Below are 55,132 nucleotides of genomic sequence, written 5' to 3'. Positions count from 1 at the left end.
ACCACTCCCGCCAGAAAAGCACCCAGCGCCATGGAGAGACCCACTGCTGACATAAACGCTGAGACGCCCACCACAAACAACAAGGCCGTGGCCGTGAACATCTCCTGCGTGCGGCTGCGGGCGATCCAGCGCAAGAGTGGCTTGAGCAGCAGGCGCCCACTGACCAAGATAGCCACCACAGCAGCCACAGCGCGCAGCGCTTCCCACCATCCATCGCCATTTTGAGTAGGGGCACTTCCCAGGAGCGGTAAAAGCGCCAGAATGGGGATTGCCGCCACGTCTTGAAAGAGCAAAATGGCAAAACCCGCCTCTCCACTGGTGGTTCGCATCAGGTTTCGCTCTTGCATGACCTGCAGCGCGCTGGCTGTGGATGACAAAGCCAGGCCCAACGCCGCAGCCAGTGAAATTTGCCAGCGCACGCCGAAGATCAGCGTCGCAGCACTGGCAATTACTACGGCGCAGCCCACCACCTGGATCGATCCCCAGCCAAAAATGGGGCGCCGCATGGCCCACAGGCGCCGCGGGTCCAACTCAAGCCCCACCAGAAAAAGCATCATCACCACGCCGAATTCCGCAAAGTGCAGCGTGTCTTCGACATCACCCACCAGGGCCAGAGCATGTGGCCCGATCACGATTCCGGCGGCCAGATACCCCATGATCGAGCCCAACCCGAGGCGTGCGAATATGGGAACAGCTATGACCGCAGCGCCCAGAAAAACGAGGCTGAAAAGCATCCAGCTGGCAGTGTGGTCCATGCCGCTAACATACCGGAAACGGATGCGGGTGTGCAAAATCCCGCTTAACCATTTCTAGAAAGCACGCCAATGCCGGTGATAGTTATCGCCAATCCCAAGGGTGGTGTGGGTAAATCCACACTCGCAACCAATGTCGCGGGCTATTTCGCCGCGCAGGGTCACTCGGTCATGCTGGGTGATATTGATAAACAGCAATCGTCTCGACTATGGCTTGGTTTGCGCCCGCCGGGGGCCGCTCCCATTGCCGCCTGGGAGTTGGCGCACGGTGAGGTAGTGCGCCCGCCCAAGGGCACTACCCACGTGGTTCTTGACACACCAGCGGGTTTGCATGGCAGGCGCCTGAAGGACGTATTGCGGCTTGCAGACCGGGTGTTGGTGCCGCTTCAGGCCAGTATTTTTGATATTTATGCCACGCGTGAGTTTCTGGATCACGTCATGGTGGAGCGCAAAAATGGCGAGCCGGCCCTCGGCATTGTCGGCATGCGGGTCGATGAGCGCACCATCGCTTCCGAGCAATTGCAGCAGTTCGTTGCAGGCCTGGGCTTGCCCGTGGTGGGAACCCTGCGGCAAACGCAGAACTATGTACACCTGGCTGCCCGTGGGCTGACTCTGTTCGACGTGGCGCCTGGCCGCGTGGCGCGCGATCTGGAGCAGTGGCAGGGCATCTGCGATTGGCTTGGCGCGAAGGGCTAGCGCCTTGGCCTTTGTACCCCGGTGTTCAGAGGCAAATTTTCAAATTAACAGCCCCCTCAAGGCTTAAGCTCTTTCTATGAAAACCTTTGACACTCTCGATGAACTGGTCGCTTGCGTAGGGCAAGACATCACAACCACTGACTGGTTCACCGTCTCGCAGCAACACATAGATCAATTCGCAGAGGCCACTGGTGATCATCAGTGGATCCACGTCGATCCAGAACGCGCCAAGTCTGGCCCCTTTGGTACCACCATTGTGCACGGCTATCTCACGCTTTCGTTGCTGGCGGGGTTCTTTGATCGCTCCATCGCCATCAAGGATGTTCGCATGGGGATCAACTACGGGCTTAACAAGGTTCGTTTCATGGCGCCCGTTCCTTCCGGTAGCCGATTGCGTGCGCAGGTCAAGCTGCTGAGCAGCTCGCCCATCGAAGGCGGTGTGCAGATGGCTTGGCAGTGCACGATTGAGTGTGAAGGCTCAGATAAGCCGGTGTGCGTGGCTGAGCCGCTTTCGCGCTATTACCGGTAGGCTATAGCCTAGCCGCGCAGACTCCTAGGCAAACCCAACCTGCCTCCAAGCCTCGAAAACCGTCACGGCCACGGCATTGGAGAGGTTCAGGCTACGCTGGCCCGCGCGCATGGGTAGCCGCAAGCGTTGATCTGGGGCGAATGACTCGCGCAGGGCAGGGCTGAGGCCGCGGGTCTCTGACCCAAAGACCAGGGTGTCGCCCGTCTGAAAACGCGTGTCATGCACCGTTCGCTCACCTTTAGTGGTGAGTGCGAACATGCGTAGCGGATCGGGGCTCAGCGCGTTCATGAAGGCGGCCCAGTCGGAGTGGCGTTGCACCTGCGCGTATTCGTGGTAATCCAGGCCGGCGCGGCGCATGTGCTTGTCTTCCATTGAAAAACCCAAAGGTTCTATCAGGTGAAGCGTGCAGCCCGTATTGGCCGCCAGGCGGATCACATTGCCGGTATTTGGGGGAATTTCGGGCTCTACGAGAACGATGTGGAACATGGGAGTCCGTCAATTTGGAAGCTTGGGTGGGGCCTGGTGTGAACGCCCTAGTCGCCGGTGCGCGCTACCACCAACGCGGTGATATGAGATGCACCGGCCTCGCGGAGCGCGCCAGCGGCAGCCCGCAGGGTAGCGCCTGTGGTCATCACGTCATCAATCAGCACCACGCGGCGACCACGAAGTTCGCTGTATTTTGAAGGATCCACCGTGAAAGCGCCCAACAGGCTTTTCAGGCGCTGTTCGCGGGTCATGGCGTGTTGAGGTGCCGTGTGGCGGGTGCGCGCCAGCAAATCCGCTCGGACGCCCTTGGAAGTCAGCCGGTGTGCCAGTAAAAGCGCCTGGTTGTATCCCCGTTCAGAAAGCCTCTGCGCCGAAAGCGGCAGTGGCACCACCGCGTCTGCCTTGGCCAGTGCCGCCCCCACGCCCTCGGTGCGCAGCAGCACGCTGGCGAGCGTGCCGGCAAGCCCCGTGTCTTGCCTGAACTTGAAACGCGCAAGGCATTCAGTCCATGGCCACTGGTAAGTTACCGCGCACAGACAGGCTTCCATCGGTGGTGGTTCGCGCAAGCAGGCGCCACATACCTTCGCCCCGCCAGCCAATGGCAGCGCACAGCGTTCGCAGCGCGGCTCTGAGCGCGCAAACTGGGTAATACAGTCTTCGCACAGCGGTGAGGCGGGCCAGGCGTGGCATACCTGGCATTGGCTGGGCAGCCAACTTTCCAGGCGCGCTGCTCGGCGGCTGTTCGTAGGGGTAATGCTCGGGCGAGTCAGTAGGGTCATGGGGCGCTCAATATACTGCCCCGATTTGCCGCACTTCACCATTTCGCGGCAGCGCGACCCCGAATAGATCGTAAACACGTTCTTCGTTCCTATGTCTGACTTTCTGCCCCCCAGTATTGATTCAACGGCCGCCGCGCGCTGGGCTGGCCTCGCCTCTGGCTCCTCTGCCGCACCCTGGCTTCACGAAGAGGTGGCGCAGCGCATGGCTGAGCGCCTGCGTTTTATTCGCCTGCCAGTAAGCCGCTGGGCTGATTGGGAGCCTGATCGCGGGGGCATGCAGGGGCACGCTCTGGTGGAAGCTCACTATCCAGAGGCGGAAAATTTCCTGGTTCGTGCATCCGCTGCGCAGGCCACGCCTGAGGCTGAAGGTGCGCCACTGAAATGGTGGCAGCGGATCGGGCGCACGCGCTTGGCGTCAAAAACAGGAGTGGCACCACCCGAAGGCGCCATGCAGATGGTGTGGGCCAACATGCTTGCTCACCAAGTGGCAGATCCGGCCGCTTTACTGGGGAGCTGGCACAAAGCGCTCGCCACCAATGGTTTCGTCATGTTTTCCTGCCTGGGCCCAGATACCCTGCGTGAATTGCGTGATCTGTACGCCCGCCTGGGCTGGCCTTCGCCTACGCAGGATTTCACAGACATGCATGATCTGGGGGATCTGCTCGTGGGCGCCGGTTTTGCCGAACCGGTCATGGATATGGAGCGGATCACGCTGACCTTTGACACGCCAGAGCGTTTGTTGCAGGAACTTCGAGGTCTGGGTCGCAACCTCCATGTGGGCCGGTTTCCCGCGTTGCGCGGGCGCAAATGGCTCGCACGGCTCAAAGCAGAACTAAGCCAATATTTGCGCGGCGGGGCGTCAGAGGGGCCATTGGCGCTCAGTTTTGAGGTGATTTACGGGCATGCGCTCAAACCCGCGCCGCGCCTGCCTGTGGCCGCTCAAACTGAAATCAGCTTGGACGATATGAGGTCAACCCTGCGCGAGCGCAAGAAGCCAATAGCGGGTAAGTGAATGTGCAAAGCCCGAGCACGAGAGTGAAATAAGTTCATAAGCTCTTAGCGAGGGGTTACGAGTCGGTTAAACTCGCCGGCATTACGCGCGGGGAGAAATCCGTGCCTCTGGCCTATGCGCGGCAGATGGCTTAACGGCATTGGCGTGCGAAATACGGCCTAGGTGCGCAAGGCGCCAAGGGAATCCATCGGGCCGGCCTGCTCTGGCCGGTGGTGAATTGTGTGGTTGAGACTCAAGAAAACGTGAACACGATGAAGAGCATTTCAAACAGGTTGGCCGGTGTGCCGCGTCATGCGGCCATCTGGGCTGCAGCTTCGGTCACGACGGCCGTTCAGGCACAGGTCAAAGATTTGCCGGGCGGTCCAGGCGTCAATCAGCTCAACCTGACCCCAGGTGTTACACGCATCGCCGCGGAGCAGTACAGCTTGCATTGGATGATGCTCATCCTTTGCGCGGTCATCTTCGTCGCGGTTTTCTCCGTGATGTTTTATTCCATCTGGAAGCACCGTAAATCGCAAGGCGCGAAACCGGCCAAGTTCCATGAATCGGTCACGGTAGAAATTATCTGGACCATTGTTCCTTTCATCATCGTCATCGCGATGGCGCTGCCCGCTACCAAGCTGGTGGTGGCGCAGAAAGACACCTCTAACGCGGATCTGACCATCAAGGCCACGGGTTACCAGTGGAAATGGGGTTACGAATACCTTACCGGCGAAGGCGAGGGCATCTCCTTCCTTTCCACGCTCGATCCTAACCAGCGCGCCATGTCTGATGCCGGCAAACCTGCAGGCGATGACTACCTGCTGAAGGTTGATCACCCCATGGTGGTCCCTGTTGGTAAGAAAGTTCGTATCATCACCACCGCCAATGACGTCATCCACGCCTGGATGGTGCCTGCTTTTGGCGTCAAGCAAGATGCCATCCCCGGCTTTGTGCGAGACACCTGGTTCAAAGCCGAGCAAGTCGGTGATTTCTACGGCCAGTGCGCAGAACTGTGCGGTAAAGAACACGCTTACATGCCTATTCACGTGAAAGTGCTGTCGGCGGCGGACTACACCGTTTGGGTGGATGGCGAGAAAAAACGCCTGCAAGCCCTGTCTGATGACCCAACCAAAGTCTGGACTTTGCCTGACCTGGTGGCTCGTGGAGAGAAAGTCTACGCCGCCAACTGCGCAGCATGCCACTTGGATAACGGTAAAGGCGGCGGCGCTATTAAAGCGCTGGATGGCAGCCCGGTTGTCCTGGGTAAGCTGGCTGATCAAATGCACGTCTTGCTGGAAGGTCGTAATAACGGCGCCATGCCTGCATGGAAGCAGCTCTCCGACACCGAACTTGCAGCAGTGGCCACCTTCACCAAGAACCACTGGTCCAACAAATCTGGTCAACTCGTACAGCCTTCTGAATTCAAGGCCGCACGAGAAGGCAAATTCCCCGGCTAAGCTGGCTGATTGCAGTCCTGGTCAGTATCACGAAATAAGAGAACAGTCTCCCGGAGCAGTCATATGAGCGCCGTACTTCCAAATTCGCACACCGATCATCACGACCATGACCATGGACATGATGATCACCACCACGAAGCTCCTACTGGGTGGCGTCGCTGGGTTTATGCCACCAACCACAAGGACATCGGTACGCTGTACATGCTGTTCTCGTTCGCCATGCTTATGGTGGGCGGGATACTTGCACTGCTGATCCGCGCCGAGCTGTTCCAGCCGGGCCTTCAGTTGGTCAACCCGGAGTTGTTCAACCAGCTCACCACCATGCACGGCCTCATCATGGTGTTCGGCGCCATCATGCCGGCCTTCGTGGGCTTCGCCAACTGGATGATCCCGCTGCAGATTGGCGCGAGCGACATGGCTTTCGCCCGCATGAACAACTTCAGCTTCTGGCTGTTGATTCCTGCAGGTTTGATGCTGGTGGGCTCGTTCTTCATGCCTGGTGGTGCTCCGGCAGCCGGCTGGACGCTCTATGCGCCACTCACGCTCCAGATGGGCCCTTCCATGGATGCGGGCATTTTTGCGATGCACATCATGGGCGCGAGCTCCATCATGGGCGCCATCAACATCATCGTCACCATTCTGAACATGCGCGCTCCCGGCATGACGCTGATGAAGATGCCCATGTTCTGCTGGACATGGCTGATCACCGCTTACCTGCTGATCGCCGTGATGCCTGTGCTGGCCGGCGCCATCACCATGACGCTGACTGACCGCCACTTCGGCACCAGCTTCTTCAATCCCGCTGGCGGCGGCGACCCAGTGATGTATCAACACATCTTCTGGTTCTTCGGCCACCCTGAGGTGTACATCATGATCTTGCCGGCTTTCGGCATCGTCAGCCAGGTGATCCCTACCTTCGCCCGCAAGAGGTTGTTCGGCTATGCCTCCATGGTGTATGCCACTTCCGCCATTGCCATCTTGTCGTTCATCGTCTGGGCGCACCATATGTTCACCACCGGCATGCCGGTGACTGGCCAGCTGTTCTTCATGTACGCCACCATGCTGATCGCGGTGCCTACTGCTGTGAAGATCTTCAACTGGATCGCCACCATGTGGCGCGGTTCGATGACCTTCGAAACGCCTATGTTGTTTGCTGTGGGCTTTGTGTTCGTGTTCACCTTGGGCGGCTTCACGGGTTTGATTCCCGCCGTGGCGCCTATTGATACGCAGATCCAGGATACGTACTACATCGTGGCTCACTTCCACTACGTGCTGGTGGCCGGCTCACTGTTTGCTCTGTTCTCTGGCTACTACTTCTGGGCTCCCAAGTGGACCGGGGTCATGTACAACGAAACGCGCGGCAAGATCCACTTCTGGTGGTCGCTGATCTCGTTCAACGTCACCTTCTTCCCTATGCACTTCCTGGGCTTGGCTGGTATGCCGCGCCGCTACGCTGATTACCCCATGCAGTTCGCTGATTTCAACATGGTGGCCTCAGTGGGTGCATTCTTCTTCGGCTTCGCGCAGGTCTACTTCTTCCTGTTCATCGTGGTTCCCACGATGCGCGGCAAGGGTGAGAAAGCTGCCCAACGTCCTTGGGAAGCTGCAGAAGGCCTGGAGTGGGAAGTTCCATCACCAGCGCCGTTCCATACCTATGAGAACCCGCCCAAACTGGATGCCACCGCTACGCGCGTGATCGGCTGATTGGCTAAATGGACGGAACGCACGTTATGACGACGCCTGAGCAAAAAAAGAGTAATCGCCGCCTGGGCCTGATCCTCGGGTCAGTAGCGCTTATCTTTTGTCTTGGGTTCGTTGCTCGAATGATCATCGTCGGTCACTAGGGATTGCAGTTAAATCCATGGGAATTCGAAACGATAACGCCAAGATGGTGGGCAAGCTGGCCATTGTGGCCGCTGGCATGTTTGGGTTTGGCTATGCCATGATCCCAATCTATAAAGCCATCTGTGATGTCACCGGCGTCAATATCCTGACGCTCGTTGAACGGCAAGTGCCGGGCAACGGGGGCATTGGGCGCCCAACGAATACGCAGGTCGACAAGACCCGCACCATCACCGTAGAGTTTGACGCCAACTCGCGTGGGCCCTGGCACTTCAAACCTGCCCAGCGCACCATGACAGTGCACCCTGGCGAATTGTCTACGGTCATGTATGAGTTTCAGAATGTCCAGGATCGCAGCATGTCTGCGCAGGCCATTCCTAGTTATGCACCACGGCAGGCAGGCGCTTACTTCAACAAGCTTGAATGCTTCTGCTTTAACCAGTACACGCTTCAACCTGGTGAAAAGAAAGAATGGCCGGTGGCGTTCATCATTGATCCGCGGCTGTCCAAAGACGTGACTACCATCACGCTTTCCTACACCTTCTTTGAAGTGGGCGCCAAGCCACCGCCAACACCGAGTTCCGCGAGTGCCGTCACCATCGTGCCGGGAGGAGTGGGGGCGTGAGCGATATTCGCTCCTCTGCTGCAGAGGTGCCTGAAGCACCCAAGTCTTCATTCTGGCGCTCGATGCGTATCGTCGCCTGGGGATTTTTGGGTGTTAGAAAAAATAGCAGCTATCGCGAAGATCTGGGTCAAGCCAACCCGTTTCACCTGATCATCGCGGCATTGCTGGGTGTTTTATTATTCATAGGCGTGTTGTTGCTTGCAGTCAGATGGGCTGTAGCAAGCGCCTGAAGTTAGATAATTCGAGCGGTATCTGCCGCTCAAGCAGTTAATGGATTAGAGAGTACAGGAGCCACGACAAAATGAGTACCACCGCCCCCGGCAAAACGCCGTACTACTTCGTTCCGGGACCATCGCGTCACCCGGTGATGGCGGCCATCGGTCTGTTCATGGTCATTTTCGGCGCCGCTGAATGGATCAATGGAGCTGACTGGGCCAAATACGTGCTCTTGTTTGGCATGTTGTGGTGGCTTTTCGTGCTTTACCAATGGTTTGGTGAGGCCGTGGGCGAAAGCGAAGGCGGGCTCTACGGTCGTAAGATCGATTTGTCCTTCCGCTGGAGCATGAGCTGGTTCATCTTCTCGGAAGTCATGTTCTTCGGTGCCTTCTTTACCGCACTGTGGTGGGCTCGTTCCCACTCGCTGCCGGCACTGGGAAGTCTTGAAAACGCGCTGCTGTGGCCGGATTTCAAGGCCGTCTGGCCTAGCCTTTCCGCTGGTTCCACGGGTTCCCCCGCTGGCATCATCGAGCCGTTCCAGACCATGGGCCCGTTCTGGTTGCCCACCATCAACACGGCGCTGCTGCTCACTTCCGGTGTCACGCTCACCATTGCCCACCACGCACTGCAAGTGGGTAACCGTGCACGCACCATCGCTTTCATGTGGATGACCGTGGTACTGGGCATCATCTTCCTGTTCGTGCAAGGCTATGAGTACTACCATGCCTATACCGATCTGAACCTCAAACTCAGCTCCGGTGCCTTCGGTTCCACCTTCTTCATGCTGACCGGCTTCCACGGCCTGCACGTGTTCGTGGGTATGCTGATGTTGCTTTTCATCACCCTGCGTTTGATGAAAGGCCACTTCACGCCAACCAGCCATTTTGGCTTTGAAGGCGCGGCTTGGTACTGGCACTTCGTGGACGTGGTGTGGCTTGGCCTGTATATCCTTGTGTATTGGATGTGATCGGTTCAGGTAATAAAAAAAGCGCCTGTGGGCGCTTTTTTTATTCGTTTTGGAGAGTTTTACTTCATTGATTGTGAGGCGCTGCGTCAAAGACGAGCGATTTACGCGCCTTGGGGAATTCCTGTGGGTCGGAGGTATCCAAACTTCCATGCAATCAGCACGCAGATAAACAGCAGCACAGAGATCCCCACGCGAAACGCCAGGGCGCGTACCATGCGGCCAGCGCGCTTGGAGTCATCATCTTCACCGGACTTGTCCCCGCGCATCATGAAAATCAGCGCTGAAACCATGCTTCCAACGATGCCCGCAAACGCTAACCCAACAATTATTTGCTTCATAAGCTGATTATCCTGTGAGTGCAACTTCGCGTACTTGGCGGTTCTGGCTCGTGCTGGTGGGCACGGTGATCGGCATGGCCGTTACCTTCTCGCTCGGGAGCTGGCAATTGGCACGCGCCACGCAGAAAGAAGCCCTGCAAGCAGCTATTGTGAGCCGTGAGCAGCAACCTGCGCTCAATGCCTCGGCTGTCATTGGATCATTTACACCCACTCAGGCGCAAGAGCTGCTTCACCGCAGTATCGTGCTGCGCGGTGTTTGGGTGCCAGATCGTACCGTCTATCTAGACAACCGGCAGATGAATGGTCGCCAGGGCTTCGATGTGCTCACCCCATTGCGCCTTTCAGGCGCAGACGGGGTGGTGCTGGTTCAACGGGGGTGGGCTCCAAGAAATTTTGGCGATCGCATGGCTTTGCCGCCTGTAGAAACCCCCGCTGGCGAAGTCACCATCACGGGCCGGATTGCATTGTCTCCGGCACGGCTATACGCGCTCGGCGAGGACGGGCGCGGCGCTATCCGGCAAAATCTCGACCTTGAAGCCTTTCGGAGCGAAACAGGCCTGCCCTTGGCCCGTGTTTCCGTGCTGCAGGTCGGCTCGCCTTCTGAAGGCCTATCGCGTGATTGGGCCCAGCCGAACACCGGGGTCGACAAACACCATGGCTACGCCTTTCAGTGGTTTGGCCTGGGTGCGTTGATCGGCCTGCTTTTTCTTTGGTTCCAAATTGTCAGACCCTTCTACCTTTCCCGCCGTGCCTGATCAACGTCCTACACAGGATGAGCCCTTGGGTCTCACCGTTCACTCCATACCCACACCTGCCGAAGCGGGTGCGGAAAATGCGCGCAGCAGCCGTAGAGGCCGCTGGACTATGCTGGCACTGGCGCTTGTATGCGCCACGCCGGTGATCGCGTCGTACTTCAGCTACTACGTTATTCGTCCGGAAGGCCGCCGCAACTTTGGCGAGCTGATCGAGCCGCAACGCCTCGTGCCCACTGTGGCCGCCACCGATATGAGTGGCAAACCGGTGGAGCTCGCCTCCCTGAAAGGGCAATGGCTGCTGGTGAGCGTGGGCAGTGGGGCGTGTGAGAGCAACTGCCAGCAGCACCTGTATTTGCAGCGCCAACTGCGTGAGAGCCTGGGCAGAGAAAAAGATCGCCTTGATTGGGTATGGCTGGTGAGTGATGACGCCCCCATCAAGGAAGAACTGCGCCCCGTGGTCGGTGTGGCTACGGTGCTGCGCGTGCCGCCCAATGAGCTCGCCAAATGGCTGGTCCCCGCAGCCGGGCATCAAGCCTCCGAGCATTTGTATGTGGTTGACCCCATGGGCAACTGGATGATGCGTTTCCCTGCCAATATGGATATGGCCGGCGCCGCCAAAGCCAAGCGCGATCTTGAGCGCTTGCTGCGAGCCTCCGTGAGCTGGGATAACGCCGGTCGTTAGAACCATGGACACTCCCGCTCTCTATAACTTGGCGCCTGCCCTGCGCCTCATGGGCATGGGTGCGGTCATCGCGCTTGGGCCGCTGGCTTGGGTGTGGTTGCGCAGTCGCCGAGCGGCCCCTGATCAGCGCCTGCGTTCACTGACGCTGCTCACCTTATTCCTCACCTTCGATCTGGTGCTGTTTGGCGCCTTTACGCGTTTGACGGATTCAGGCTTGGGCTGCCCTGATTGGCCCGGCTGTTACGGCCATGCCAGCCCCGTGGGTGCTAAAGAACATATTGCCTCTGCCCAAGCGATGATGCCCACCGGGCCCGTGACCCATGGCAAGGCCTGGGTCGAGATGGTCCACCGCTACCTGGCCACGGGCGTAGGCGTGCTCATCATCGTGTTGGCGCTCACCACCTGGATGCAATGGCGTAAGCAGCGCCAGGGCCTGAACCCCTGGTGGCCCACCTTCACATTGGTCTGGGTTTGCGCCCAGGGCGCGTTTGGTGCACTTACCGTCACAATGAAATTGTTTCCAGCTATAGTCACCCTGCATCTTTTGGGTGGGGTAGGGCTGCTGGTGCTGCTGGCTGTGCAGGCTGAGCAATACCGCCAGGCGGCTGGCGGCGTGCGTGAGGTGCTAGCTGGAGCGTTGCGCCCGCTGCTTTGGCTATCCACCATTCTGGTCACCATTCAGATCGCACTCGGTGGCTGGGTCAGCACCAATTACGCCGTTCTGGCCTGCAATACCTTTCCTCAGTGTCAGGGCGGCTGGTGGCCAGAGATGGATTTCGCTCAAGGGTTTGAGTTATGGCGGCCACTGGGTTTCTCTGGTGATGGCACGGGTCTGGAGTTCATCGCGCTTACGGCCATCCACTACACGCATCGATTGTTCGCCTATGGTGTGTTCATCGTGGTGGCTCTCTTGGTGTGGCGCCTTTACCGCGCCGGCGTGCTGGCAGCGCAAAGGCGCTGGATAGGCGCGCTCACCTTGCTTCAGTTGATTACCGGCCTATCGAACGTGGTGCTGGATTGGCCACTTGTGGCGGCTGTGGCCCATACCGGAGGCGCCGCCGCACTGGCTACGGTGCTGGCGTGGGCCTTGTGTGCAAGCCGTTCTGAATCGGACAACCGCGTTAAAAATGTGACCCCCCGCGGTGCGGTCCAAGGGAGTTTGCAATGAATACTCGTGCACCTGCTGCACCCCCTCCCATGAGTGCGGATCCGGCCCCCGAATCCGCCGTGGTTCCCTCCATGCCGGTGTGGCGTCAGTACTATGTACTCACCAAACCGCGCGTGGTGCAACTGATCGTCTTTTGCGCGCTCATCGGCATGGTAGTGGCGGTTCCTGGCATCCCCAGAGGGGAAGCGCTGGCCCGCATGGCCATTGCGTGTCTGGGCATTTGGCTGGTGGCTGGCGCAGCCGCTGCCTTCAACTGCCTGATCGAAAAATCCATCGATGCGAGGATGAAGCGCACCTCATGGCGCCCCACCGCGCGTGGAGAACTCTCAGACAAGCAGGCGCTTACCTTCTCGGCAGTGCTATGCGCCGTGGGGTCGGCCATTCTGTACATCTGGGTCAACCCGCTCACCATGTGGCTGACCTTCGCCACGTTTGTGGGTTATGCGGTGGTCTACACCGTGATCTTGAAGCCGCTCACGCCGCAAAACATTGTGATCGGTGGGGCTTCGGGTGCCATGCCTCCTGTGCTGGGTTGGGCTGCCATCACTAATCATGTGGGCCCCGAGGCCATGATCATGTTCCTGATCATTTTCCTGTGGACCCCACCGCACTTCTGGGCGTTGGCGCTCTATCGCGTGGAAGATTACCGTAAGAGCGGCTTGCCCATGTTGCCAGTCACGCACGGCAATGAGTTCACGCGCTTGCAAGTGCTGCTCTACACCATCATCTTGCTGCCGGCCTGCTTGCTGCCCTTCATTTATGGAATGAGCAGTTGGTTTTATCTGGTGGCGGCGATTCTGCTGAACGCTGGCTTCATCTGGTATGCCTTCAAGCTTTGGAGGAATTACTCCGATGCGCTGGCCCGCAAGACCTTCCGCTTTTCGTTGATCCATCTCTCGCTGCTGTTCGCGGCGCTGCTGGTCGACCACTATTTCATCTAAAGACGTGTTGATGTACACGTTCTAACTACCCCACAAAACGGGGAAATGCTTTGCCAGCGTCCGCACCCAGACACCGGCAGAAAACTGAGGAATTTTTATGCAACGCCGATTCACATTGAAAACCATGGCCGCCGCAAGCACGCTGGCCGCGCTGGGCCTGCTGAGCGCCTGCTCTGACTCCAAGGTGGTGCAGTTCCACTCTGTAGACATCACTGGTGCAGATTACGCCAAGAATTTTCAGCTGACCGATTTCAATGGAAAGCCTCGCACCATGGAGGATTTCAAGGGCAAGGCTGTGGTGATCTTTTTCGGCTTTGCGCAATGCCCCGATGTTTGCCCCACCACCTTGGCTGAGTTGGCCGAAGCCAAAAAACTCCTTGGCGCTGATGGCGACAAACTGCAAGGCCTGTTCGTGAGCGTAGACCCCGAACGCGATACCCCAGAAGTCCTTAAAGCCTATATGGCTGCTTTCGATCCTAGCTTTGTAGCCCTGTACGCATCTTCCCCAGAAAAGCTCGCCGAAACCACCAAAGACTTCAAGATTTACTTCAAGAAGGTGGACGGCAAAACCCCCGGCAGCTACACCATAGACCACACCGCCGCCAGCTACATCTACGACCCTTCCGGCCGCCTGCGCCTCTATTCCCGCTACGGCGCCGGGGCCAAACCCCTGGCCGACGACGTTGCCCTGCTGCTTAAAGGCGCTTAACAGCGGTTTGCGTTTAGCCGATAGAGGCCGTTCGGGCCGAGCTAATGCAGAACCGAAACGACCCTTCGCGTTGAGGTGATGCTACAAAAAAATGACCGTTCGGGTTGAGCTCGGCCTGTCCTGAGCTCGTCGAAGGGTCGAAACCTCGCGCCCCGTTTCACCCTCTTCGCCAAGCTCACCGCAGTAGTCTCCCGCCGGGACCGCCGAGCTCCCGCGCGGCATTCAGCGCCTCCAGCGTAAACAGCTCACCAAGCTAAACCTGGCCTTTGCCGGTACCGCCCATAAAAAAACCGCCCGGCGCAAGCAGCGGGCGGTTTCATCAAGTCAAGCTAAAAGCTCAGGCGTATTCCGCCAACGCAGCCTTCATCTTCTTCATGGCGGCCACTTCAATCTGGCGGATACGCTCAGCACTGACCCCATATTCCCCAGCCAGGTCATGCAGCGTCATCCCACCGGATCCATCGTCACGCACGTTCAACCAACGCTCCGTCACAATCCGGCGGCTACGCTCATCCAGCCCTTTCAGAGCATTGGCGATGCCTTCAGTAGCCAGCGCATCCCGCTGAGCTGATTCAATCATGGCCGTGGGCTCATGATTAGCGTCAGCCAGATAGGCGATAGGCCCAAAAGCCTGCTCGCCGTCATCCGAAGGTGATGGATCAAGCAGCACATCGCCACCAGACAGGCGCATCTCCATCTCGCGCACCTCATCCGCCTTGACGTTCAGCTCACGAGCTACCACGTCAATCTGGGCGTCTGACAAGTTGTCACGGAAAGTGATCTCTTGTTCCGCATCCTTGGACTTGAAACCCTGTTTCATAGACCGCAGATTGAAGAACAGCTTGCGCTGGGCTTTGGTGGTAGCCACCTTCACCAGGCGCCAGTTCTTCAGAATGTATTCATGGATCTCAGCTTTGATCCAGTGAAGGGCGTAACTTACCAGGCGCACGCCCTGATCAGGGTCAAAGCGCTTCACGGCTTTCATCAAGCCCACGTTGCCTTCCTGGATCAGGTCTGCGTGGGGCAGACCATAGCCAAGGTATTGGCGAGAAGTAGAAACGACCAGGCGCAGGTGCGAAAGCACCAGCTTGCCAGCTGATTCCAGGCTCCCCGTGTCACGCAGCTCCCGGGCAAAGCGTTGTTCTTCCTCGTGCGTCAGCATCGGCATCCGGTTGACGGCCGTAATGTAAGCGTCGAGGTTGCCCAGGGACGGGACGACGGACCATGGATTAGCCAGCGCCACCGCAGTGGTAGGGGCAGAAACCGCAGTACTCATCTTGGAATGTCCTTTAGTCATAGTCGGGAATTTTAGCACTCTGTTGGAGTGAGTGCTAAGACGAAAAGTTCATTCCTATATGCAGCTTTTTACAGGGTTCTCGCCATGGAATGGACGAAAAGCTTGCGGCCACTAAAAATTTGTACGCTTTTTATTTAATTTTGTACTTTTTTAGGTGACACAAGAAAACCAAGCAGGCCGGATGCCTTCACCCCGAGCTCTATTGATAACTTTGGAAGTAGTTCATCTAGATTTGGTCGCTGATTGCATTAACAACTTTTCCGGAGGGGCCGAGAGGAGGCGCCACTAACGTAACTGAGCCTGGGAGCCTGTTTCAGGCGGATTGCAGTTGAAGGCGCCTGTCTCGGCCAGCAACAGACCTTCCCGCAAGCTTCTCAATTTAACCAAACCACAACATGGCTTCCGTCTAGGGCATTGATAGCTCTTGCCTGCCAATTGATTCGGCCCCGTCGCAACCTTACGCAGGCAGAGTCAACTTCAACCGGACAGTGCGGACCTCGCGCGCGGGCGACATGCCAAACAAGCGACCATAGTCGCGGGTGAACTGTGGAATGCTCTCATATCCCACGCTGTGCGCTGCGTGGGCCACCATCAGCCCCTCCGATAACAATCGCCGACGCGCTTCGATAAGCCGGAAGCGCTTCTGCAGTTGAATCGGCGTCAGCGAGGTGATCGAGCGAAAGTGTTCGTGAAACGTCGAGATGCTCATGCCGGCAATCGCCGCGAGTTGTTCGACATCTAGAACCTGGGCATAGTCTTCGCGGATGCGAGCTACAGCCCGGCCAATGCGCTGGGCATGGCTGTCGACCACGCCAAGCGCCCTGATAGCACCAGCGTGCTCGCCCGTGAGCAGCCAGTAATGCAATTCACGCAACAACTGCGTCTGTAGCACCCCGAGTGAAGCCGGACGTTCGAGCAAGGCCATCAGCCGACGGGCGCAGTCTGCCACATCCGGCCCCGTCGGGTCCACCCGCACAGCTTGACCGATGGCCCAAGGCGCTGCCCCCATCTCCACCACCAAGCTTTCAAGAATGGTGATGTCCAGGTCAAGCACGATGGAGACATAGGGCGCTGCTGCACTGGCGGCGGTGATTTCGCTGACGGTCGGCACATCGGTGGTGATGAGCAGAGATTCACCGGCACCGAACTCAAACGTTGTGTGCCCCATAACCACACGTTTTCGACCTTGCAGTACCAGAGCAACCAGAGGTCGGTTGATGGCGAATTGCAGTGCACCCGGAGCCGTTTCGAGTATCACGGTCACTCCGGGGATAGGTGTACGGGCGACGCCATTGCGGTCGGCATGCGACTCGGCGAAGCGAAAAGCCATTTCAAAAAGCCTTTGAGTCATCTGGGCAGTCTATGCCAAGGGTTTCGGCCACGCCCACATGTCGGACTTTTGAGCAAGAACTAGCGATTTAAGCGCAACTTTTCTGAAGCCGTCGGGCGAAAAATCAATGGCTTCAACATGCACTTTCGAGGAATCAACATGAATAGCATTTCTTTGGTCACCGGCGGTAGCCGCGGTCTGGGTCGTAACACCGCATTGAGCATCGCGCGGCAAGGCGGCGACGTCATCTTGACCTACCGCAGCGGAGCCGACGATGCGCAAGCCGTCGTGGCCGAAATCGAGCGCATAGGCCGCAAAGCTATCGCTCTCCAGCTCGACGTTTCTACAATTTCTACCTTTCCGAGTTTTGCTCATGAGGTTCGAGCCGCCCTGAAGGCGCGCTGGGAGCGTTCGAGCTTTAACCACCTCATCAACAACGCCGGCCACGGAGAAATGGCCAGTCTGGCGGAAACGACGGAGGCACAATTTGACGGCTTGTTCAATGTCCATGTGAAGGGAGTTTTCTTCTTGACCCAGACCTTGCTGCCGTTGCTGGCCGAGAAGGGGCGTATCGTCAATTTCTCCTCCGGCCTGACCCGTGTGTCTTTCCCCGGTTTCTCTGCGTATTCCGCCGCTAAAGGGGCAGTGGAAATCCTGACGTTGTACATGGCAAAGGAGTTGGGAAGTCGCGGCATCACCGTCAATACGGTGGCACCCGGCGCTATCGAAACCGACTTTCTGGGAGGTGCCGTGCGCGACACCCCCGGCTACAACGAAGCTTTCTCCACCATCACTGCACTGGGCCGGGTGGGGCTTCCCGATGACATCGGCCCTATGGTGGCCAGCTTGCTGCGGCCCGACAACCATTGGGTGACTGCACAGCGCATCGAGGTTTCGGGCGGACAAAGCATCTAATAGCGACGGGTCCAGCTATCGCTGCGCTTCGAGCAAGTCTTTTCCTCACCTATTACCCACCCTGGACATGAAGCATTTCACGGCAGCAGCGGTTCCCTATCTGCGATTATTCCAGGCGTCTTTTGGCCGTCGTGGCTCGAGGAATTGAAGAGGACAGCACCATTTATGGCGTCGCGATCGAACGCGTATTGCTGGCCCTCGTGCGTCCTGCTGTCGCAAAGTTCAGCGACAGCTTTGTCGCTATTGGCGCGAGTTCAACCACCCGCAACGACGGACTCCAACCGCTGCAAAGCCGTCCCTGTCGATAGGTGCTTCAGGCTGATTGCTGCCACTCAATGTGCTCGAGCGAATGGGTGCTATCTGCCAATTCTTGCTGCAGCAGCAGGTGCTGGAGTGGTTATCCGAAGACCTGCTGCAAGCCGAACAGGCAGTGCGGGCGCCCATGAAACGGCAACTCACTAAGAAAGCATCGCCAAAAGCAAATACGACACATTGGGACTCGAAGCCGCCTACCTGGCCACCGGCCAAGCCAAATCAGTAAGCGCCTGCGGGCTCGATTTGTAGGCTCATGCCAAATCTTTGTCTAACAGGCAGTTGATGAAGGCACCCAGCAGGGCTGGGCGGTACTGCCTGTTAGGGTAGTAGAGAAACAGTCCGGGCCGCGAGATCGACCAGTCCGCGAGGACCTGGACCAGCCGTCCCTCCGCCAAGAGTTCACCCACGCCGTCCCGCTCGAAGTGATAAGCAATGCCCAGCCCATTGAGCGCAGCAGCGACACCGATGTCAACGTGGTTGGTGACAACAGGGCCGTCCACGGGCACTTCGAGACGTATCCCCCTTTTCTCAAACTCCCAGCGATAGTGCCTGCCGTCCATCTGGAGTCGCCAGTTGATGCACGCGTGGTGATGCAAATCTTCGGGCTTTTTGGGTGTGCCTCGACGCGCGAGGTAGTCGGGCGACGCGACGGCAACCATGTTTAGATCAGGTGTGAGGCGCACGGCAATCATGTCTTTTTCGAGCCGCCCGCCCACTCGAATGCCGGCGTCGAACCGGCCAACGACGATGTCGGCCAGCGCGTCATCGACCACGATGTCGAGAACCACGTCAGGGTATGCCTGATGAAAGCGTGAAAGCCTGGGCGCAATGATGGTTCGGGCCGCGATCCCCAGCGTGTTGATGCGCAGCGTCCCACTGGTCTGGCCGGCAGCCTCGCTGGCCTCGGCGACCGCGGCCGTCATCTCGCGGAACAACGGCGCGATGCGCCGGTAAAGCAGTTCGCCACTGGCCGAGGGGGCGACGCTTCGCGTCGTGCGATTTAACAGGCGTGCACCGATCCGGCTTTCGAGTTGCCGGATGGTTTGGCTGAGCGCGGAAGGCGACAAGCCTAGATGCTCTGCCGCCCGAGCAAAGCTCGCCCGCTCAACCACGGCGGCAAAAGCCTTCAGTTCGGCGAATTCGGACCCGCGCATTATGTATTCCTTTCTACATAGCTCATCTGAATTTTAGGGTATTCACTAAATTCACCGCGACGCGCATCCTCAGGTCTTCATTCACCACATGGAGCCCTCAACATGAGCAACTTGAATCTTCCTGAGCCGATTGCCGCGTACTTCGCGGCCGAGCACAAACCTGAAGCCCTGGCGCATTGCTTTACCTCGCGAGCCGTCATGAAGGACGACGGCCACACCTACACAGGCGTCGATGCCATCAAGGCCTTTATGGCCGAGGCGTCCGCTAAATACAGCGCCACGAGCATGCCGTTCGCATTGGCGCGTGAGGATGGCTTTCAGATCGTCCGCGCCAAGGTCACCGGCAACTTCCCCAGCAGCCCCATCGACCTGTCGTACCGCTTTCGCCTGGAACGCGGTCTGATCGCAACGCTGGAGATCACGGTATGAATTTCGACCTCCAACTGCAAGGGCAGCGTGCCCTGGTCACGGGCGGCACCAAGGGTCTTGGTGCTGCACTTGTCAAGAGCCTCCGTGAAGTCGGCGTGCAGGTCATGACCACTGCGCGGGCTGCACCAGCGAATCCGCTGGAAGGTGTGACATACGTACAGACCGACCTCGCGACCGCGGAAGGTGTGTCCGAACTGGCGCGCGCGGTGAAAGAGCATTGGGGCGGTGTCGATATCCTGATCAACTCCCTGGGCGGCTCCAGCGCGCCGGCAGGTGGATTTGCGGCACTCGATGACGCGGTGTGGTTCAACGAGTTGAACCTGAACTTCATGTCCGCAGTTCGTCTTGACCGTGCGCTGTTGCCCGCAATGCTGGCCAAGGGTACAGGCGTAGTACTGCACGTGACCTCAATCCAGCGTGTACTTCCGCTCCCGGAATCGACCACCGCCTACGCTGCCGCCAAGGGCGCCTTATCGACCTACAGCAAGTCATTGTCGAAGGAGGTTACGCCGAAAGGTGTCCGCGTTGTGCGCGTCTCACCGGGCTGGATTGAAACAGAGGCGTCGGTTGCGTTCGCCCAACGAATGGGTGCCGAAGCAGGCACGGACTATGAAGGTGGGAAGAAGGTGGTCATGGACTGGCTTGGCGGAATTCCTGTGGGGCGGCCCGCCACGCCCAAAGAGGTCGCAGACCTGATCACCTTCCTGGTATCGCCGCGCGCGGCATCGGTGTCGGGCTCGGAACACGTGATCGATGGAGGAACGGTTCCGACTGTCTAAGGCGTTCGTTCGTCCTTGTCGGCGTGCGTTTAAAGCGGCAACGCCGTCGGCCAGGGAACCTCGCACTTTTGCCTTTTCATTGGTCACTGACTATCGACAATGTTCGATTTTCGATAGTCAATGTGAACTACTACGCCCGCTAAGCTTGGTGTGTGCGACCGCGAGACTAACCACCTCCTGCCTGCTGCACCTAGTCAAAGTCGGCAGATATGACCCCGAAGACGGCCGCTAGAGGCTGGTTGCCGAAATTCAACGTAGACAGTTTGAGGACGACTCTACGCCGATAGTGTTGAAAAACTTAACTCAAATCCTGTCCGCGCTGGCGATCACACAGGATTCGTAATCGAGTTCGCGACACGAGAGCGTGCAACAGACCTCCCGGCCCTCCTTACGCAATCTTCAATGCCGTATCTGCTTCGGTTGGCATCAGCCACTTTGCCATTCTTCTGAGGTTCTGAGCCGTTGCAGCCATCAGGAACTCGTCTCTTGCACCGCTGAGCCCCCGTAGCCGGAGTCGATCAAGCTTCATGATGCACTTGAGGTACGCGAACAGCATCTCCACCTTCCTTCGCTCCCTGCGCGACTGCCCGTACTCCGGTGTCTGCGCAATCGATCGTGCCACCTCACGCGCGCGTTCATGAATGAAGTGGTGCTATCGACCCCAAGTTGCCGTTAGATGCTTCGAAAAGCGATCAGTCGATATCGCCGACTAAGCGAAATGTCAAACCGCCGGTGACCCGCCGCGCAAGCACTACGTCATCCTGGGCTGCCCTCTCTTCAAGCAAGTCGTTCTCGGCAAGAAATCGCCGGGCGTGGCTGAGATCTCTGACGGCTAAGGTCAGCGACTGAATGCGGTCGTGACTCCCAGGAAACAGCGAAAGCTCAATGTCGTCCGCCACCATGATGGATGTCCTTTGCGACCCTGTCAGTCGCCTCCACTTTTCTACCGCCGCCGGCACGTCTCGACTCGTTAATGCCATTCGCCTCAAACCCACGATGCCAAGGCGGCCCCCACGGCAAGCGTTCAGTGCTTCCCGCTCGACCGCTCGCCGCTGTGGAGTTGTCAAACCCGGCGTCCAGGGCGCGATGGGCGCGCGGTCGCCCCACTCGCAGATGAAGACGCAGCAGGCGTCGTTGGAAAGGTCAAGTATTACGGAGTTGGTGAAGTTAGTGTGAACTACTCCGTTCTGATCCTTTGATGCATAGGGTCGCGGAGCCTTGCAGGCCAAGCCTGTAGCTTGGATGCCGGCAATCGTCTCGTCAAGTTGGGTTGGCGCGAGGGCAATTTGGTGGAACAGGGGTAACACGCAGTCTGCGGGCAGGTCTGAGTTATCTGCTGCCTCCCAGATTTCCAGATTAGTGTTGCCTAGGCCTATCCAGCCGAAAGTGGCAAAAGCAGCCCTCTGTAAAGGCCAAGTTATCGGAAGCCCCAGTTGGCCGCCAAAGAGTTCGTAGAGCGCCTCAGCTTCAACGGTGCGAATGACAACATGGTCAATTGCTTGATATGGACGCGCTGTCACTTGCTTGCACTCCAACGCTGACTTACTGAATGTCGGCATTGTGGCGTGAATCCTGCTCTCACGACGAGTTTCCGCAACTGGATCGGATCGCTCATCGTAAGCATCGCTGGGGCAACTCGGTACTGCGGTGGAGCCATCCAGTTGCTTGGCGGGTCTCTGCACCATGGGCCGACTAAGTGCCTGTAAGGGAGCCAATCGTGCGCGCATGTGCGATGTGCGCTGCTGAAGCTGAGCAAAAAGCATTTTTACCTTCAGCGTCGTAACGCGCAGCAGCTTCGTTGCCGTCCAAATCTTCCAGCAGCAAAAGGCCGGATTTGAGGAGAAGCTCGTTCAAACTTCGCGGGGTAAAGCCAGAGAGGAAAGCCTCCCCCGCTTTGGAAACCTCAGTCTTGAGCTTGTGGAAGCCTTCATCGGGCGTATGGCTTGAATCGAAAACAGCTTCATCCACATAGGTGAAGACCAACTCGCTGCCTGAAAACGAGCATTTGGAGACCGATTGAAGAGTGTTCAGATTGGCCTCTCGCGTGAGGTACATGGTGACACCCAACCAAGAAAAGAAGGCAGGGCTATCCGCCCGAAATGAGGATCTTGCCAGAGCTGCTTCCAGTGTCTCCAACGAGAGATCGGCCTCAACGAATTCCACGGAACTGGGTACTGAAACGCCACACGCGGTCATACGCTCGCGCTTCAACTGCTGCGTCGTAGGGTGATCTACTTCAATGATTGTCAGCCCCTCTGCCCAAGCAGGGCGCCGGAGAATGAAGCTGTCGAACCCGGCGCCAATGAGCACGCATTGGGTCATGCCACGCGATACCGCCTGCTTCAGCGCATCCTCTGTGTATCGAGACCGCAGGATGACATCCGCGTACGCTGCATTGGCCCGAAGGGCGTGGTCAAGGGTTTGGCCGACATCCGGGGTTGAACTCGATTTAGCTGGGCTTGCCCGATCGATCGCAAGCTGCCGCAGAGCGGCTTTTACCGGTTCCGGAACCAGGCGATCGCCCCATGTGTCGCTTAAGAGTGGCGCGGGGTCGCTGCGCGAGTGAACAGCGCGCATGAGCGAAGTGGCGAGTGCAGTGCGGCTGGCGGTCGATGGGGTCAAAGGCGGCTCCAAGTAGGTAGACACAAGCTAATGGACGCAAGTTGCGCTTGCGCCATCGGGGAGAAGGTGTCTGCGAAAGAAGGCGGACCGCTATCCTGAACCGGGGTTCAGGTGGGCAAGGTCAGCCGCACATCGGGATCGTCTGACGAAGAGACGTTCACGCCCGTGCGGCAATGTTCCAAGCCCGAGCTTTTTTTGCGTTGGTCAAGGAATATCGCAATCCATCCATCGATCGCAGACAACGCGAGTTTCAAACATAGAGTAAATTCTGTACAGTGCATTGTTTGAAGTGAATAGCTGCATAGGATGAATGTATGGATTTCAATCTTCTTGTAGCCTTGGATGCCTTGCTGAGTACGGGTAGCGTCAACGGCGCCGCCCAAAAGATGCACCTGAGCGCCCCGGCCATGAGCCATACCTTGGGAAGAATTCGAGATGCCCTTGGGGATCCCATCCTCGTTCGTGCTGGTCGCAAGCTGGTCCCTACGCCACGAGCCAACGCGATGCGTGAATCGGTGCGGCGAATCGTGGCCGAAGCCACCGACTTGATGCGGCCAGACAGTGGTGTGCCATTGGCCATGATCGACCGAGAATTTACGATACGTGCACCTGAAGGGATGGGTATCGTCTACGGTGCGACCTTGCTCGAGGCAATGCACGAGAAAATTCCGCTAGCTAGACTTCGTTTTGTTCCTGAGAGCGAGGGCAATGCTTCTGCGCTGCGCGATGGGCACATTGACTTGGACGTGGGAGCTTTGGTCGACCGTGGGCCTGAAATCCAGACTGATGTGCTGTACGAGCAGAAGATTGTGGGTGTCGCGAAAGCCGGCCATCCGTTGTTCAAAACGCGTGTGACGTTAAAGCAGTTCTCGTCGCAATTGCATGTCGCCATCACCCAGCGGGGGCGAGCGCGCGGATCGATCGATACTTTGCTGGACCAAGCAGGCGTCTCCCGCAATCCGGTGTTGACGGTCCCAAGCTCATATGGTGCGCTGATGGCCGCTGCACGATCTTCCATGGTCGCGTGTGTGCCCGAGCCGTTGGCGCGTGCCGTTGCGCCAGCACTTGGGTTGGAGATTTTCAAGCTGCCCGTGGATGTTCCTTCTGAAAGGATTGTTCAGGCGTGGCATCCGAGGGACGAGGTGGATCCGGCCCATAGACGTTTGCGAGAGAGCGTGGCGACCGTCTACACGCAGGTCACGTTCGGGCCGCTTGGCCGTCGTGCACTGGCAGCGCATCGTGCGTTGTTGAGCTGACAGGCTAAGGTGATGCGTGCTCATCACAAAACGGCGCCGATCACTTCGCTCACGGTTATGTTCCAGCAACAACCGATCAGAACGGGTTCTGTGGTTTGACAATTTGTTGAAACCTCAGACAGTGGGAAGCAGCGCCGACAGCTGCTCGGCCAGCGGGGTAGGCACGCGGTTCGTGATCAAGTGCACTTCGAGCTTCAGCACAAAGCCCTTGGGAAGCGGAATTAGACGAACTCCGGGCGGAGCAATTCGTTTGAGGCTTGCCTGTGCAATGGCAAGTCCCAAGCCACAAGCGACTAGCTCGAGCGCCACTGAGGGATCAGCCGCCTCGTGGCGAAGCGATGGCTCGAAGCCCGCTAACTGACAGGCGGCTAGCATTTGCGCATGGCCCGCTGGCGCGAGGTGCTGAGGCAGGAAAATGAAATCCTCGCCGTCTAAGGCTTTCGCAGTGGAAGATGCCTCAGAGGCAAGCCTGTGACCAACAGGGACCGCCAGAAGATACGGCTCCTCAAAGATTCGTCGACTTTCGAGGTTGGCGACCATGCCGTGCGCCCGATGCGCGAATCCAACATCAAGCGCACCCTGGCGAATGGCATCAAACTGATCAGCCGTCCTCAATGCCTGAAGCTGTATCCCAGCAGCCGGACAGCGTCGCTTGAGCGCGAGCATGCCCCTCCGAAATACACCCGCATGCATAGCGCTCTCGACATAGCCGATGGTTAAGTTTCCAGCGAGACCCTTTGATTCATCGCCAGCGCGTGCCTCCAGTCGTTGCGCAGCGGACAACAAGGCTTTGCTCTCAGCGAGGAACCTTCTTCCGGCTAGATTGAGGTTCAGGCGCTTTCCGCTTCGCTCAAACAAGGAAAACCCGATGCGCGTTTCCAACGCGATGATCTGTCGGCTCAACGGGGACTGGGAAATGTGCAAGCGCTCGGCGGCGCGCGCGATGCTCTCGAGTTCGGCGACGGCAACGAAATAGTGCAACTGTTGTAGATCGAGCATAAGACCTTTTCAGTCCGATATAAGGCAATAACGGACGTAGACTAGCATACGCTTTGTGCGGATGATCCGGAGCACTAACAACCCTTTGGAGCAACTCATGCCTCTCGCGCGCTTTGGATTCATCGTTACCGGCGCTGGCCTGAACCCAAGTCAACATCGATGTGTGATGGCGTCAGACCGCTTCCAGATGATTGCCGTCGGCGTTCCCACGGCGGCAGCTGGCGTTGACGTTGCGCGCGCCTTGGTCGCAGAAGGCGTGCAATTGATCGAGCTGTGTGGGGGCTTCGGCCCGGGGGGCACGGCCGCAGTGCTGGAGGCAGTGGGCGGTGCTGTGCCGATCGGCTCGGTCGGATATGGCCCCGAGTCGATCGACGCGCTCGCTCGACTGTTCGCTGCCTGACGCCTGACGCTTGACCATTGACCCAGTCATCGAGCGTCAGCTCGTGTGAGGTTCCAATGCCGACGAAGAGCCCGTCGGCGCTGTTTGGTTGGCACGACTGCAGTCGCTGAAAAGCCCTGTTTTGTAGCCTTCCCCGGGCCTACATTGCGGAAGGCAAGTTATGCTGTCTTGATTCCAAAGCGGTTCAAATATCTATTCAATACATCGGCACCACTTCTGCCGTCGTAGACGAAAGAAGGAAGCCCGGCGCGGCGAGCGGCAGCTACGTTTTCAGAGCAGATAGCATGCTTGCTCAATACCAGGGTGGACGTGGCCAATGCCCCCTCACTTCACCCAGCGCCTACGAACCGCCAAAGTGGCGATGCCCATCAGCGCCAGAGACAGCAGCAGCTTCTCCCACGGCCCATCAAACAAAGGCACAGGAACGACGGTGCCGATGGCGGCTGCGTCCACCGTGATGCTGAAGGTCTGCTCCAGTGTGGGCACCGTAGGCCCCGCCTTTAGCATGAACGTCTGAGGCACCGTACTGTCAGAGATAGACACAGTGAATGTTTGCGTCTCGGGCTGCGTGGGTGTGCCGCTGATCACGATGGAAGCGCCGTCCTGTGACAGGACCGCACTCAAGCCCGCAGGCAACTGGCCTGAAGTGATCGTGAAACGGTACGGTGCGGCGCCCCCTGAGGGTGTAATGCCCGAGCTGTAGCTCTGGCCCACCTGGCCGTTGGGCAAGCTGCCATCGCCTGGCACGTTCACGCTGGCCACCGGCGCCACTGGGGCTGAGGTGGAGGCACTGGCCCCGGGGCCATCGGTGGTGATCACCTGTACGGTGAAGCTGTACGGCGTGCCATTGGTCAGGTCTGCGATGGTGCAGGTCGTGACCGGCGCAGCAGGGGGCGTGGCAGACGTGCTGCAGGTGCCAGCAACCTGCGGCGGCACCTCCGTGGTGTAGGCCGTCACGGTATAGCCGGTGATGGCATGACCGAGGACATTGGCGGGTGCCGTCCAACTGAGGGTGACCTGCCCATCACCCGTGACGGCCACCAGCGCGGTGGGCGCATCGGCCGTGGCGTAGGGTGTGACCGGTGCGGTCAATGGTGAAGCAGCGCCTGCGCCCACTCCATTCACGGCCTGCACGCTGAACACATAGGCCGTGCCATTGGCCAATCCAGTGACCGCACACTGAAGACTGGTGCAAGACTGCTGAGCCACCGGCGTAGTGGTGTCGCTGGCCGCATAGGCCTTGATCAGATACTCCGTCGCAGTCATGCCGCCATCCTCCGCAGGGGCCGTAAAACCCACGAGCGCCGCCGCATTACCTGCCGTGGGCAGCACGTTGCCAGGGGCTTTTGGTACCTGGGGGCCTTGCACCAGAACGGCGTTGGACTCTATGCCATTCACAAAGGCGGTCAGCGAATACCAACCCGCATGGGCTTGCAAAGGCTGCGTTGGCAAAGCGGTAGAGGTGTAGGAAGTGGCCGTCGAGCTTGTAGGGCTTAACCAACTCACGGCACCACTGTCGAGTCGGCGCAACTGCACCACGGGCAGATTGCTGGCGGAGTTTGATGTGCCACCACCACTCGCTTCACTGTCGCCTTGCAGCAGGGTGCCGGTAAGTGTGACGCTGGCGCCCGGTCGCAGCAACGTGTTTACCGGGGCGGCAAGCACAGGCGCACGTGCTGGATCCACATCGGCTGCATTTGAAAAAACTTCCGCAGTCGCCAGAACACCGCCGTTCCCCCCTCCCGCGATCAGCACCTTGCCATTGGGCAGCAGCGTCGCTGTGTGAAGGTACCGAGCCCCCGCCATACTGCTCTGGGCGCCCCAGGAATTGCTGGCCGGGTCATACACCTGAGCACTCGCCAGAGCACCGCCGTTGTCCCCCCCCGTGGCCAGCACCTTGCCATCGGGCAGCAGCGTCACTGTGTGGTAGTGCCGAGCCGCCGCCATGCTGCTTTGTGCGCCCCAGGAATTGCTGGCCGGGTCATACACCTGCGCACTCGCCAGATAACCGCTGCTACCGAGCCCTCCCGCGATCAGCACCTTGCCATTGGGCAGCAACGTCGCTGTGTGTGAGTGCCGAGCCTCCACCATACTGCTCTCTAGGCCCCAGGAATTGCTGGCCGGGTCATACACCTGCGCGCTCGCCAGAGAACTGCCGCCGTTCCACCCCCCCGCGATCAGCACCTTGCCATTGGGCAGCAGCGTCGCCGTGTGTTGGTTCCGACCCGTCGTCATGTTGGTCGCATCGCTCCAGGTATTGCTGGCCGGGTCGTATACCTGCGCACTCGCCAGATAAGCGCTGCTATCGACCCCCCCTGCGATCAGCACCGTGCCATTGGGCAGCAGCGTCGCCGTGTGACCGTACCGAGCCGTCGTCATGTTGGCCGCATCGCTCCAGGAATTGCTGGCCGGGTCATACACCTGCGCACTCGCCAGAGAATCGCTGCCGTTCCACCCCCCCGCGATCAGCACCTTGCCATTGGGCAGTAGCGTCGCCGTGTGATGGTACCGAGCCGCCACCATGCTGATCTGTGCGCCCCAGGAATTGCTGGCCGGGTCATACACCTGCGCACTCGCCAGAGAATCGCTGCCGTTCCACCCCCCCGCGATCAGCACCTTGCCATTGGGCAGTAGCGTCGCCGTGTGATGGTACCGAGCCGCCACCATGCTGATCTGTGCGCCCCAGGAATTGCTGGCCGGGTCATACACCTGCGCACTCGCCAGAGCATTGTTGTTCCACCCCCCAGCGATCAGCACCTTGCCATTGGGCAGCAGCGTCGCTGTGTGAAGGTACCGAGCCGTCGCCATGCTGCTCACTAGGCCCCAGGAATTGCTGGCTGGGCCCCGGTCATACACCTGAACACTCGCCAGAGCAAGGGTGCTGACTCCTCCCGCGATCAGCACCTTGCCATTGGACAGCAGGGTGGCCGTGTGCCGGCTCCGACTCGTCATGCCGGCTGCGGAGGTCTTGTTACCGTTGACCGGGTCATACACCTCCGCGCCCGCCCCCCAGGTTATCAGCACCTTGCCATTGGGCAGCAGGGTGGCCGTGTGCAAGGACCAAGCCGTCGTCATGCCGGCCGCATCGCTCCAGTTACCGTTGGCCGGGTCATACACCTGCGCACTCACCGGAGCACCGCCGCTGCCGCTGCCCCCCGCGACCAGCACCTTGCCATCGGGCAGCAGCGTCGCTGTGTGACTGTATCGCGCCGTCGGCAGGGGGCTCGCATTGCTCCAGCTACCGTTGGCCGGGTCATACACCTCCGCACTCGCCAGAGCACCGGCGTTGTTCCCCCCCGCGATCAACACCTTGCCATTGGGCAGCAGGGTGGCCGTGTGAGAGGACCGAGCCGTGATGGTGCCCGCATCGCTCCAGCTATTGCTGGCCGGGTCATACACCTGCGCACTCGCCAGAGCGCTGTTGCCCCGCCCCCCTGCGATCAGCACCTTGCCATTGGGTAGCAGAGTAGCCGTGTGAGAGGACCGAGCCGTGATGGTGCCCGCATCGCTCCAAGTATTGCTGGCCGGGTCATATACTTGCGCACTCGCCAGAGAGTTGGTGCCGTTATGGCCCCCCGCGATCAGCACCTTGCCATTGGGCAGCAGCGTCGCTGTGTGAGTGTGCCGAGCCGCCACCATGCTGCTCTCTACGCCCCAGGTATTGCTGGCCGGGTCATACACCTGCGCACTCGCCAGAGCGCCGCTGCGCCACCCCCCCGCGATCAGTACCTTGCCATTGGGCAGCAGGGTTGATGTGTGATCGTACCGAGCCGTCGTCATGCTCGCCGCATCGCTCCAGTCCTGCGCTTGGGCCTGCACCGTCCCCAGTGCGCAGCACGCTAGAAGGAGCGTGTGGAGAATGCGCCTGCTCAGCAACCCGACTCCGCTCAACGCCTGTAAAAACCGCGCGGGCCAACTGAGGAGTTGCCGGATAGCCATACAAGCAGAACGGTGTGTGGGCGGGGAAGCCTCACCTACTTTGGAGAAACCAGGTGGGGACATAGGTCTCAAATCCAAGAAAAATTTGAATCTGCAATATAAGTGAATAGTTGTTACAAAAGCAAATTATTCTTGCATAGACGGCCAGTATCCTGAGTCGGGAATTCATTGAGCTAACTTGGCGTATCTTGTTCAATCGTGTGGTGTTGCAACACCGCCTGGTGAGCAGGAGAGGCAGATCCAAGGCAGAACTGGCGCTCAGAGATGCGGAGCGCGAGCAACTCACGGCCTTGACGCTGCGGCGCAAGATCGCGCAGGCCATGGCATTGCGAGCACGACGCTGTTGACGTTCATTACGTGGATCCCTTCGAAATGGTGTCCCCGGGGCGAATCACCTTGTCAGGCGATTCGCCATAAGGCGGGCTGTAAATTACCAGCAGCTTCACCGGGGTGTCACTGGTCACAGTGAACAGATGCATCTGGTCGGCGGGAAAAAAGCAGGTGTCCCCTGGCACCATTTCGAAAGACTGGCCGGCCACCTCGACGTGGGCGGTGCCTTCCAGCAGATAGCATGCTTGTTCAATACCAGGGTGGGCGTGGGGTAGGGCGCCGCCACCTTTGTGCAGCGTTCCCATTAATACTTCCATCTGCTTGGCGCCAACGGTCTCCGGGCCAATCAGTCGTTGATTGTGGGTGTGATGGTGATTGGCGGGCTGATAGGTTGGCACATCGGCGGTGCGAACCAGGTAACTTGGTGGCATATTGGATTTCCTTTCAGGTGTCGGGGCGGTAGGCTCGCCTGGGTGAGCAGTTCTTCCAGACTGTTCATCGGCATCACAGATGTCAAGTTCAGAATCTTCACGCCTGCCAGCGGACCGGAGGCGGAAGCCGAATGCGGAGCGGTCTACCTACTCCGGACGAATCCCTGCCTGCTTGATGAGGGCGCGCCAGTGAGCCAGTTGGTCTGCCACGTACTTGGCAAACTCCTCTGGGGTCTTGCTCGGCCAGGTTTCGAAGCCCAACTGGCCCAGTGCCGCTTGCACTTCTTTGTCGGCCAGAACCTCTTGCAGTTCCAGGTTCAGCTTGTCCACCACGGGCTTGGGCATGCCTGCAGGGCCGAAGATTCCGTTCCAGGACGTCAAGTCAAATCCTGGGACTTCCTTGGCGATAGGCACGGCGTCGGGCATCGATTTCAGCGGCGCTTTCGTGGTGACACCCAGAACTCTGACACTCCCCGCGTTGATCATGCCCATGCCGGAGCCCAGATCCACTACATACATCTGTATAGACCCGCCGATCAAATCAGTAAGGGCCTGCGGGCTCGACTTGTAGGGGATGGCAACTATATCCAGACCAGCAATCTGCTTGATGGTTTCCGAGGCCACCAGTGAAGTGCTGTTGGGCGTGGCGTAAGAGTATTTGCCGGGATTGGCCTTGACCTGCTCAATCCACCCTTTTAGCGACTTGGCGGGATCGCTTTTTTGTACCACCAACGCGAACGGAAGTTCGCCCACACGGGCGACCGGCGTGAAGTCCTTGATCGGGTCGTACTTCAGATTGACGACGAGGCTGGGGTTAGCAGAGTGCGACGTATTGGTCGTCATGAACAAGGTGTACCCATCAGGCTTGGCCTTGGCTACAAACTGAGCACCAATCTGGGCGTTTGCGCCTGCCCGGTTATCGATCAGCACAGGTTGCTTCAGGCGCTCACCGAGCTTCTTGGCAACAATGCGCGCCACGGAATCAGTGCCGCTGCCGGCAGCGAATGGCACAACCATGGTGACCGGCGCAGAGGGATAGGTCTGACTCACGGCCGCGCAAGCACCCAGCAAGCCAATCGCCAGGGTCAAGGCGCGAGGAATAATCTTCATGAAGCGTCTCCGGTTGTAATTTGAATTGCACCGTCTTATTAAGCGATGTGTCGCTATCTTCATGGTTCCAATGATTTTCGTCCAATCCTGTTTTAGGTTGGAACGATTTCTTTTATGAATCGTTGAGGGAACTGACCAGCAACTTCAGAGCGACCAGGATGCTCACCACCCAGGTAATGGTTTTGATGAACCGATCGCCGAGCACTTGGGTTGCCCTGGCGCCCAGGAGACCACCCGCGGCGCAACCAATGCCTAGCGGAATGGTCACTGACCATGGCACCACACCATTCCACATGAACACGGCCACCGATGCGGTTGAGATGACCAGGCTCAAACGCGTACCTAGCGCTGCGGCGCTCGATGGCGAGTGGCCGTGTAAGGCAACTAACGCCCAAATGAGAAAAACGCCAAAGCCAGCGCCGAAGAAGCCAGAGTAGATGGCCAGAGCCAGCATCGCCAGGAAACCCGTCGCTCGTTGTGCTCTCGTTGGCGCGGCGCTTATTCCGGCCTTATGTCTTGTGGCGTGGAACGTGCCCGCAATGGAGACGATGAGCAAGGTCAAGACAAGGCCGTTCATGCGCTCCGGATTCAACGCGGCCAACACCTGGGCGCCAGCAACTGCACCGAGCAAGCACATGGGCCATATCCACCATGGCATGGCGACTGCCAGCGCGGGTTGCTTTTTTGCGTGCGCGATCGAGCCCGTGAGGAAGGAGGCCCACAACGCCACCTTGACTGCGATGACGCTTACTGTCGCTGGTACACCCAGGAGCATAAGCAGCGGGACACCAATCGTGACACCGCCACCTGCGGTCACAGCCACGACACCGCAGAGGACCCCCAGCGTGGTCATGAGCGCTGCATGCGGAAATCCTATGTCCATCAGAAAGCCTCCCAGCTCGTTTTCATTGCAGTGTTCTCTCCATGCAATTTTCTGGAGAGTGTCCACGAGATCAAGGTGACAATAGTCACATTGTCATGAGTACATTGAAGCTCTACGAGCACCTCGCTAACGAACTGTCCAAAGCGATAGGGGATGGTCTCCTTCCGGGCGGCAGCGCTTTGCCTACTCATCGCGAGTTTGCAAGAGAGCAACGCATCGGCCTGAGCACCGCAACGCGCGTCTATGCAGAGCTGCAACGTCGTGGCCTGATCATCGGGGAGGTTGGGCGTGGGACGTTCGTGCGAGAACGTCCCATCGGGGCCGGTGCTCTATCAGAGGCCGTGCGCTATACGACCATGGCACGGACCGCGGAGTCTATAGACGCCCCAACGCTGCGGCGTGCTTTGAGAAGCTTATCGGCGTTACCTAATATCGAACGGCTGGCGGCACAAGTTAGCTCTCTTGGAAGCCCATCCATCAGGCGGGGGCTGGCAATGCACCTTGAGCGCGCAGGACTCACGATTGATCCTGCGCAGATCGCGACCGCAGGTGGCGGCATGGCTGCAATGCGGTTGGCAGCGCTCGTTGCGCTGAAGCGCGGACAGCGAGTTGCCGTGGATGAGATCACATACCCCGGATGGCGGTTGGTGAGTGAACAGCTGGGCCTCGATGTCGTGCCGGTCCCGGTTGACCAGCATGGCCCGGTGCCGGAAGCCCTCGAACAGTTATTTCGCCGCAAACGTATCACTGCCTTGCACTGCATGCCCACCGCCCACCTTCCGCTTGGCTGGGTTGTACCAGCGCAGCGGCGGCGCGACATTGCTGCGCTGGCGTGTGAACACGAGGTGGTTCTCCTCGAAGATGTCACCTACAACCATCTTGCTCCCACCGCTCCGCGGACGTTTGCGCAGCTTGCGCCTGAGCGAACGGGGCTCATAGGCAGCCTTTCAGGCGTCATGGGAGATGGGCTGCGTTTCGGGTACCTCGTCGCACCCAGACCGCTGGGGGCAACAACGGAGCGGGAGGCACTTTCATGGGGGCTGGCTACGCCACCACTGGTTGCGGAGCTTGCCCATCTTTGGCTTGGCGAGGGCTTGCTTGCTTCCTTACAGAGCGCTCAGCTTGAGCACGCAAAGCAGCTATGGGATGCGATCTCGGGCGCAGGACTCAAGCCAAAGAGTCCGTCCCGCGCTGGTTGGACGCTCTGGTTGCCGTTGCCGAGCGGTGGGCGGTGCGAGGAGGTCGCCTTGCAGCTTCGTCAGCAAGGAATTGATGCGCTTTCCAGCGAACCCTTTGCCACTGCAGCACGCAAACCGAACGCTATCGTGGTTCGGATGCGTTCGATGACTGCAATACGGCTGAGAGAGATTGCCCCCACGATCCTGTCAGTTTGCGGCTTTTCTCGTCATCGTTGACCAGTACTTTGGCGCCATTGCCGATAAGCACTGGCCCCGAGTTCAAAAGCTGCCGCAGGCCGGGTAAATTCAAGTCAGTTGCAGTTGTGCGCGAACCTGCTGGGCCGTGGATGCCGGGAGGGCCACATAGCCGAGGTTGCGGGCGCTACTCTGCCCATTGGCAAGCGCCCATGCCAGGAAGTTGCGCGCACGCCGGTCGCCGCCTTTTGCGGGTAGCTGGTTCAAGACAGCCAACACCGTGGCAGCAATGGGGTAGCTTGCGCTGCCGGGCGCATTCACGTAGGTAGGCAGCTCGTCCTGGCCTGGCTCAGCGCGCCAGGGCGGAGAAGACCGTGCAGCCGCTTCGATGGCCGCCGTGTTTGGGACAACGAAATGCCCCGCAGCATTTTTGAGCTGAACCACGCTCAAGCGTGCCGCAGACGCTTGTACGGCGTCCAGATAACCGATAGCGCCGGAAGTGGCGCTAACGGTGCGTGCCATTCCGCTGCTGCCGCGCGCAGAAACATTCCCGGGCCAGCCCACTACGGCATCCACACCGACCGCATCGCGCCATTCGGTATCTTGAGTAGATAAATAGCGGGTCAGTGTGTAGGTGGTGCCCGATCCTTCGATACGGTGCACCGGCACAATGGCCAGGGCGGGCAGGGTGGCACCCGGGTTCAGCGCCGCTATGGCTGGATCGTTCCAGCTCTTGATACGGTTGCGGTAGATGGCGGCGAGGGTTGCACCATCAAGGCGCAGCGGGGCCTTCAGGCCAGGCACGTGGGCGACGATGGCCACGCCACCCAGCACGATGGGAGCTTGCAGCAGCCCCTGCGCGCTCAGCGCTCGGCCGGACAGCGGTAATTCGCTAAAAGCGAAGTCCACGGCCTTGGCCTGTAGGCGTTGCAATCCTGCCAACGAGCCGATGGCTTCGTAGTCCAGCGCGGCGCGGCCAAGCATGTCGCCGTCTAGCCCGGCATTGCCCGCTGCGTGGTGAGCGCCCAACTGGCCGTCACGGTATTGCTTGATCCATTGCTGGATCAGCGGTTGTACGAAGGTTGAACCAGCACCCTTGAGCAGTGCTTGTCCATATTCGTCCTGTGCGAACGCCAGCGGCGCTGCAAAACCGGCCAGAGCGCCGGTACCTGCCAGTTGCAGGAGCCGTCGGCGCGCCGTGAAATAGGTGGGCTTCGTAGGCATGCCTGTCCTTAGGCCGGGACGGCAAGTGGGCCGGGGAGTGTTTGATCTGCAGTGGGCGCGCGGCCAGCGTCCAGTTCGCGCGAGACGGACTGGCGTTCGTCAGCAATGCGCTGAACCAGATTCAATGCACGCTCAGCGCTACCCAGCAGCGTCAGGATGGCACCACGCTCATCCCAGTTCAGTTTTTGCGCGGCGTCGAGGCTGCGTTCGCGCAAAGCGGCAATTTGGCCGGAATGCACTTGTGGCAGGTAAACGCCTTGTGGGCCATTCTTGACGGCGGGCTCCACGATATCCAGTACGGCCGAGACGATAGCCTGGCCGTTGGCGGAAAAGAGCTGGCGTTCGATGCGGCGGGTAATCTGCGAGAGAGTCTCCGTCAGGCTGGCGCTGAAGTCTTCTTCTTCGATCAAGCTGGCGAGCAGGTTGGTTTGGTGCGGCGTCAGGTCGTTCTTGAACAGTTGTGCTGTATAGCCGCGGATTTCCTTGCTCAGGGTATCCAAAGCGAGCTCATGATCGCCGACGTTCTTCAGTGCCGTTTCGTCGCCTCGGGCGGCAGTCATCAATAAGCTGGTACCTTGGGTGTAACGCCCCAGTTCTCTGCTCACGTTGGCCACGCCTGCGTTGAAGTCTCCCAGGGCGCCACGGTCCAGAAAGCGTGGCAAGGAGTAGTCTTCCTCGTCATCCCGGCTTGAGCCGATGCGCGAGAGCACTCGGTCGAACACACCGATGAACGGGAACATGAGTACGGTGTTGAAGATGTTGAAGCCTATGGAATACAGCCCGACCGCCAGCGGCACCAACGGGAATGTTTCCTTGCCATCCACCACTACGGACTTGGCGACATCCATGCCGAACATGCTCATCACCCACTGCAATAGATCCATGGAAAGAAAGAACAGTGGGAACATCACGGCCACGCCGATGAAGTTGAACGAGATATGGGCGTAGGCAGCGCGTTTGGCTGTCTTTGACAGGTTCAACGAAGCCATCCATGAGGTGATGGTGGTGCCCAGGTCTGCACCGAGCGAGAACGCTACAGCGGTCTGCCAATCCAGAATGCCCGCGGCACCCAAGCCCATCACGATACCGATGGTGGCGGAGGACGAATGGATCATGGCAGTGATGCCGGCAGCCGTCAGTACGCAGATGGCCAGGCCAGTGAAGCTGTCGGCCCGCAGGCTCGAAATAGCAGACATCACTTCAGGCATGTTCCGCAACGGCTTGAGACCGCCCGTCAACAGATTCAGGCCATAGAAGATCAACGAGAAGCCAATCACGGCGAGGGCGATGTTGCGCGTCTTGGCAGTTTTTCCAAACACGTACACCAGACCAAACAGGCCAGCACTAATGAGCCCCAGTGGCCCCAGCGGCAACGCAATCAGTCCATTGCCCAATGTGGTGCCTATGTTGGCCCCCATGATCACACTGATGGCTGGCCGCAGCCCCACCACACCGGCGTTGACCAATCCCACGACCATCACTGTCATCGCTGTGCTCGACTGAAGCACGCCTGTGATCAATGTACCCGCGGCCAGGCCTTTGACGGGTGTGCCCGCCAGTTTGGCTAGCCAAGCCCGCATCTTGTTGGCGGCCAGGTTGTTGATGCCGTCGGACATGAATTCAAGTCCGAGCAAAAATATGCCTAACCCGCCGATGACAGGCACCAGCAATTCTTTAAAGATATCGATTTCCATGGATTTGGTGTTTGGTTGTGGCCCGCTTTTTTGAAGGCGGATGACCTTGGGTCCAGGATGCAGAGATCCGCACCTCCCTGGCACGGCCGTGGGGAGTCTATGGCTCTTAAGTGACAAGATGATGACCAGGGTGTAGCGGCTTTGTGACGGATATACCCTGAGGAGAAATAGCGTCATTTCTTCGACATGAAGCGCTCATAGCATGGCCAGTTATCTAGACAACTCTTGAATATTCGCCATGAACGATCGCATAGAGATTCCCCATCACGAGCAGGTAATTCGCAACATCAGCCGCGATCTGGTGGACAGCTACGACGAGGAACTTGAGCAGGAAATCGACGACGCTGGCCTGGGTGACCCCAGCGTCCTCGAAGCGCTGGGTATCAGCGACGATGCCCCCGAAGGCCAACTTGGCCGGCGCACCTATTTCAGTGAGTTGCTGCGCCTGCAGGGCGAGCTCGTCAAGCTGCAGGACTGGGTACAGCACAGCAAGGAAAAGGTGGTCGTGATCTTTGAAGGCCGTGACTCCGCAGGCAAGGGCGGCGTCATCAAGCGCATTACCCAGCGACTGAATCCGCGTGTGTGCCGTGTTGCTGCACTGCCTGCACCTAACGATCGCGAACGCACGCAGTGGTACTTTCAGCGCTACGCTACACACCTGCCTGCTGGCGGGGAAATTGTGCTGTTTGATCGCAGTTGGTACAACCGGGCGGGTGTAGAGCGTGTGATGGGTTTTTGCTCTGAAGATCAGTACGAAGAGTTCTTCCGTTCCGTGCCTGAGTTCGAACGCATGCTGGTACGTTCAGGCATTCGCCTCATCAAGTATTGGTTCTCCATCACAGATGAGGAGCAGGAGTCCCGCTTCCTGGCTCGCATTCATGATCCGCTCAAGCAGTGGAAGCTCAGCCCCATGGACGTAGAGGCACGCAGCCGCTGGGAAGACTATACGAAGACCAAGGAGACCATGCTGGAGCGCACCCACATCCCGGAAGCTCCATGGTGGATCGTACAAGCCGTGGACAAGAAAAAGGCACGCTTGAACTGCATCAGCCACTTCCTCGAACAGATCCCGTACCAACCTGTGGTGCACGACGAAGTGGTGTTGCCGGAGCGCGTGTACCACGCGGACTACACGCGCCACCCTGTACCTGCGGATATGTACGTGCCGGAACGCTATTGAGGGCTGAAGCGCTTTCGGGGGCAGAAGGCCGCAAGGCGCACGCTGCCTCTTTGGTTCAGCACTTGGGTTGGAGGTTTTCAAGCTGCCTGGCGAGTTCAAGGCGCTGCGGCTGATCACTCCAAAGCTGGAAGCCGATCCGGGTTCTGCGGCAAACTGAAAGGCTGAGCATTGGCTTTAGCGACTGCTCAGCCGGGTCTTCGCCCTTCAGCGCCGGCAGGCGAATTTGTGCTCTCGACCCCAAACCGACCTAGGCTGCCTTTTCAGCGTTACGTGAGATTCAATCCACCATCAGAAAGCAAAATGTCGCCCGTCAAATAGTTGGACTCAATGAGCATTGACACCGCTTGTGCAATATCTTCAGGGCTTGCTGCCCGCCGCATGGGTGCACGCTCTCTCCACATCTGCTGGGCCTGCGTCCAGTCAGCGGTCAACGGCGTATCCACAAGCCCAGGAGCGACAGCATTTACACGAATATCTGGAGCCAATGAGATCGCCAGCAAGCGCGTGACATGATTCAGCGCCGCTTTCGTTGCGGCGTAGGGGATAGAAGCCCCTTTTGGGCGAACACCCGCATGCGAACTCACATTAATCACGCAAGCAGGCGTTCCAGCAGCTGCAGACGCCCGCAGTGCGGCTTCCGCTTCTGCAACGATACGAAACGGCGCAATCACATTGACCTCATGCAGCTCGTGCCATATGTCAGGAGTAGCAGCCGCCATATCGGCATGTGCAATCACGCGGCTGATTCCGGCATTGTTCACTACGACGTCTAAACGCCCCCATTGCGCGACGGCCTCTTGCACCAGTCGTATCCGGTCAGCGTCAACAGCGAGGTCTGCTTGCACATAAATAGCCTCACCCAGCTCACGCGCCATAGAGATGCCCACCTCCACAGAACTGCGTGAATGCAAAACGACAGCGAAGCCCTCTTTAGAAAGCCGGCGCGCTATCGCCTCTCCAATACCTGAAGTGGATCCCGTCACAAGAGCAACACGCTGCGGTTGGCGCATAGAGAATTTGAATGGAGTTAAAAGATATGTACTTTACATACAGTGAATGATGCTGCATGTTCAGGAGATGCCTGTCGAAGTTGGCACCTCCGGCTCATAAAGGTAACCCGCTCTAATTGTCTTAACGTCAGGTTCTGGCCGCTATTGCCCGTTCGCAAGCCAGCCTGAAAGCAGTCGAAACATCCGCATGTCGCATCAAGGCAATGTAGGCCTGCTCTGCTTGCGTTCCGATGAAGCTGTCCGATGAACGCTGATCCACCCCGCAAAAATTAACCCGAGAGACAGCACACCCAGGCCCCATGGCGACACCGCAGGCACTGGTACCGGGGCAACTGATGGCCTCGCTGCTCCCAAGAGATTCGGTGTGGTGAATCGAAGCGTCATGACTGGTGTTGGCAAGAAGCTGCCGCTCGCGGTAGCAGAAAAGTAGAGTGCGTAGGCTGTTCCGGGCTGCAGCCCCGTCACGGAGAAAACCTCATCCTGCTTCTCATTGAGAACCATTCTCTGGCCGCTTTGCATCAGCGCACCTGAGCTGGGTGCGCCGGTGGTGGCTGGCCATACTTCCCAGTAACCTCTGCCATCCCGATCTGAAGTCACCTGAACGTTGGCCGAGGCTCCTCCTCGCTCTGGTGTCACCACGAGCCCCGAGATCTCTGGCATTTGCTTGGAGCGCACAAGACGAACTGGGAGCGAGAGGGTTTTGAAAGTTTCGCGCATTCCTCCGCTGGCTTTTGCTTCAAGCGCCCAGGCCATCAAGGAGTTGCTTTCGTCGTTACTCCAATACTTGCGCACGGAAGGTTGAGGGAAGAATGTCTCGTCGATCTGGTAGTTGACGGTGCCGCGGTACAGATCGGTCAGTTCGCGCCGGGTTGGAACGCGCCAGGCCATGTGATGGCCGCAGCGGCTGTAGTTGGCGGCCACGGTGTTGGCTGAGACCCAACTCGCGGGCAAGACTTCACTTGACCAGATCAGTTGGGTACCGGTGTCTAGCACGCAGGCATGACTGCCTGCGGAGGTCATGGTGACTCCCTGGGCATCTAACGGAACGAACCAACTAGGCGCTGCACTGGCCGGTGCCCATAGCAAAGCAATAGACAGCACCCACGCCACCCGCATGGTGGTGCTCAGGAACATGGGAGTCGGGAATGTTGCCGCGATGTCCCGGAGAGTTCTTGCAAAAGGGAAATTGATGGGGATCACTTTTTACCTAAATCAATAGGTGTAAAAGTGTAATCCTCGTCGTCGTTGCGGGACTCTGGAACGCCAGGAATTGGATTTTTTGAATACTTTAGATCCACATTTTTTGACTGGGCCGTAGATGCCTTACCGCCAGCCTGATCGCCACGTACGATGAGTACCCTGCGCACCTACTTGCCTGAGCTATTCAGCGTGATGCTCCCGTGGAAGGGCTGCTAGCGAGCTGTATTGCCACCCGTGTATCGTAAAAATGGTACAAATGTACTAATATTGCCGCTCGAAAAATATACGCTGCGTCTTGATAATGTCCTGGGATTGAGATCTACAAGAAGGCAAAAGGAGACCCCGATGACTACCCCCAACGGTTCCGAACTGCGCATCCTTGTGCATGCGCCTACTGCCGGCGCGGCGCGTGTTTGTGTCAACGCCGAAGCGGTAGTGGCCATGTTGGATGCACGTGATGTAGCCGCGGACGCGAATACGATCGCGATCGCCGGAAGCCAATGTGAAGGAGGTCGTTATGTTCGGGCGTGAGTGGCGCTTGGCGCCGATGCTCATGGCAGGGGCTATTGCTGTGAGTCATGCTCCGGCGCTGGCGCAGCAGGCCACCGTACCTCAGGGGCGGCAGATCACTACCCAGAGCACGCCACCCGGCGTGGCGGCCTGCATCGCTTGCCACGGCGCGCAAGGCGAAGGCAGCGCGGCCTTTCCGCGGTTGGCCGGCACAGGGCAGGCCTATTTGCAGAGACAACTCGACGCCTTCGCCGATGGGAGCCGAAAGAACGCCATCATGCAGCCTCTTGTGGAGAAGCTTTCGTCCACTGAGCGCACCGCGCTGGCGGTGTATTACAGCCAGTTAAAGCCTCCGTTCCTGGCGGATGACATGGCGTCGCCTACGCCAGACAACACTGGGGCGTGGCTCGCCACGCGCGGACGCTGGGCAGATCAGCTACCCGCATGCGCACAATGCCATGGGTATGGGGGCAGCGGTGTTGGCACCCAGTTCCCGCCGCTTGTGGGGCTGCCCGTTGCTTACATCACAGAGCAGCTTCAAGCCTGGAAGTCAGGCACACGGACACCCGGGCCGCTGGGCTTGATGTCGGCGGTGGCGGAAAAGCTGTCCAACAATGACGTCGACGCTGTCGCGGTCTACTATGCCGGACTCACCGCGGCACCCGCGGTCAGCCAGGAGGCAGCGAAGGCCACGACCAAAACCGTCCAACCTACTAGCAAGGGGCGCCAGCCATGAGCACACCATCGTCTGGTAACGGCACAAAGAAGCCACGCTTCAATGGTCTGGCCCTCTTCGCTGGCGGCGCTGTCGTGATCGCGCTGGGAGTGGTGATTGGCGGGAACATCATCCTCGATCGATCTCTTAACGCACTCGAGACTCCACAGACAAAGCAGACAGCGCAGAATGCCGCAACATCCATAACCATGGCAGCATCTTCGGCGCAGGCCACGCCCGTCGCCGCCGCCAAGGCTCCGGTTGTCAGCACCGCGTTTTCTCCACCGCCGGAAAGCGCTATGCCTGGCGGTGACTACGGCAAGGTCGTTCGCCTGGGCGAGCAGATCTTCATGCAGACTGGCAAGTACGCCGCCCGCTACGTCGGCAATGACCTCAACTGCGCCAGTTGCCACCTCGATGCGGGTCGCAAGCCTGATGCAGCGCCAATGTGGGCGGCATTCGTCCGCTACCCCGCTTTCCGCACCAAGACTGGCAAGGTTGACACACTGGCCGCACGCATCCAGGGTTGTTTTGAGTTCAGCATGAACGGCAAGGCGCCGCCGCTGGACGACGAGATCATTACAGCGCTACAGACCTATGCGTTCTGGCTCGCCAAGGGGGCACCGGTGGGCGCAACCCTGCCGGGCAGCGGTTTCCCCAAACTCAAGGCACCCGCTCTGCCGCCTGACTACGCGCGCGGGGAGAAGGTTTATGCCCAGAATTGCGCGCTGTGCCACGGTGCGGATGGCCTGGGCCAGCGTGCCGGTGATCATCAAGTGTTCCCGCCGCTATGGGGGCCGAGGTCTTTCAATTGGGGCGCGGGCATGCATCAACTTGGCAATGCGGCGGGCTTCATTCAGGCCAATATGCCGCTGGGTAAGGGCGGCACACTGAGCGAGCAGGATGCGTGGGATGTGGCGATATTCATGAACAGCCACGAGCGTCCGCAAGATCCGCGCTTCCTGGGCACAGTGGAGGCTACACGCAAGAAGTACCATGACGACCCGGCAGATTCGATGTATGGCAGCACAGTCAACGGACACGTACTGGGATCGCAGTAACCCGCTCATGCGCGGCGGAATCCCACACGACCTCAGCGCCAGCCGAGTTCGCCCTGTAAAAATTGCGCAGCTTCGGTAGGCAGCGGTTCACCTTCAAAAAACTCCTGGACCGGTCTCTGCACAATGAGCTGGCCACCCTGGAGATAAGCCACGCGTGTGGCCAGTCGTTTGGCTTGCCCCAGGTTGTGCGTGCTCATCACAATGGTCACGCCCGTGGCGGCCACTTCTTCTATCAGGCGTTCAATTTCTGCTTTAGCGCTGGGGTCCAGACTCGCCGTGGGTTCATCCAGAAAAAGAATGTCGGGCTGCAAGGCCCAGGCGCGAGCAAGTCCAAGGCGTTGCTGCTGGCCGCCCGAAAGCTGGCGGGCAGGGCGCTCTGCATGCTCCAGCAGGCCTACGCGGGCCAGGGCTCGTTGGCAACGTTCACGGCGCTCGTTTGATGGCACACCGTAAAGCCAGAGGCCGAGCCAGATGTTGCGCTTCACGGAGAGGCTGAGAAGGAACGGGCGCTGAAACAGCATGGAGGCGCGGGGCAGCCGGCCTTCAGGTTGAAGCGGCAGATGTTCGCAGCGGCCTGCATCACAGGGCAGCAAGCCGTGCATCAGGCGCAGCAGCGTGGTTTTTCCGGAGCCGTTGGCGCCTACCAAAATCAGGCGATCAGCGCGGTTCAGCGTGAGCGTTGCTTTACTCAATGCGACCACCTGACTGAAGCGCACGGTGGCTTGGTCGATCACTATAAGGGGCGAGGGTGCAGCGGTGATCAGGTCTGGGGTGGAGTTGGCGGGCTGTGTGGGCGCGGTGGGCAATGGCACATTGGCCACTTGGAGTTTGTGCTGCTGGCGATTGCTAAGCCATTGCATCAAGCCGATGGCACCGTTGACCACGCCCACCACCGCTAGCAGCACAAAGCCCAAGGCGAGCGCCAAGGCAAGATCGCCCTTGCTGGTTTCAAGTGCGATGGTGGTGGTCATCACGCGGGTAACGCCAGCGATATTTCCACCCACAATCATGACGGCCCCGACCTCCGCAATGGCTCTGGCGAATGCGGTAAGCAGCACGGTGACCACGCCCATGCGGTCATGCACGAGCATCAGCAAGGATGCGGTGAGTGGGCGTGCTCCCAGGGATTGCAACTGGCTGCCGCCTTCGGCCAGTGCTGAGAGCACCAGGCGGCGAGACAGTGCGGCAATCAGCGGGGTGACCAACACGCTTTGTGCCACCACCATGGCGGGCGGTGTGAACAGAATGCCCAGCTCGCCCAGGGGGCCGGATCTTGATAGTAGCAAGTACACCAGCAGACCGACCACCACCGCAGGAAGCGCTAGCAGTGTGTTGACCAGCCAGACGAGCAGGCCATGTCCCGGGAACCTGGCCACTGCAAGCCACGCACCCAGCAACAGGCCGATCAGGGAACCGACGAGGCAGGCCGTCGCACTGACCTGCAGCGAAAGCAGGGTGATGTGAACGAGCTCAGAATCGGCTTGGGTGATGAGTTGCCAAGCCAGCGCCCAGCTGTTGGTCATGGTGTTCATTTGCCACGGGTTTTACCATGGCCGGTGCCGGCGCTGGAACTCAGTCCGCGATAGCGTGCACTTCTGGCTGTTGCTGTGCTTCGGGCTGCAACTCGGGTTCGGCGTCGAACCGGTCGAAGCCGGTGTAGCAAAGAAAGTGGCGATTGGCGGCGCGGCCAAAGAGTGTCATGCCCAGCTGCGATGCAAGATCGTGCCCCATGGCGGTGACGCCGTTGCGCGAAACGACGATGGGCACGCCCATCTGTGCGGCCTTGATGACCATTTCACTGGTCAGTCGGCCGGTGGTGAAGAACACCTTGTTAGCCCCCGTAACGCCGTGCATGAGCATCCAGCCTGCGATGGTGTCAATGGCGTTGTGGCGGCCCACGTCTTCTACAAAGACCAGCATGCGCTTGCCTTCGAACAGTGCGCAGCCGTGAACTGAACCCGCACGGCGATGCACGCTGTCGCGCTGGCGCAAGGTGTCTAGCAGGCCGTAGAGCTGGGTTTGGGTGATGCGTGCAGAGCGCGCGTTTGGCAATTGAATATCACCCAGCGCGGTCATGGCGTCGCCAAACACGGTGCCCTGGCCGCAGCCTGTGGTCACGGTGCGGTGCGCGGTGCGCGCTTCCAGATCGGCAATGCCCGCGCTGGTAGTTACGGCGGCGGCGTTCACTTCCCAATCGACGGTGATGGAGGTCACATCTGTCAACCGGGTAATCAGGCGCTGGTTGAGCAGATAGCCCAGCACCAGAAGCTCGGGGCGCACACCCAGGGTCATCAGGGTGACGAGCTCGCGCTTGTCAATGAACACGGTGAGCGGGCGTTCCGCGGGAATCTGGATGCTGCGCCGCACGCCATGCTGGTCAAGAATTTCGATGTCGCGTAGGAGAGCGACACCGGCATGGGTCATGCGCGGCGCTGAGGGCAGGGGAGCGAGCGTGGGCGTTGATGTTTCAAAACCTAGCGCGCTCTCCGCCGCTGGAAGCGAAAGGGGGATCAGGGTTTGTTTCCGGTTGGTGCGGCGGTGGGTTGGCCTGTACTGGGGGGCGTGGCCGCAGTCGCAGGAGGCGAATGTGCACCAGAGGCTTCAATGGGTTTGGGCTCGGGCGGGGTGTAGCTGAAAGGGCCGGGGTCCGCGCAAGGTGGTGTGGTCACGGGTTGCACGGTCTTGCCGGCAGCGCGAGCCTGCGTAAGGTAGCTCGCCGCCACGCGATCCTGGGATTGGCACAGTTGGTAGCCGGCGATCTTGTCGCTCCAGGCAGTTTTGGCGGCGGCTTCAGCCGCCTTGGCCTTGGCTTCGTCAGACAGGGCTGGCAGTTTGGCCATGGCGCTGCCAGCGGTCAGAGCCAGAGCCATCAGCGCGATGTGGGCTTTCATGTGGAGTCTCCGTATGCTTGGGCGTTGCGTGCTTCAGGCTTCGCGGGTGGTGGGCAGTGGCGCGGCGCCGCCGGAGGAAGCTTTGCCGGAGCGTTGTGCCGGGATCTTGCCTGCCTTGACGTCGTCGTACCATAGCTCGTGGTGTTCCTTGGCCCAGCCTTCGCTGACATAGCCGGTACGCATGGCTTTGTATGCGCCATGCATGCCCACAGTGCCCAGATAGATATGGCCGAAGATGATGCACAGCATCAGCACGGCGGCAACGGCATGGAACATATGGGCCACTTGCATCTGGCCACGGGTGTAGAGCATGTTTGGGATCAGGTGATCCAGAACGAGCCCGGACGCCACAATGGTGATGCCCAGCACAAACGCGCCCATCCAGAAAACACCTTTTTCACCCGCGTTGAACCGGTGTGAAGGTACTTCCTGGCCAGAAAAAAGGCCGCCAGCTTTTTTGAGCCATGCCACATCCCATGCACGGGGGAGATTGTCTTTAAGGAAGGTGGCAATGATGACCAGCAATGTCACGGCAAACAGCGGGCCGACGAAGTTGTGCAGGGTCTTCAAACCGAAGGTGATCCACCCGAAGAGCGTGTGGCCCATCCACGGCAACAGCAAGAATTTTCCAAATGCCATGACCAGACCGGAAATGCCCAGCAGCACAAACGCAATGGCGTTAAGCCAATGGGCAGAGCGCTCAAACGGAGTGAAACGCTCAATTCGTTTGCCTTCGTCTGCATGCTTGTGGCCTATGGTGCCACGCGTAGCGTAGAAGATCCCAATGGCCACCAACACGACCAGCATCAGCGAGCCGCCGTAAGGAATGATGATGCGATTACGCACTTGCCGCCATGCTTCACCCGCCGTGGCGTAGCTCGCGCCAGGGTAGTTTTCAAAGCGCTGGATCAACACGCCTGTTTCCACACCCTTGATATTCGTGATGCCGGACACTTCGCCGGAATTACGTACGCCGCGCCAGAAAGGTGCATTGTTGCCGGGTTGCGATTTACCGCGCGCTGCGTTGCTGTCATCCGCCTTGGGTTCGGCAGGTGCGACAAAACCAGCAGGCGGGCCTTTGGCTGCATCTACAGCTACGGCAGCCGCAGGGGTTGCCTGGGTTGATGCGTCGGTCGGGGTCGCGGCCGGCGCCGCGGTTGCGGCAGCTTGTGCCACCGGCTGCGCAGCAGGAGATGGCTGCGCCTGTGCCAACGCACTGGCGGCGCCGAGCAGGCCTACAGCCAACCAGCGAGAGAACACCGTTTTCATCGTGGGAGCCTCCGCTTTGGGTTTACGGCGCCATGCGCACGTATTCGTTTTGGCTGCGGTTGCGCTGTTTGATCTGCGCTTCCCAACTGGCCTTGTCGCCGGGCGTCCAGCCGGGGGCGTCGAAAGCTTTCTTGCCGCCGTTCCATGGCTTATCGTCAGCGGATGAATGCGTGGTGCCCGCGGTCTGCGGTTTTTCACTGCAGGCGGCCAGAAGCACGGTCATGGCCGCTGCAACCAAAACCAGTCGCAATTTTGGATTTTGAGCTTGGTTGTGCTTCATGATTTTGGCTTCCCGTAAGCAGTACCCCAACCCCAGACTTCGCTGCCCTTGCCGCGGTGGAGCACACGGGTGCGGAAGATGTCGGCTACGACGTCGCCGTCGCCAGCCAGCAAGGCCTTGGTAGAGCACATTTCTGCGCAGGCGGGCAGCTTGCCTTCGGAGAGGCGGTTGCGGCCGTATTTTTCGTTTTCTGCAGCGCTGCCGGTTTCTTCCGGGCCGCCATTGCAGAACGTGCATTTGTCCATCTTGCCGCGCATGCCAAAGGCCCCATTGCTGGGGAACTGCGGCGCGCCAAACGGGCAGGCGTAACTGCAGTACCCGCAGCCAATGCACACATCCTTGTCATGCAGAACCACACCTTCATCGGTGCGATAAAAGCAATCTACCGGGCACACTGCCATGCAGGGTGCATCGCTGCAGTGCATGCAGGCCACTGAAATGCTTTTCTCGCCCGGCTGGCCATCGCCCATGGTGACCACACGGCGGCGGTTTACACCCCACGGGACATCGTTCTCGGCCTTGCAGGCGGTCACGCAGCCATTGCATTCAATACAGCGCTCGGAGTCGCATATGAACTTCATTCTTGCCATGTTGTTCTCCTTATGCGGCTTTTTCGATTTGGCACACGGTGGTCTTGGTTTCTTGCATCATCGTGACGCTGTCGTAACCATAGGTAGTGGCGGTATTGACCGCTTCGCCGCGCACGACGGGCATGGCGCCTTCTGGGTAGTACTTGGCCAGGTCCATGCCGCCCCAGCGGCCGGAGAAGTGGAAGGGCAGGAACACGGTGCCTGCGTCTACACGCTCGGTGACCAGGGCTTTGACCTTCAGGCCCTTGAACTCAGGCACCGCAGCCATCGGCGGGGTCTTTACCCACACGTCATCGCCGTCACGTATGCCACGGTCATTGGCTGCACGCGGGTTGATCTCAACGAACATGTCTTGCTGCAATTCAGCCAGCCAAGGGTTGGAACGGGTTTCTTCGCCGCCGCCTTCGTACTCGACCAGACGGCCTGAGGTCATGATGAGCGGGAAAGTCTTGCCGATGTCTTTGTTCTTCTCCTGCACGCTCTTGTAGAGAGTGGGCAGACGCCAGAAGGCCTTCTTGTCGTCGTGCGTGGGGTACTTGTCTATCAGGTCAGCGCGCGTGCTGTACAGCGGTTCGCGGTGCTGCGGAATAGGATCTGGGAAGTTCCACACCACGGCCCTTGCCTTGGCATTGCCAAAAGGGTGGCAGCCATGGTTTTTCATGGTCACGCGGATGATCGCGCCCGTGGGGTCAGTCTTCCAGTTCTTTCCTTCGGCGGCCTTTTGCTCGGCTTCGCTCAGCTCGCCCCACCAGCCCAGCTTCTTGAGAAGCAGGTGATCGAACTCTGGGTAGCCAGTGGTCAGGTCAGCGCCCTTGCTGTGCGAGCCATCAGCCGCCAGCAGCGAAACCCCTTCGCGCTCCACTCCAAAGTTGGCGCGGAAGTTCCCGCCGCCATCCATCACGTGTGCGCTGGTGTCGTACAGATTGGCGGTGCCTGGGTGTTTCAGCTCAGGAGTGCCCCAGCACGGCCAAGGCAGGCCGAAGAAATCTCCATCCAGCTTGTAGCCGGTTTCCTTATCAATTCCGCCCTTGGCGCGCAGCGTCTTCACATCGAAGACGTTCATGTTGCGCATGTGGGCTTTCAGGCGTTCCGGGCTTTGGCCGGTGTAGCCAATAGTCCAGACGCACTTGTTGATTTCGCGCAAGATGTCCTCAGGCACGGGCTCGTCCATGCCCTTGACCTTTTGCATCTTGTAGTTCTTGACCAGTTCTTTGCCAAAGCCCAGCTTCTCGGCCAGCTGGTACATGATCATGTGGTCGGTGCGGCTCTCCCACAGAGGCTCAATCACCTTCTCGCGCCACTGCAGGGAGCGGTTGGAGGCCGTGCAGGAACCACTGGTCTCGAACTGCGTGCAGGCCGGGAGCAGGTAGGTGGCGCGGTTAGGGTTCAGCTCACCGGGCTTGCCAGGCATGGCGGCCATGGCCGCCGTGGCGCTAGGGAAGGGGTCAATGACCACCAGAAGATCAAGCTTGTCTAACGCGGTCTTCATCTCCAGACCGCGGGTCTGCGAGTTGGGTGCATGGCCCCAGAAGAAAAGACCACGCAGGTTGCTGTCTTGGTCGATCAGCTCATTTTTCTCAAGCACGCCGTCAACCCAGCGTGACACAGTCATGCCGGACTTGGTCATCATGCCTGGCGCATACTGCTTTTTGATCCACTCAAAGTCCACGCCCCAGGTGTTGGCGAAGTGCTTGAAAGCGCCTTCGGCCAAACCATAGTAGCCAGGCAAGGAGTCAGGGTTGGGGCCCACATCGGTGGCGCCTTGCACGTTGTCGTGGCCGCGGAAGATGTTGGCGCCACCGCCTGATTTACCGATGTTGCCCAGAGCCAACTGCAAGATGCAAGAGGCTCGGACCATGGCGTTGCCAATGCTGTGCTGCGTTTGGCCCATGCACCACACCAGCGTGCTGGGGCGGTTTTCGGCCATGATCTTGGCTACTTTGTAGGTGGTGGCTTCATCTACGCCGCAAACTTCTTGCACCTTGTCTGGTGTCCACTTGGCCAAGACGTCTTCACGCACTTTATCCATGCCGTAAACACGGTTCTCGATGTATTTTTTGTCTTCCCAGCCGTTCTTGAACACCTGGTAGAGCACACCGAAGAGGAAGGCAATGTCGGTACCGGAGCGAATGCGCACGTATTCGTCAGCCTTGGCGGCCGTGCGGGTGAAACGGGGGTCCACCACGATCATCTTGCAACCCGTTTCCTTGGCATGCAGCATGTGCAGCATGGACACCGGGTGCGCCTCAGCGGCATTGGAGCCAATATAGAGCGCCGCCTTGGCGTTCTGCATGTCGTTGTAGGAGTTGGTCATGGCACCATAACCCCAGGTGTTTGCCACCCCAGCCACTGTGGTGCTGTGGCAGATGCGAGCCTGGTGATCGGTGTTGTTGCTGCCCCAGAAGGACATCCATTTACGCAGCAGGTAAGCCTGCTCGTTGTTGTGCTTGGAGGAGCCCACGATGAAGATGGAATCCGGGCCACTGGCTTTTTTCAGCTCCAGCATCTTGGCCGTGATCTCGGTCAGCGCCGTGTCCCAAGTGATGCGCTCGTACTTGCCGTTGACGAGCTTCATGGGGTATTTCAGACGAAACTCACCATGGCCGTGCTCGCGCAGTGCGGCGCCCTTGGCGCAGTGAGCACCCAGGTTAATGGGGGAGTCGAACACCGGTTCCTGGCGCACCCAGACGCCGTTTTCCACCACGGCATCCACCGCGCAGCCCACGGAGCAGTGGCCGCATACCGTGCGTTTGACTTCGACCTTGCCGGTGCCATTGCCGGCCTTGGCTGTATCAGCGGCATCGGCTTTCTTGACCAGCGTCAATTGTGAGGCTGCAATGCCGGCGCCTACACCCAGGCCAGAGCGGCGCAGGAAAGCGCGGCGGTCAATGGTGGGTACGGCGTGCGCGAGGCCTCGTGCGAGGTTGGCGACCATGCCCGAATGCGCAGGGCGACCGAGGGCGGAGCTGTTTTTACGGGTGAGTTGCATGTGCTGTTCCTCCCGCTCAGACCTTGGCGGTCCGGTAGTAATGCTTCACATGTTCGGTGAGCTGATAACCCTCGGTGGACGCTGGGGTTACTTTGGCGGCAGCAACTGAAGCAGACTGCTGAACAACACCGGGAAGCACAGCAGCTGCGGCTGCGGCGGCACCTACGACACCCGCACCGGCGAATACGGTACGGCGTGAAAGGGCATGCTTGCGCTCATCGCGCGAGGGGTCTGGCTTAGACATTTGGCTGAACCTCTTGTGGCTTTATCGCGGGGACTGCGACCATATTACCCTATAAGCATATGCTCTAGACCTCACAACTTGACTAGGGTTAGTACTTGGGAGTGTGGAAATGAGTGGCTGGGCTAAACTGTTTCTAAGACATCATCAAAAGACGCCTTGAAGCGTCAAACCACGGTATTTCCATAGTGTTCGTCAACGACAATCCCCCAACCCTGCGCGCTGCGGTGCGTATAGACCGCGTGCGGCAACCCTCCCGCTGGGAAGAATGGCGCTTTACGGTAGCTGAGGTGGTGATTGACGACGGCGGTTTTGGTGAGGAGCATCGGGTGCTGCGTGATGACGGAACATCAGCCCAATGGTTGTTTCCCAACCTGCCCGTCACCCTGTACCGTGATGAAGCCGAAGGCTATTACCTGAACCTCACTTCCGGCTCGCCTGTGTGGTTTGTGATGTGGCGTATTGACCATGCAGACCCATCTCAGGCTTGGCCTGAAAGCGTGAGCCTGTCGTACAACGAATGCGGTCGCTGGCTTGATGCGCAAGAGCGTGTCGACAACTGCCCGCTTGATGAAGGCGTGCGCGCTGCACTGCAGGAATATGTAGATATTCACTACCGTCCGGAGCCTAAAAAGCGCAAGCGTCCTGCTTCGTTTGTTGATCCGGAAAAGCGGCTCTGAACGCTATGGCAGAAAACGACGGCTTTCTTTCGCGCTGGTCCCAGCGCAAGGTGCGGGCCAGGCAAAACGATGCGCCTGCTGCTGAACCCACGTCTGAAGTGGCAGTTCCTGGGGCCTTGCCGACAGAAGTTTCGCCAAGCCTTGGGTTGCAGACGAGCGATGCACAAACCAAGCCCGCACCGCCCACTTTGGATGATGTGGCCGCACTTCATAAAGAGTCTGATTTCACGCGTTTTGTGACGCCGGAAGTCAGCGGTGATGTGCGCAATGCGGCGCTCAAAAAGCTGTTCACCGATCCTCATTTCAATGTGATGGATGGGCTGGACACCTATATTGAAGATTACAACACGCCTGATCCGCTGCCGGCATCCATGCTCAAGAAAATGGCTCAGGCGGCGTACCTGGGTCTGGTTGAACCCGAAGAAGTGTCAACCGAGGCCAGTGCGCAAGAAGCATTGCGCGCGCCCACAGGTCACCAAGAAGAAATTCCCCACGAATGCGCTGCCGGCAATGTACCGGAGGCCATTTCACACGCCGCAAATCCCGATGCGGCTGCGATGAAAGCACACGATGAAGACCCTGATCTGCGATTGCAATCGCACCATGACCCTGGACCGCCCGGCCCTGGCTCGGGCGCTGGAGGCAACACCCAAGGCTAGCGCTGCAGGTGTTTCCGATGTTCACTCCGTGCTCTGCCGGCGCGAAGCGCCAGCGTTTCAGCGCGCCGCCAAGTTGGGCGAAGAACTGCTGGTGGCCTGCACGCAGGAGAGCCGTCTGTTCCAGGAACTGGCTGAGCAAACGGAGGGCGCGCCCGGTCTTGCCGAGCGGCCCATCCGCTTCGTCAACGTGCGCGAAACCGGCGGCTGGTCGCGTGATGGCGCTGCCTCTACTGCCAAGCTGGCGGCGTTGATCGCTGCGGCGCAACTACCGCCGCCCGAACCGGTCTCTACCGTCAGCTATCGCTCTGCAGGGCGCTGCCTCGTTATTGGCAATGGTCCTCGCGCTGAAGCTGCCGCAACGATGCTGGAGGGCCCACTGGACGTCACGCTGCTGGTAGATGGAGGCGAGCTGCCTCAACAACACGAGCGCGTGGTCATGCGAGGACGTCTGAGTCGTCTGACAGGTTGGTTAGGCGCGTTTGATGCCTCATGGGAGAGTTCCAACCCTATCGATCTGGATTTGTGTACGCGCTGTAATGCCTGCATTTCGGCATGCCCTGAAGGCGCTATTGACTTCAGCTACCAGGTGGATCTGTCTCGTTGCACGTCTCACCGAGACTGCGTAACCGCCTGCCAGGCGGCCGGTGCCATTGACTTCAATCGCAGCGCACGCACCGATGAAGGGCGCTTTGATCTGGTGCTGGATTTGCAAGCAACACCGGCTTTCACCATGCACGAGCCACCGCAGGGCTATTTCCACGCGGCGGGCGATGATGAGCTGATTCGCGTGGTGATGGAGCTGCGTGAAATGGTGGGCGAGTTTGAAAAGCCCAAATACTTTCACTACGAGCAGCGGCTGTGCGCGCACAGCCGCAACCAGCAAATCGGCTGTTCGGCGTGCATTGATGTGTGCTCCACCCAGGCTATCCGTTCTGACGCTTTGCTCAAGGGAAAGACCGCTGGCCGCACGCGCGGCGTGGCGGCACCCCTGACTGCAGGTATTGTGGTTGAGCCCCATCTGTGTATGGGCTGTGGTGCTTGCAGCACCGTCTGCCCCACAGGTGCACTGAGTTTTTCTTATCCCGGCCCTGTGGATTTGGGCCGGCGCATTCACACGATGCTGAGCGCCTATTCCGCGGCTGGTGGTCGCCAGGCTGCGTTGCTGCTGCACAGCCAGAAAGAAGGCACTGAGCGCATCAATGCTCTGGGCCGGGCAGCCAGTACGGGCCGCGCTCACGGCGTACCCGCACGTGTGCTGCCATTGGCCTTGTGGCACAACGCCAGCGTGGGCCTGGATGTATGGCTGGCGGCCTTTGCGCAAGGGGCCAATCAGGTGTGGGTGCTGGTGGGTGATACCGAGGCCCCGCAATACCTGCAAGCCCTGAACGAGCAGATGGCACAGGCCCAGGCGATTGTGAGCGGTTTGGGTTTTGCCGGTGAGCATTTCAGGTTGATTACGGCCTCTGCGATCAGCGCGCTGGATGCCGCGCTGCAAGTGCCTGCCGCGCAGGGTGTTTCCAAACCTTCCGCATTCAACATTCTTTCGGACAAACGTGGCACGCTGGAGATGGCCATATCGCATTTGCTCTCGCACATGCCCACTCCTGCGGTAGTGCCCGATGTGATTGCGCTTCCCAGAGCCGGTGCGCTTTACGGCAGCTTGAAAGTGGACGCCAGCAAATGCACGCTGTGCCTGTCTTGCGTGGGCGCATGCCCTTCCAGCGCGCTGGCTGACAATCCCGATCATCCGCAGATCAAGTTCATAGAGAAAAACTGCGTGCAATGCGGTCTTTGCGAGACCACCTGCCCTGAGAATGCCATTGAACTGGAACCGCGTCTCTTGCTGGCTGATGGTGGCCGCACGAGGATTCAATCCCGCGTATTGCACGAAGCGCAGCCTTTTCATTGCGTGCGCTGTGCCAAGCCCTTTGGTACGCGGCTCGGCATTGAAAACATGATTGCCAAGCTTGCAGGTCATGCGGCGTTTCAGGGCGCTGCTGCTTCGCGGCTCAAGATGTGCTCGGATTGCCGAGTCATTGACATGTATTCCAATTCCAACGAACAACGCATTACTGAACTGTGACTACCCAGCCCATCAGCACTGAGCCTTTCAGCGAAGAAATCGCCCGCGCCGAACTCTACGGCTTGCTTGCGCGCCTATGGTTTGCACCACCGGACGCGGCCCTGTTCGAGCAGTTCAGCGTCGCCGTGACTGAAGCCCCGGAAGCCGGTGGATATCTTGAAGCGCCCTGGCAGGCGCTGGTGGCCACGTTCCGAGAAATGACTGTGGAATCTGCCGCACAAGAGTTTGCCGCGTTGTTTCAGGGTGTGGGCAAGCCTGAGGTGTTTGCCTACGGGTCATACTTTCTAGCCGGCTTTATGAACGAGAAGCCGCTCGCGCAGTTGAGGACTGATCTGGCCGCGTTGGGCCTGACGCGCGATTCCGCTCAATTCGAAACTGAAGACCACATTGCCTACGTGTTCGAAGTGATGCGCTACCTCATCGCCGGAGACGATGCCGGCGTGAGCAACCTCGAGCAGCAGCGTCGTTTTTTCCGCAACCATGTGCAGACCTGGGTCGAGCAACTGTGTGATGCCGTAGACGAGCAGCCGGGTGCGCGGCTGTGGCGAGCCATTGCCGCAATGACGCGGGCTTTTATGTTGGTGGAAGCGCAGGCCTTTGACCTGCTGGAAACGTGAGTGGAAAAGACATGAGCGGCAACATCATTCGCAAAGAAGACATCACTGGCCTGGTGCTGGCAGGCGGCAGGGGCAGCCGCATGGGCGGGGTGGATAAGGGCTTGCAAAACCACCGCGGGGTGCCCTTGGCGCTGCACGCCTTGTTGCGTTTGCAGCCGCAGGTGGGAGCCACCATGATCAGCGCCAATCGCAATCTCTCGGCCTACGAAGCCATGGCGCCTGTCTGGCCTGATTCCGTCGAAGGCTATGCTGGCCCGCTGGCCGGTTTGCTCACTGGAATGGAACGGGCCGAATCCCCTTGGCTGGTAACGGTGCCGTGCGATACGCCGGAGTTTCCGGAGGACTTTGTCGAACGTTTGGCTACGGCCGCGGCAGATCAGGGCGCAGACATCGCGATGGTGTCTACGCTGGAAGAAGGCGAAGTGCGAAGGCAGCCGGTGTTTTGCCTGCTGCGCACCGATCTGATGGATAGCCTGGTCGCCTATCTGCACTCAGGCGAACGCAAGTTCGACAAATGGACCGCACAGCACCGCGTGATTGAAGTTGTGTTTGAAGAAGCTGATGCGTTTTTCAACGCCAACACCAGGGAAGAGCTGCAGCAATTGCAGAAGTTGAAGTAGTTTCAGGTGGGACAGGAGCGGGGCAGATGCAGCCTATCTAGCGTGGCAATGCCCGGCCTGCCCTCAGCGTTTGACTTCAGCTCCCTCCCCCGCTGGGGGAGGGTTGGGGAGGGGGCACGCG

56 protein-coding genes and 2 pseudogenes (1 of these 58 cut by a window edge) are annotated in these 55,132 nt (G+C 59.2%); 31 read left to right on the top strand and 27 right to left on the bottom strand.

What is annotated here, in order from left to right:
* Positions 1–755, bottom strand: the beginning of a protein-coding gene (gene kefC, locus G518_RS34725) for a glutathione-regulated potassium-efflux system protein KefC (RefSeq protein WP_051236436.1). 1,105 nt of this gene lie to the left of the window's left edge; only the first 755 of its 1,860 coding nucleotides appear in the window; the start codon lies at positions 753–755; its stop codon lies beyond the left edge, outside the window.
* Positions 756–824: 69 nt separating this feature from the next.
* Here kefC and G518_RS0111205 point away from each other — a divergent pair, with 69 nt between their 5' ends.
* On the top strand, positions 825–1,448 hold the full coding sequence (locus G518_RS0111205; protein ID WP_028602627.1) for a ParA family protein: 624 nt from the start codon (positions 825–827) through the stop codon (positions 1,446–1,448).
* A gap of 76 nt (positions 1,449–1,524) precedes the next feature.
* Positions 1,525–1,977 (top strand): MaoC family dehydratase, encoded by a 453-nt coding sequence (locus G518_RS0111200; RefSeq protein ID WP_028602626.1) that lies wholly within the window; start codon positions 1,525–1,527, stop codon positions 1,975–1,977.
* 24 nt (positions 1,978–2,001) lie between these two features.
* Here G518_RS0111200 and G518_RS0111195 read toward each other — a convergent pair whose 3' ends face one another.
* Positions 2,002–2,463, bottom strand: coding sequence for a tRNA (cytidine(34)-2'-O)-methyltransferase (locus G518_RS0111195; protein WP_028602625.1), 462 nt, complete (start codon positions 2,461–2,463; stop codon positions 2,002–2,004).
* A gap of 47 nt (positions 2,464–2,510) precedes the next feature.
* Complete coding sequence (locus G518_RS0111190) at positions 2,511–3,242, bottom strand: ComF family protein (protein ID WP_051236434.1); 732 nt, start codon at positions 3,240–3,242, stop codon at positions 2,511–2,513.
* Positions 3,243–3,333: 91 nt separating this feature from the next.
* On the opposite strand from G518_RS0111190, the gene G518_RS0111185 reads away from it, so the two are divergent.
* The 7 genes from G518_RS0111185 to G518_RS0111160 all read left to right on the top strand — a co-directional run bounded on the left by G518_RS0111185 (position 3,334) and on the right by G518_RS0111160 (position 9,343).
* Positions 3,334–4,254, top strand: coding sequence for a hypothetical protein (locus G518_RS0111185; RefSeq protein WP_028602623.1), 921 nt, complete (start codon positions 3,334–3,336; stop codon positions 4,252–4,254).
* A 251-nt stretch (positions 4,255–4,505) separates the two neighbouring features.
* Positions 4,506–5,693 (top strand): cytochrome c oxidase subunit II, encoded by a 1,188-nt coding sequence (coxB, locus tag G518_RS0111180; protein ID WP_028602622.1) that lies wholly within the window; start codon positions 4,506–4,508, stop codon positions 5,691–5,693.
* 63 nt (positions 5,694–5,756) lie between these two features.
* The gene (gene ctaD, locus G518_RS0111175) at positions 5,757–7,397 is read left to right on the top strand and encodes a cytochrome c oxidase subunit I (RefSeq protein ID WP_028602621.1); all 1,641 of its coding nucleotides are present in this window, start codon (positions 5,757–5,759) and stop codon (positions 7,395–7,397) included.
* A 26-nt stretch (positions 7,398–7,423) separates the two neighbouring features.
* Complete coding sequence (locus G518_RS40630) at positions 7,424–7,537, top strand: cytochrome oxidase small assembly protein (RefSeq protein WP_211231703.1); 114 nt, start codon at positions 7,424–7,426, stop codon at positions 7,535–7,537.
* Between the two features lie 17 nt (positions 7,538–7,554).
* Positions 7,555–8,160, top strand: coding sequence for a cytochrome c oxidase assembly protein (locus G518_RS0111170; protein ID WP_028602620.1), 606 nt, complete (start codon positions 7,555–7,557; stop codon positions 8,158–8,160).
* Complete coding sequence (locus G518_RS0111165) at positions 8,157–8,390, top strand: DUF2970 domain-containing protein (protein WP_051236432.1); 234 nt, start codon at positions 8,157–8,159, stop codon at positions 8,388–8,390. The genes G518_RS0111170 and G518_RS0111165 overlap by 4 nt, the downstream gene beginning before the upstream one ends.
* A gap of 71 nt (positions 8,391–8,461) precedes the next feature.
* Positions 8,462–9,343, top strand: a complete 882-nt coding sequence (locus G518_RS0111160; protein ID WP_028602618.1) for a cytochrome c oxidase subunit 3 — start codon at positions 8,462–8,464, stop codon at positions 9,341–9,343.
* Between the two features lie 101 nt (positions 9,344–9,444).
* Here the strand turns inward: G518_RS0111160 and G518_RS0111155 are convergent, their stop codons facing one another.
* A complete protein-coding gene (locus tag G518_RS0111155; RefSeq protein ID WP_028602617.1) occupies positions 9,445–9,681 on the bottom strand; it encodes a twin transmembrane helix small protein in 237 nt (78 codons plus the stop codon).
* 14 nt (positions 9,682–9,695) lie between these two features.
* On the opposite strand from G518_RS0111155, the gene G518_RS0111150 reads away from it, so the two are divergent.
* The 5 genes from G518_RS0111150 (at position 9,696) to G518_RS0111130 (ending at position 13,936) form a co-directional block, all read left to right on the top strand.
* Positions 9,696–10,436, top strand: coding sequence for an SURF1 family protein (locus tag G518_RS0111150; protein ID WP_028602616.1), 741 nt, complete (start codon positions 9,696–9,698; stop codon positions 10,434–10,436).
* Entirely contained in the window at positions 10,429–11,118 is a 690-nt protein-coding gene (locus G518_RS0111145; protein WP_036594371.1) for an SCO family protein, read from the top strand. The genes G518_RS0111150 and G518_RS0111145 overlap by 8 nt, the downstream gene beginning before the upstream one ends.
* Before the next feature lie 4 nt (positions 11,119–11,122).
* Entirely contained in the window at positions 11,123–12,286 is a 1,164-nt protein-coding gene (locus tag G518_RS0111140) for a COX15/CtaA family protein (protein ID WP_028602614.1), read from the top strand.
* The gene (gene cyoE, locus G518_RS0111135; RefSeq protein ID WP_425414283.1) at positions 12,283–13,227 is read left to right on the top strand and encodes a heme o synthase; all 945 of its coding nucleotides are present in this window, start codon (positions 12,283–12,285) and stop codon (positions 13,225–13,227) included. Before G518_RS0111140 ends, cyoE begins: the two co-directional genes overlap by 4 nt.
* A gap of 97 nt (positions 13,228–13,324) precedes the next feature.
* Positions 13,325–13,936 (top strand): SCO family protein, encoded by a 612-nt coding sequence (locus G518_RS0111130; RefSeq protein ID WP_211231702.1) that lies wholly within the window; start codon positions 13,325–13,327, stop codon positions 13,934–13,936.
* 337 nt (positions 13,937–14,273) lie between these two features.
* Here the strand turns inward: G518_RS0111130 and rpoH are convergent, their stop codons facing one another.
* Both rpoH and G518_RS0111120 read right to left on the bottom strand, forming a co-directional pair.
* Positions 14,274–15,212, bottom strand: coding sequence for an RNA polymerase sigma factor RpoH (gene rpoH, locus G518_RS0111125; protein ID WP_028602611.1), 939 nt, complete (start codon positions 15,210–15,212; stop codon positions 14,274–14,276).
* Between the two features lie 478 nt (positions 15,213–15,690).
* On the bottom strand, positions 15,691–16,563 hold the full coding sequence (locus G518_RS0111120; RefSeq protein WP_245597956.1) for an AraC family transcriptional regulator: 873 nt from the start codon (positions 16,561–16,563) through the stop codon (positions 15,691–15,693).
* Between the two features lie 159 nt (positions 16,564–16,722).
* On the opposite strand from G518_RS0111120, the gene G518_RS0111115 reads away from it, so the two are divergent.
* Both G518_RS0111115 and G518_RS40970 read left to right on the top strand, forming a co-directional pair.
* Positions 16,723–17,478, top strand: coding sequence for an SDR family NAD(P)-dependent oxidoreductase (locus G518_RS0111115; protein ID WP_028602609.1), 756 nt, complete (start codon positions 16,723–16,725; stop codon positions 17,476–17,478).
* Positions 17,479–17,836: 358 nt separating this feature from the next.
* Positions 17,837–18,024: pseudogene (locus G518_RS40970) on the top strand (transcription elongation factor GreAB); the annotation flags it as partial.
* 20 nt (positions 18,025–18,044) lie between these two features.
* Here G518_RS40970 and G518_RS0111105 read toward each other — a convergent pair.
* A complete protein-coding gene (locus G518_RS0111105; RefSeq protein WP_028602607.1) occupies positions 18,045–18,947 on the bottom strand; it encodes a LysR family transcriptional regulator in 903 nt (300 codons plus the stop codon).
* Positions 18,948–19,049: 102 nt separating this feature from the next.
* Between G518_RS0111105 and G518_RS0111100 the strand changes: the two genes are divergently transcribed.
* Both G518_RS0111100 and G518_RS0111095 read left to right on the top strand, forming a co-directional pair.
* Positions 19,050–19,376: a nuclear transport factor 2 family protein gene (locus G518_RS0111100; protein ID WP_028602606.1), complete on the top strand. Its 327-nt coding sequence runs from the start codon at positions 19,050–19,052 to the stop codon at positions 19,374–19,376.
* Positions 19,373–20,155, top strand: a complete 783-nt coding sequence (locus G518_RS0111095) for an SDR family oxidoreductase (protein WP_028602605.1) — start codon at positions 19,373–19,375, stop codon at positions 20,153–20,155. The genes G518_RS0111100 and G518_RS0111095 overlap by 4 nt, the downstream gene beginning before the upstream one ends.
* Positions 20,156–20,543: 388 nt before the next feature.
* On the opposite strand, the pseudogene G518_RS0111090 reads toward G518_RS0111095, so the two are convergent.
* The 3 genes and pseudogenes from G518_RS0111090 to G518_RS0111080 form a co-directional block, all read right to left on the bottom strand.
* Positions 20,544–20,798: pseudogene (locus tag G518_RS0111090) on the bottom strand (transposase); the annotation flags it as partial.
* Positions 20,799–20,847: 49 nt separating this feature from the next.
* Positions 20,848–21,714, bottom strand: coding sequence for a hypothetical protein (locus G518_RS0111085; RefSeq protein WP_051236431.1), 867 nt, complete (start codon positions 21,712–21,714; stop codon positions 20,848–20,850).
* Between the two features lie 133 nt (positions 21,715–21,847).
* Positions 21,848–22,777 (bottom strand): class I SAM-dependent methyltransferase, encoded by a 930-nt coding sequence (locus G518_RS0111080; protein ID WP_028602602.1) that lies wholly within the window; start codon positions 22,775–22,777, stop codon positions 21,848–21,850.
* A 314-nt stretch (positions 22,778–23,091) separates the two neighbouring features.
* Here G518_RS0111080 and G518_RS34715 point away from each other — a divergent pair, with 314 nt between their 5' ends.
* A complete protein-coding gene (locus G518_RS34715; protein ID WP_051236429.1) occupies positions 23,092–24,033 on the top strand; it encodes a LysR family transcriptional regulator in 942 nt (313 codons plus the stop codon).
* 114 nt (positions 24,034–24,147) lie between these two features.
* Here G518_RS34715 and G518_RS0111065 read toward each other — a convergent pair whose 3' ends face one another.
* On the bottom strand, positions 24,148–25,032 hold the full coding sequence (locus G518_RS0111065; RefSeq protein WP_028602601.1) for a LysR substrate-binding domain-containing protein: 885 nt from the start codon (positions 25,030–25,032) through the stop codon (positions 24,148–24,150).
* 97 nt (positions 25,033–25,129) lie between these two features.
* Here G518_RS0111065 and G518_RS0111060 point away from each other — a divergent pair, with 97 nt between their 5' ends.
* Positions 25,130–25,432 carry a DUF6506 family protein gene (locus G518_RS0111060; RefSeq protein WP_028602600.1) on the top strand — a complete coding sequence of 101 codons (303 nt, stop codon included), beginning with the start codon at positions 25,130–25,132 and terminating at the stop codon, positions 25,430–25,432.
* A 324-nt stretch (positions 25,433–25,756) separates the two neighbouring features.
* On the opposite strand, the gene G518_RS38400 is transcribed toward G518_RS0111060, so the two are convergent.
* Entirely contained in the window at positions 25,757–29,434 is a 3,678-nt protein-coding gene (locus G518_RS38400; RefSeq protein ID WP_084651695.1) for a Kelch repeat-containing protein, read from the bottom strand.
* A 125-nt stretch (positions 29,435–29,559) separates the two neighbouring features.
* Between G518_RS38400 and G518_RS39255 the strand changes: the two genes are divergently transcribed.
* Positions 29,560–29,718, top strand: a complete 159-nt coding sequence (locus G518_RS39255; protein ID WP_342663764.1) for a hypothetical protein — start codon at positions 29,560–29,562, stop codon at positions 29,716–29,718.
* Positions 29,719–29,724: 6 nt separating this feature from the next.
* On the opposite strand, the gene G518_RS0111045 is transcribed toward G518_RS39255, so the two are convergent.
* The 3 genes from G518_RS0111045 to G518_RS0111035 all read right to left on the bottom strand — a co-directional run bounded on the left by G518_RS0111045 (position 29,725) and on the right by G518_RS0111035 (position 32,125).
* The gene (locus G518_RS0111045; RefSeq protein ID WP_028602599.1) at positions 29,725–30,132 is read right to left on the bottom strand and encodes a cupin domain-containing protein; all 408 of its coding nucleotides are present in this window, start codon (positions 30,130–30,132) and stop codon (positions 29,725–29,727) included.
* A gap of 147 nt (positions 30,133–30,279) precedes the next feature.
* A complete protein-coding gene (locus G518_RS0111040; RefSeq protein ID WP_028602598.1) occupies positions 30,280–31,242 on the bottom strand; it encodes a Bug family tripartite tricarboxylate transporter substrate binding protein in 963 nt (320 codons plus the stop codon).
* A gap of 112 nt (positions 31,243–31,354) precedes the next feature.
* Complete coding sequence (locus G518_RS0111035) at positions 31,355–32,125, bottom strand: sulfite exporter TauE/SafE family protein (protein WP_028602597.1); 771 nt, start codon at positions 32,123–32,125, stop codon at positions 31,355–31,357.
* A gap of 95 nt (positions 32,126–32,220) precedes the next feature.
* Between G518_RS0111035 and G518_RS0111025 the strand changes: the two genes are divergently transcribed.
* Positions 32,221–33,540 (top strand): aminotransferase-like domain-containing protein, encoded by a 1,320-nt coding sequence (locus G518_RS0111025; protein ID WP_169457928.1) that lies wholly within the window; start codon positions 32,221–32,223, stop codon positions 33,538–33,540.
* A 69-nt stretch (positions 33,541–33,609) separates the two neighbouring features.
* On the opposite strand, the gene pstS is transcribed toward G518_RS0111025, so the two are convergent.
* Positions 33,610–34,722: a phosphate ABC transporter substrate-binding protein PstS gene (gene pstS / locus G518_RS34705; protein WP_051236425.1), complete on the bottom strand. Its 1,113-nt coding sequence runs from the start codon at positions 34,720–34,722 to the stop codon at positions 33,610–33,612.
* Between the two features lie 8 nt (positions 34,723–34,730).
* The gene (locus G518_RS0111015; RefSeq protein WP_028602594.1) at positions 34,731–36,416 is read right to left on the bottom strand and encodes a Na/Pi cotransporter family protein; all 1,686 of its coding nucleotides are present in this window, start codon (positions 36,414–36,416) and stop codon (positions 34,731–34,733) included.
* A 238-nt stretch (positions 36,417–36,654) separates the two neighbouring features.
* Between G518_RS0111015 and ppk2 the strand changes: the two genes are divergently transcribed.
* Entirely contained in the window at positions 36,655–37,596 is a 942-nt protein-coding gene (ppk2, locus tag G518_RS0111010) for a polyphosphate kinase 2 (RefSeq protein WP_028602593.1), read from the top strand.
* Positions 37,597–37,862: 266 nt separating this feature from the next.
* On the opposite strand, the gene G518_RS0111000 is transcribed toward ppk2, so the two are convergent.
* Positions 37,863–38,606: an SDR family NAD(P)-dependent oxidoreductase gene (locus G518_RS0111000; protein WP_028602592.1), complete on the bottom strand. Its 744-nt coding sequence runs from the start codon at positions 38,604–38,606 to the stop codon at positions 37,863–37,865.
* Between the two features lie 195 nt (positions 38,607–38,801).
* On the bottom strand, positions 38,802–39,740 hold the full coding sequence (locus G518_RS0110995) for an Lcl C-terminal domain-containing protein (RefSeq protein WP_028602591.1): 939 nt from the start codon (positions 39,738–39,740) through the stop codon (positions 38,802–38,804).
* Between the two features lie 411 nt (positions 39,741–40,151).
* Between G518_RS0110995 and G518_RS0110990 the strand changes: the two genes are divergently transcribed.
* From G518_RS0110990 to G518_RS0110980, 3 genes are read left to right on the top strand one after another with little or no spacing between them, the layout of a single operon-like run.
* Positions 40,152–40,337 carry a hypothetical protein gene (locus G518_RS0110990; protein WP_028602590.1) on the top strand — a complete coding sequence of 62 codons (186 nt, stop codon included), beginning with the start codon at positions 40,152–40,154 and terminating at the stop codon, positions 40,335–40,337.
* Positions 40,324–41,052 (top strand): c-type cytochrome, encoded by a 729-nt coding sequence (locus tag G518_RS34700; protein ID WP_051236423.1) that lies wholly within the window; start codon positions 40,324–40,326, stop codon positions 41,050–41,052. The genes G518_RS0110990 and G518_RS34700 overlap by 14 nt, the downstream gene beginning before the upstream one ends.
* Positions 41,049–42,092, top strand: coding sequence for a c-type cytochrome (locus G518_RS0110980; protein WP_084651692.1), 1,044 nt, complete (start codon positions 41,049–41,051; stop codon positions 42,090–42,092). Before G518_RS34700 ends, G518_RS0110980 begins: the two co-directional genes overlap by 4 nt.
* A gap of 32 nt (positions 42,093–42,124) precedes the next feature.
* On the opposite strand, the gene G518_RS0110975 is transcribed toward G518_RS0110980, so the two are convergent.
* The 8 genes from G518_RS0110975 to G518_RS0110940 form a co-directional block, all read right to left on the bottom strand.
* Positions 42,125–43,615: an ABC transporter permease gene (locus G518_RS0110975; RefSeq protein WP_245597955.1), complete on the bottom strand. Its 1,491-nt coding sequence runs from the start codon at positions 43,613–43,615 to the stop codon at positions 42,125–42,127.
* Between the two features lie 49 nt (positions 43,616–43,664).
* Positions 43,665–44,516 (bottom strand): formate dehydrogenase accessory sulfurtransferase FdhD, encoded by an 852-nt coding sequence (locus G518_RS0110970; protein ID WP_051236421.1) that lies wholly within the window; start codon positions 44,514–44,516, stop codon positions 43,665–43,667.
* Between the two features lie 86 nt (positions 44,517–44,602).
* Positions 44,603–44,983 (bottom strand): hypothetical protein, encoded by a 381-nt coding sequence (locus tag G518_RS0110965; RefSeq protein WP_028602586.1) that lies wholly within the window; start codon positions 44,981–44,983, stop codon positions 44,603–44,605.
* Between the two features lie 33 nt (positions 44,984–45,016).
* Positions 45,017–46,252: a formate dehydrogenase subunit gamma gene (locus G518_RS34695; protein ID WP_036594367.1), complete on the bottom strand. Its 1,236-nt coding sequence runs from the start codon at positions 46,250–46,252 to the stop codon at positions 45,017–45,019.
* 22 nt (positions 46,253–46,274) lie between these two features.
* Entirely contained in the window at positions 46,275–46,532 is a 258-nt protein-coding gene (locus G518_RS0110955) for a hypothetical protein (RefSeq protein WP_036594364.1), read from the bottom strand.
* Positions 46,529–47,122 (bottom strand): formate dehydrogenase FDH3 subunit beta, encoded by a 594-nt coding sequence (gene fdh3B / locus G518_RS0110950; protein ID WP_028602584.1) that lies wholly within the window; start codon positions 47,120–47,122, stop codon positions 46,529–46,531. Before fdh3B ends, G518_RS0110955 begins: the two co-directional genes overlap by 4 nt.
* 10 nt (positions 47,123–47,132) lie before the next feature.
* Positions 47,133–50,111, bottom strand: coding sequence for a formate dehydrogenase subunit alpha (locus G518_RS0110945; protein WP_028602583.1), 2,979 nt, complete (start codon positions 50,109–50,111; stop codon positions 47,133–47,135).
* Between the two features lie 16 nt (positions 50,112–50,127).
* Positions 50,128–50,355 carry a hypothetical protein gene (locus tag G518_RS0110940; RefSeq protein WP_028602582.1) on the bottom strand — a complete coding sequence of 76 codons (228 nt, stop codon included), beginning with the start codon at positions 50,353–50,355 and terminating at the stop codon, positions 50,128–50,130.
* Between the two features lie 185 nt (positions 50,356–50,540).
* Here G518_RS0110940 and G518_RS0110935 point away from each other — a divergent pair, with 185 nt between their 5' ends.
* The 5 genes from G518_RS0110935 to mobA are packed head-to-tail and all read left to right on the top strand — an operon-like array spanning position 50,541 to position 55,011.
* Positions 50,541–51,032 carry a DUF3305 domain-containing protein gene (locus tag G518_RS0110935; protein WP_245597954.1) on the top strand — a complete coding sequence of 164 codons (492 nt, stop codon included), beginning with the start codon at positions 50,541–50,543 and terminating at the stop codon, positions 51,030–51,032.
* 5 nt (positions 51,033–51,037) lie between these two features.
* Positions 51,038–51,691, top strand: coding sequence for a DUF3306 domain-containing protein (locus G518_RS0110930; protein ID WP_028602580.1), 654 nt, complete (start codon positions 51,038–51,040; stop codon positions 51,689–51,691).
* Positions 51,603–53,774 carry a 4Fe-4S binding protein gene (locus G518_RS0110925; RefSeq protein WP_028602579.1) on the top strand — a complete coding sequence of 724 codons (2,172 nt, stop codon included), beginning with the start codon at positions 51,603–51,605 and terminating at the stop codon, positions 53,772–53,774. Before G518_RS0110930 ends, G518_RS0110925 begins: the two co-directional genes overlap by 89 nt.
* Positions 53,771–54,391, top strand: coding sequence for a TorD/DmsD family molecular chaperone (locus tag G518_RS0110920; RefSeq protein WP_028602578.1), 621 nt, complete (start codon positions 53,771–53,773; stop codon positions 54,389–54,391). The genes G518_RS0110925 and G518_RS0110920 overlap by 4 nt, the downstream gene beginning before the upstream one ends.
* 23 nt (positions 54,392–54,414) lie before the next feature.
* Entirely contained in the window at positions 54,415–55,011 is a 597-nt protein-coding gene (gene mobA, locus G518_RS0110915; RefSeq protein ID WP_028602577.1) for a molybdenum cofactor guanylyltransferase MobA, read from the top strand.
* Positions 55,012–55,132 lie beyond the last annotated feature (121 nt).

Origin of the sequence: Ottowia thiooxydans DSM 14619 (assembly GCF_000422885.1) — a bacterium.
Lineage (GTDB): Bacteria > Pseudomonadota > Gammaproteobacteria > Burkholderiales > Burkholderiaceae_C > Ottowia > Ottowia thiooxydans.
This window is presented reverse-complemented; position numbering and strand designations above follow the sequence as displayed.

Excerpts from the sequence above, each read along its gene's own strand:
- fdh3B (WP_028602584.1), bottom strand. The coding sequence starts at position 47,122 with ATGGCAAGAATGAAGTTCATATGCGACTCCGAGCGCTGTATTGAATGC.
- G518_RS0111035 (WP_028602597.1), bottom strand. The coding sequence starts at position 32,125 with ATGGACATAGGATTTCCGCATGCAGCGCTCATGACCACGCTGGGGGTC.
- coxB (WP_028602622.1), top strand. The coding sequence starts at position 4,506 with ATGAAGAGCATTTCAAACAGGTTGGCCGGTGTGCCGCGTCATGCGGCC.
- G518_RS40630 (WP_211231703.1), top strand. The coding sequence starts at position 7,424 with ATGACGACGCCTGAGCAAAAAAAGAGTAATCGCCGCCTGGGCCTGATC.
- G518_RS0111000 (WP_028602592.1), bottom strand. The coding sequence starts at position 38,606 with ATGCGCCAACCGCAGCGTGTTGCTCTTGTGACGGGATCCACTTCAGGT.
- G518_RS0111040 (WP_028602598.1), bottom strand. The coding sequence starts at position 31,242 with ATGAAGATTATTCCTCGCGCCTTGACCCTGGCGATTGGCTTGCTGGGT.
- G518_RS0111120 (WP_245597956.1), bottom strand. The coding sequence starts at position 16,563 with ATGGCTTTTCGCTTCGCCGAGTCGCATGCCGACCGCAATGGCGTCGCC.
- G518_RS0110970 (WP_051236421.1), bottom strand. The coding sequence starts at position 44,516 with ATGACCCATGCCGGTGTCGCTCTCCTACGCGACATCGAAATTCTTGAC.
- G518_RS0111155 (WP_028602617.1), bottom strand. The coding sequence starts at position 9,681 with ATGAAGCAAATAATTGTTGGGTTAGCGTTTGCGGGCATCGTTGGAAGC.
- rpoH (WP_028602611.1), bottom strand. The coding sequence starts at position 15,212 with ATGAGTACTGCGGTTTCTGCCCCTACCACTGCGGTGGCGCTGGCTAAT.
- G518_RS0111160 (WP_028602618.1), top strand. The coding sequence starts at position 8,462 with ATGAGTACCACCGCCCCCGGCAAAACGCCGTACTACTTCGTTCCGGGA.
- G518_RS0111205 (WP_028602627.1), top strand. The coding sequence starts at position 825 with ATGCCGGTGATAGTTATCGCCAATCCCAAGGGTGGTGTGGGTAAATCC.
- G518_RS0110975 (WP_245597955.1), bottom strand. The coding sequence starts at position 43,615 with ATGACCAACAGCTGGGCGCTGGCTTGGCAACTCATCACCCAAGCCGAT.
- G518_RS0110995 (WP_028602591.1), bottom strand. The coding sequence starts at position 39,740 with ATGTTCCTGAGCACCACCATGCGGGTGGCGTGGGTGCTGTCTATTGCT.
- G518_RS34695 (WP_036594367.1), bottom strand. The coding sequence starts at position 46,252 with ATGAAAACGGTGTTCTCTCGCTGGTTGGCTGTAGGCCTGCTCGGCGCC.
- G518_RS34715 (WP_051236429.1), top strand. The coding sequence starts at position 23,092 with ATGGATTTCAATCTTCTTGTAGCCTTGGATGCCTTGCTGAGTACGGGT.
- G518_RS0111200 (WP_028602626.1), top strand. The coding sequence starts at position 1,525 with ATGAAAACCTTTGACACTCTCGATGAACTGGTCGCTTGCGTAGGGCAA.
- G518_RS0111085 (WP_051236431.1), bottom strand. The coding sequence starts at position 21,714 with ATGCCGACATTCAGTAAGTCAGCGTTGGAGTGCAAGCAAGTGACAGCG.
- G518_RS0110925 (WP_028602579.1), top strand. The coding sequence starts at position 51,603 with ATGAAGACCCTGATCTGCGATTGCAATCGCACCATGACCCTGGACCGC.
- G518_RS0110980 (WP_084651692.1), top strand. The coding sequence starts at position 41,049 with ATGAGCACACCATCGTCTGGTAACGGCACAAAGAAGCCACGCTTCAAT.
- G518_RS0111025 (WP_169457928.1), top strand. The coding sequence starts at position 32,221 with ATGAGTACATTGAAGCTCTACGAGCACCTCGCTAACGAACTGTCCAAA.
- G518_RS0111065 (WP_028602601.1), bottom strand. The coding sequence starts at position 25,032 with ATGCTCGATCTACAACAGTTGCACTATTTCGTTGCCGTCGCCGAACTC.
- G518_RS38400 (WP_084651695.1), bottom strand. The coding sequence starts at position 29,434 with ATGTCCCCACCTGGTTTCTCCAAAGTAGGTGAGGCTTCCCCGCCCACA.
- G518_RS0110955 (WP_036594364.1), bottom strand. The coding sequence starts at position 46,532 with ATGAAGCACAACCAAGCTCAAAATCCAAAATTGCGACTGGTTTTGGTT.
- G518_RS0111045 (WP_028602599.1), bottom strand. The coding sequence starts at position 30,132 with ATGCCACCAAGTTACCTGGTTCGCACCGCCGATGTGCCAACCTATCAG.
- G518_RS0111170 (WP_028602620.1), top strand. The coding sequence starts at position 7,555 with ATGGGAATTCGAAACGATAACGCCAAGATGGTGGGCAAGCTGGCCATT.
- G518_RS0111015 (WP_028602594.1), bottom strand. The coding sequence starts at position 36,416 with ATGGAAATCGATATCTTTAAAGAATTGCTGGTGCCTGTCATCGGCGGG.
- G518_RS0111095 (WP_028602605.1), top strand. The coding sequence starts at position 19,373 with ATGAATTTCGACCTCCAACTGCAAGGGCAGCGTGCCCTGGTCACGGGC.
- G518_RS0111100 (WP_028602606.1), top strand. The coding sequence starts at position 19,050 with ATGAGCAACTTGAATCTTCCTGAGCCGATTGCCGCGTACTTCGCGGCC.
- G518_RS0111130 (WP_211231702.1), top strand. The coding sequence starts at position 13,325 with ATGCAACGCCGATTCACATTGAAAACCATGGCCGCCGCAAGCACGCTG.
- G518_RS0110940 (WP_028602582.1), bottom strand. The coding sequence starts at position 50,355 with ATGTCTAAGCCAGACCCCTCGCGCGATGAGCGCAAGCATGCCCTTTCA.
- G518_RS0111115 (WP_028602609.1), top strand. The coding sequence starts at position 16,723 with ATGAATAGCATTTCTTTGGTCACCGGCGGTAGCCGCGGTCTGGGTCGT.
- G518_RS0110965 (WP_028602586.1), bottom strand. The coding sequence starts at position 44,983 with ATGAAAGCCCACATCGCGCTGATGGCTCTGGCTCTGACCGCTGGCAGC.
- G518_RS0111195 (WP_028602625.1), bottom strand. The coding sequence starts at position 2,463 with ATGTTCCACATCGTTCTCGTAGAGCCCGAAATTCCCCCAAATACCGGC.
- G518_RS0111185 (WP_028602623.1), top strand. The coding sequence starts at position 3,334 with ATGTCTGACTTTCTGCCCCCCAGTATTGATTCAACGGCCGCCGCGCGC.
- G518_RS0111190 (WP_051236434.1), bottom strand. The coding sequence starts at position 3,242 with ATGACCCTACTGACTCGCCCGAGCATTACCCCTACGAACAGCCGCCGA.
- G518_RS0111060 (WP_028602600.1), top strand. The coding sequence starts at position 25,130 with ATGCCTCTCGCGCGCTTTGGATTCATCGTTACCGGCGCTGGCCTGAAC.
- G518_RS34700 (WP_051236423.1), top strand. The coding sequence starts at position 40,324 with ATGTTCGGGCGTGAGTGGCGCTTGGCGCCGATGCTCATGGCAGGGGCT.
- G518_RS0111105 (WP_028602607.1), bottom strand. The coding sequence starts at position 18,947 with ATGCGCGGGTCCGAATTCGCCGAACTGAAGGCTTTTGCCGCCGTGGTT.
- ppk2 (WP_028602593.1), top strand. The coding sequence starts at position 36,655 with ATGAACGATCGCATAGAGATTCCCCATCACGAGCAGGTAATTCGCAAC.
- G518_RS0110930 (WP_028602580.1), top strand. The coding sequence starts at position 51,038 with ATGGCAGAAAACGACGGCTTTCTTTCGCGCTGGTCCCAGCGCAAGGTG.
- cyoE (WP_425414283.1), top strand. The coding sequence starts at position 12,283 with ATGAATACTCGTGCACCTGCTGCACCCCCTCCCATGAGTGCGGATCCG.
- pstS (WP_051236425.1), bottom strand. The coding sequence starts at position 34,722 with ATGCCTACGAAGCCCACCTATTTCACGGCGCGCCGACGGCTCCTGCAA.
- G518_RS0110945 (WP_028602583.1), bottom strand. The coding sequence starts at position 50,111 with ATGCAACTCACCCGTAAAAACAGCTCCGCCCTCGGTCGCCCTGCGCAT.
- ctaD (WP_028602621.1), top strand. The coding sequence starts at position 5,757 with ATGAGCGCCGTACTTCCAAATTCGCACACCGATCATCACGACCATGAC.
- G518_RS0110990 (WP_028602590.1), top strand. The coding sequence starts at position 40,152 with ATGACTACCCCCAACGGTTCCGAACTGCGCATCCTTGTGCATGCGCCT.
- G518_RS0111140 (WP_028602614.1), top strand. The coding sequence starts at position 11,123 with ATGGACACTCCCGCTCTCTATAACTTGGCGCCTGCCCTGCGCCTCATG.